Here is a 57,671-nt window from a genome sequence, read left to right as displayed (position 1 = left end):
ACAGAAAGGCAGTGAATACCAAAACGACAATAAAGAGCACCCAAGCAATAGCACAGGCATAACCCATATTCGAAAAGGTAAATGCCTCGCGGAACAAATAAAAGGTATAAAACAAGCTGGAGTTATTGGGTCCGCCCTGAGTCATGACGTAAGGCTGAACAAACACTTGAAACCCACCGATAAAGCCCATAATCGTATTAAAAAAAATAGTGGGCGATGTCAATGGAATTGTAATATACATAAGCTTATGAAGAGCATTTCCACCGTCAATTTCAATGGCTTCATAATAATGTCTAGGTATATCTTGCAAGCCTGCCAGAAAAATAATCATGGTTCCTCCAACGGTCCACAAACTCATTAAAACCAGCGTAGGAACTACCGACCCTTCGCTATAGATCCACTGACTTTCGGGCAAATGCAGCGCACGCAGCACCACATTTAGCAAGCCAAGATCCGGATCAAACAGCCACATCCAGATCATAGACGATGCTATGAGTGGCACAATGGTAGGGAGATAAAAAACAGTCCTGAAAAAAGCCAGACCTTTTACCTTTTGATTAAGTAATATCGCTAAAAAGAAAGCTACAATAATTTGCAGGGGCACACTTAGAAACACATAATAAAACGTAACCCCGAGTGATTTATAAAAAAATTGATCCGTACCGTCAAATAAGTGGACGTAATTATCCAGACCGATAAAATGGGCTTGTGAAGCAACCTTGTAATCGGTAAGACTGAACCAGAGACTAGCGATCATCGGTCCCAGAACAAAAATGACAAAGCCGAGAATAGCAGGGGCGGCAAAAAGCCACCCCAACCCATTTTCCTTCTTACGAATAGAAGATAATGATTGCATTCTATCCCTCTCTTTCTGTCAAAACACTCACCCTATTCTTTTGGATACGTCCCCTTAAATTCCGCGTTGGCCTTTGCGGAAACCTCCCTAAATGCTTGCTCCACCGTTTTCTTTCCTAGCCATACCTGATCCAGCGCCGGGTTAATGATGGCATTGATTTTTTCCGAGTTTTTCAGATAATAGTCGTAAGAATTAACACCGTTATGCAGCGTTTGGTTCATGACAGCATCACGGTAACCATCGGCATGACCTGGTTTGACATCGGCCCATTTGCTAATCAAGTCTGGTTCGGTGTACCACTTTTTCATGACAGGCATCCACAATCCGCTGGAATGCATGTCAAGTCCGCTTTCAGCATCCAGCAAGAATTTATAAAACATCCATGCTTCTTTAGGATGTTTGGTTTTGGCAGAAATCACTTCCGGTTCGCCAAACAGGATCGTTTTGCTGCTCTTCAGTTTAGGCAACACGCCTACACCAAAATTCACTTTCGATTCTCCAAGATCCAATTGAACCCACTGTCCATCCAGATCCATCGCTACACGTTTACTTTGCAGTGCTACGGCCGGGGAAGGTATATTTTTGGACTGCGTCGGCGACGGTGCTACATGATAAACGTTGATCAGATCAGCCATTTTCTGAACAGCTTCAATCACATCAGGGCTCTCAAGATTAAGCGAGTCCCCTTTGTCTGAAATGACACTTGCGTTATTGGAAGGCACAAGCAAATGCCACATCCATGTATCAAACCGAACTCCATACTGTTTAATGTTACTTGCATCGAAATTGGGGCTGAGCGCATTATTTCCCGCTTTATCAATGGTGAGCTTTTGTGCTGTCTCTAAAAACTGCTCCCATGTCCAAGCCTCTTCAGCCTTTACTGGTGGCAAAGCAACACCAGCCTCATCAAACAAATCTTTATTGTAATAGAGGGCGAAAGCTTCCTCAGTTACCTTGACCCCTGCCACTTTGTCCTTATCCCAATAGATGACTGAATTAGGAATAAGACTTTCCTTCGTTAGCTCCTTATCCTCCTTCAAAAATTCATTTAAATTATATAGTTTGCCTTGTTCAGCCCATTGCAGAGCCTGTGCTTTATAAATGGGAAATACATCGGGTGCCTGATTGGCAGCAAACATCGTCGTTAATTTGGTAACGTAATCTCCGGGGATATGCATATAGTTGATTTTGATCCACGGATATTTCTCTGTAAATTTTTTAGCGATTTCCTGCTGAACCTTCTTTTCATTGGTGCTCCCCCAACTGGCATAGGTCAGTGTCACTTGCTCGTGACCCTGCAAATCAACTGGTTTGCTGCTGCTCTCATTTGAACTACAGGCTGACATAAGCCCAACGATCAAGCACATGCAGACGATCCATAATTTTCGTTTTAACATGAGTAACGCCCCCAAACCGGTTATTTTTTTATCTTTTCGTTTGTTGCTTCGTCACTAAACTTATTTTAGCAAACGCTTACATTTTTAAAAGTCGTACTCTCATTGGATTGGTGTCATTTGATTAGATCTATGAATTTCTCCGATGCGAATCAGGACGAATGTCCCTTTACCTGCTGGCGAGTGGAGCGTAACTCCATATTCCATTCCATATAATAGCCGTACTCTTCTGTCTACATTTTTAATGCCCGTTGATCTGATTTCTCCAGCTTGAATTCGGCGTATATGATCTGCTTGAATTCCTAATCCGTTATCCTCCACTTTAAAACACACCAATTGCTTCTCAATCCAGGCTGTGATCCTAATCAGACCTCCTGATTCCATTTCCGCGAAGCCGTGAATAATTGAATTCTCCACAAAAGGCTGCAAGAAAAGTTTGGGAACTTCCATTTGAAGCAAAATGGGATCAATATCATATTCCACCTTGAACTTGTCCTCAAAGCGATTCTGCATAATATAAATGTATTTTTCCAGCCAATTCAGATCGGTTTCCAAGCTCCATGTATCGTTTTTGTTTCGAGTAGTAATTTGCAGCATTTCCGCCAGACTAATGATCAATTGGCCCAGCTCCTGCTGTTGATGTTCTAACGCGATCCAATACATGGTCGTTAAGGTGTTATACAAAAAATGGGGGTTAAGCTGTAAATTAAGTGCCATTAACTCCGACTCTTTGGCTCGTAGACGTGACTTGTAATTTTCCTCGATTAAATCTTTAATTTTTTCATTCATTTGATTAAATCGAATTACCAGATCTCCCAATTCATCATAGCCACGTACAGGAATTCGAATATCAAAATGTCCCTTCTCCATTACTTTCATCGCCTGTTTCATATCCGTGATGGGCTTACTGATATAAACAGACAGTAAATAAGCAAGAATAACAGCAACGAGCATCATAAAACCTAAAAAAAACACCGTGTAGGTGCGAATCGTTGACAGATGTCCCAATACATCTTCCATAGGTATGGCTATATAAGATACCCAGCCCGTCGTCTTCATGGCTTCGTAAACCAGTAATATGCTTTGACCTTTAACGTTTACCATTTTCATCCCTTGTTCCGAAGTAATGGCATCCTTAAGCCAATCCGCCACGGGTTCCCCTACTTGTTGCTGTCTATCTGAACTCATGACCATCCCGTTTTTATCATGAATCATGCCATAGGATAGATGTGCAAATCCGCTGCGGGTTGCGTAATCTTCAAAACCCCCTTTTAACAAGTCAGGACGAAAATTCAATATAAGTATAGGTTTTTCCTTTCCCTCCGGAAGCGTATGGAAGGTTCCTGCATCATCTAATGCAGTCAAATGGAGCTGCTTTACTACAGCAAATAAAGAACTAAACTCATAAGAGCCTCGTTTTAAATCCTGCTGATGGAATGTATCGGCATACGAATAAGCGGGGATCCATTGGGTAGCCCCCTCTGCTTTCACCGCCGTTGTTGCCAACAGAGAAGAATAGAACGGCTGAACAGGAATATACATCCGATCAGTGCTTCCATATGCATAATTTTGCGTCATAATTTGGGAAGCGTATACTTCCTCCATATTGCCAAAGTATCTGTACAAAATTTTTGTAATGCTGCGATCAGCTCGTAACAGCGATGAAGAATCCGTAGTATCCACGTTCGTAATAGTTTGAAGAAGGTCATGATCGATTGGAATCATATCTACCGTTTTTTGAATAGCTGTCAGCTTGTTATCCAGCAACTGGTTATTACTACGCAGAACACTTGTAACGCTATCTGTTACATTTGTAGTAATATTCCGTGCGCTCGTTTCAAAGTAAACGAAACCTAGGATCAAAACGATAAAACCAGACAACAAAAAATAGGACAGCATCAATTTCGTACGAAAGCTACTGTCCAAAAATTTTTGATACATATATTTAACTTGGCGCATCGTATCTTCCTTTCACCTAACAATCAGTTGAATTTCCTACGAAATTCTTCCGGTGTGTGCATTACGTTTTTTTTGAACACTTTAAAAAAGTATTTGATATCTTTATAACCAACCTGTCTACTAATTTCTGCGACCTTGGCGTCTGTATGCAGCAGTAAGTACTGAGCCTTTTGCATTCTGAGCTTCACCATATATTCCGTGAACGAGAGCCCAAAATAATTTTTGAACAGAATGCTAAAATAGGACGCATTATAGTGGAAGCGCCGGGCCACGATCTCCAGACTAAGGTCTTCATGTAGATGTGCATCTAGAAATTCCTTGCACTTTTTCATAATGGGATCGCCTTTGGAGCCGCTATGAAGCTCAAGAATCAGCTCTTTTAACCATGTTGCAACACCATCCTCAAGATTCCGAAGACAGGTGGCCTCTTCGACAGCTTTGTTCAAACGTTCCGAGAAACGTGAGTAGACTTCCTCACTCCACCCTATATTTAACCGTTGTAAACTAACCAACAGAAGGTGTACCAATTTTGCTTTAAGCGCTTCAGGTGCAGGATACCCTAGCGTCATTGGTCCAATGAAATTCTGCACCCGATCCAATAGCTGATCGGGCTCTCCACTAGAGATAGCGCTTTCAATAAATTTAAAAAAGGCCATTTGTTCGTGTGCGCTCATTTCCTGTACTGGCTGCTCATCATCTGAAACGACAAGGTTCAAACATCTGATGTGAGGTGTATAAAAACGCATGGAGATCAGAGCGACGGCCTTTTCGTGGGATTGGCTTATTTGCATTTCATTAAAATTAAAAGGCTGACCCCAAGCAAACCAGATTGAAATCGCTTGCTGTTGCTCCAACTTTTTCAGCCCAGCTTGAAGTGCACTTTTGGCCTCCTTGCCTTCAGCCCTATCCTTCCAATTTACCACTGCAACCACATGGTCTTCACGGGATTCGAGTGGAAACACGACAGAAGACGCCCAAGGCCGCAATATTTCAACAACCGTATTACGGAGCTGAGAATCCCACATATGTATATCCTCCGGGTGGGCTATGGATGCTCCCAACGCGAGAACTTCTCCTACCCCCTGCCATCCAAAGTGACTCTTTAATAGGCTTTTCTCGTTAGGCTGTAATTTGTCTGTCACACACCTGCTAAACAAATGCTCCACAAACGCAGGCATACTCTGCTCGATCTGATTCAACGCTGTTTGATTCCCACTCAGTGCTTCCTGTTCCTCTACAATGATCTTCTCCATATGTTGAATCACTTCAATAAGTTGCTGCGATTGCACCGGTTTCACCAAATAATCATTCGCTCCGTACCTCACCGCCTGCTGTGCATAGCTAAATTCCTGGTAGACTGTCACTAAAATAACTTTGGTCTCATGCTGACCGAATGTCCTCAATTGTTGAAGATATTCAAGTCCATTCATGATCGGCATTTGAATATCTGTAAAAACGATTTGGATCGGTTTGGATAACGAAATGGTCAGAGCATCTTTCCCGTTCTTGGCTTCCCATACCTCGTATTCGGGACGTAGATCCCTGACCATGGCAGCCAGGCCTCGACGCTGTCTAGTTTCATCATCCACAACAAGTACTCCCAGCGAGATCGAATTCACTGACTCCCCTCCTGTCGTTTTCATATACGCATTTTTTTCAGTATAACACTTACAGGTGGGAGCCGATCCTATTTTCTTTTTCGCTTCATACTGCGAATGGTCGTTTTCGTTGCCTGATCCACCCGATATGATTCCGTTATTTTTTGCAGTGCTTTGTTGAAGGTAAAGTCATCCAATGTATTATGACTTAAATACGCCATGGTTACCTCAGGTAGCTTGATATAACAGATCGATACCGCCCATGCTACCGCCATTTGTACATAATAATCCTCGCGATGGGTCTGATCCAGTAAAGTAAACACCCGCTTCATATACTGTTCCTCAATATAAAAATTAAGAAGCATAACCACACCAAACCGAATTTCATATTCTTTCTTGGAGAATAGATAGGGCTGAATAAACTCCCATACTCGTTCTTTATGATGTTTCGTGATTTTCAATCCGGCACAGAAACTGTCACATACGGACCAATTATCAATTTTAGGAACAAACTTGGCGGTATAGCTCAAAACTTCCTCTATATCTGTTTTTACAGAACCAATCACCATACCTTGCAGCATTACTTCTTCGAAGTGTTCACTTTCAGCGGTCTCCAGGTAGAGGCGCCAATCCCCTTTGGCAATATCTTGAGCTAGCTTACGCAGCACTGGTAGACGTACACCCAGCACATTATTAATCGTCGGAAGCAATGCAGCTGTGAATTTCTGAAAATCCGCATCCACGTATGACAGTATCTGTTCTCTAATTGTTTTCTCCATCGTTTCCACTCCCTGATTCTTAACGAAATGAAATACTCCACAAATAAATGGAGGCCACCGAACCATAAGGCGAATAGACTCGGCGGTACTCCTCAAATTGCTGCTTGGTCAATGTATCTAGGTGGTACAGCTTCATCATTCCCCGTCGAATAGCCATATCGCCCCAACTGACGACATCTGGACGCTCCATACAATTAATCAGCATCATTTCAGCCGTCCAAGGTCCTATCCCTTGCAGCGAGGACAATTTCTGGATCACCTGTGCATCGGAAAGCTCATATAATTCCTGTAAATCCAACAGGCCCTGCTCGATCGTTTGGGCTATATTAAGAATACATGTGGCCTTTTTCATGGTGATGCCACAGCTTTGAATATCTAAAGCCGACTGAACGGCTATATTTTGGGGAGTGATCACGCCTAACTTCTCCTGCATCCTTGCCCATATGGTCTGAACCGCCTTGGCCGATATAAGCTGTCCCACAATCGCATGAACGAGCGCCGCAAACAGGTCGGGAATGATCACACGTTCTACCTTGCCCATTTGCGTCATCGCTGCACCAAGTACGGTGTCTACGTTTTTTAGATAATTGATTTCCTTTTCCCCATAGTCAAAGTTTTTGGTCATTACGGTTTGCATTCGTTCTCCCGCTGCCCCCTTATATGGTTCACTCTTGATTCAATGGCATGGACTGCTTTTACATCAAGGTTCGAAACCTTCTTTGCTCACGTAGAGCTGTTCCTTCGGAAAAACATGAAGAAAACGCTCATAAACCGCCTTATAGGCAGCAGGATGATACCATTCTTCCAGCCCCAATGACTCGTACAGCACACCCATTTTCAAGCTACGCGTTCGTCTCCCCCCACTGCCATCTCCCATAAAATAATCATCAATACAGACACGGTTGACCAGAGGCAACAGCTTGTCTGCAAAATGTTCACTGCTTGGAAGCATCGGAGCAATCGTAGCTTGCGTCGGTACACCTGCCTCCTTTAAGAGATGTAGCGTTTGGAGACGAGCCTGGATGGGAGGAGCCTCCGGAGTAAAATGTTTGCGTATATCTTCTCGGTCTGTTTCTACAGTCATACTCACACGAACACGATCCCCCAATCGGAGCAGTAAATCAGTATCCCGCCGTACCAGTGGACTGCGCGTCTGTAAAAAGAGAAAATCAGGTTGATCCTCCACCATCACCTCCAGCAGAGACCGGGTCACCTCTTCCTTATACTCGGCAGGCTGATAAGGATCTGTGCTTGACGACATGAAAATCGTGACTTTACCTTTGGATTTGGCTCTACGAAGCTCCTTGCGAAGAATATCTGCCGCCTGATTTTTTATATCAACCCATGTCCCCCACGCTTCCTTCCGAAATGTGGAGACTGGCAATTGGCGTACATAGCAATACGAGCAACCAAAGGTACAACCTGTATATGGGTTCAACGAATGTGTATACCCTGACAAGAAGCCGGTCCCTTTATTCAAAAGAGTCTTGGGGGATTTGTAATACTCATTTTTCATACTGAACCGATGCCACACTTTCCTTTTCGAGCTGCAAAAGCTTCACCTTCATGTCCAAACCACCACGATATCCGGTCATAGCTCCATTTTTACCAATGACCCGATGACAAGGAACCGTGACCAAAATCGGATTAGCACCGATGGCAGCCCCCACCGCACGAACAGAGGCTGGCTTTTGAATAGCGTTGGCAATATCTGAATAGGATAGTGTTTCCCCATACGGAATATCACACAACGCATTCCAAACCGCCATCTGGAACGCAGTCCCATGAAAATCAAAGGGCAATGTAAATTGGGTGCGCTCCCCTTGGAGATATTCAATCAGCTCCTTGGCATAGGGCTGTAAAGCAGCATCCTCTTCAACTAAAGGACTGCCGGGAAATCGTCTTCCCGCCCATGAAAACAATTCCTCTACAGGTTGATTGGGCGAACCTACGTAACATAGTCCTTCCGATGTAGCTGCAATATATAAATTCCAATTCTCATGTGTCAACAATGACCAATAGATCGTTTTATTCATTTGCTGTGCCATGCTGTGTACCTCCATTTTGTGTCGCTTTCGATTTGAGTTGGCGATATTGCAATGGGGTGTAGCCTGTATTCTTTTTAAATAACGTAATAAAGTAAGGTGTATTGGACAGACCTACGTTCTCCCCCACTTCCGCAACAGATATATCTGAGCAAATGAGCAGCTTCTTCGCTTGTTCCAACCTGGTCTGCTGTATATATTCCATCGGAGTTAGATGCATGATCCGCTTGAAGGTACGATGTAAATGATACGGACTTCCATGGCTTATTTCAGCCAGGATGTGCAATGTTAAGTCCTTCATATAGTTAGAATTCACGTATTCTGTAACCAGTGCGATCCATTCATGATCAGGCAATCGTTGTCCTGTCGGTTTGCATCTTTTGCATGGACGGAAATGCTCGGCCAATGCCTGCTCTGCTGTTTTAAATATACGGATGTTTTCTCTTTTGGGAGGACGGGATTTGCAGGAGGGGCGACAAAATATTCCCGTTGTCTTCACAGCGTACAAAAATACCCCATCATAAGACTTGTCGTTTTCTACAATAGCTCTCCACTTATCGTCAGTTATGGATAAATCGCATGTTCTCATTCAAATCACCTCTCTGATGCAAATGTGGCCTCCCCACATATCCATGGCAGGACTATTCAAAATCCTTCTGTCTAAATTATAGACTAAATAGTGAACATATGTACCCTTCTTGGAATGTAAAGGCAAGATAACGAAAAAAAGATGACTCCCCGCGGAGTCACCTTTGATCTTACTTAGCTATCATTACTTAGGCTTGAAGTTTGCTCGGTTCAGCGGTGATCGTCAACTCATCTGCAGGAGGCTGATATTCCTTTGACCAATACTCCGCATTTGAAATACCTGCTTTCTCCGGGTCGAACACCGGATCTAGCCCTTGCTTTAGCTGCCGTTCGTAATCCTTGAGCACGCGGAAAGCAGGTTTGGCCAGCAGAATCATGGCGATTAGATTCACCCAGAGCATAATACCGACGCCCATATCCCCCAGTGTCCACGCCAGAGCCGATTCCTTGACCGCCGTTCCGTAGAACGTCGAACCCAGAATAACCAGCTTTAGGACGAACATGGGCCACTTTGCTTTATAATCTGCAACCAGATAGGCCATATTTGTCTCTGCGATGTAATAATAAGAGATAATGGTTGTAAATGCGAAAAAGAACAATGTAATTGCCAGCAGACTGGAGCCGAAGCCCGGAAATACCGACTCAATAGCAGCCTGTGTATACTGGGTCCCCTCTTCAACACCGGGAAGATTGTGCACAATAAAATCGCCACCGGGTCCCTTCACGTTATACATACCTGTGAACAGAACCATAAAAGCCGTAGACGTACAGACCAAAAAGGTATCTACGTACACAGAAAATGCCTGGACCAGCCCCTGCTTCGCCGGATGAGATACTTCCGCAGCGGCTGCCGGATGCGCACCAGAGCCTTGTCCGGCTTCGTTGGAATAAATCCCCCGCTTTACACCCCAAGCAATCGCCGTCCCTGCCATACCGCCGAACACAGAATCCACGCCAAAGGCACTACGAAAGATTAGCGAAAATACATCGGGAAGTGCAGTAATGTTCGTCATCATAATGTAGAAAGAGACGAGGATGTAACCGAGTGCCATAAACGGAATGACAACCTGAGCCACATTGGCAATCCTTTTTACACCACCAAAAATGATAAGCGCCAGCAAAATGACCACTAGAATCCCTGAAACCTTCATATCCATGCCAAACGAACTGTGAAAAGCTACAGCAATGGAGTTCGATTGAGTTCCCGGCATCAGTAAACACATCGCGACCAACGCAGCAACCGCAAAAATGACGGCAAACCATTTTAAGCCTGTCCCTTTTTCAATATAAAAGGCTGGACCGCCCCGGTACTGACCATCTCGCTTTACCTTATACACCTGAGCCAGTGTGGATTCTACAAAAGCTGTAGCCGATCCGATAAAGGCCATGACCCACATCCAAAATATCGCCCCAGGTCCACCCATACCAACCGCCAAAGCAATCCCAGCAATATTCCCCGTCCCTACACGCCCCGATAGTGCCATCGTAAAGGCCTGAAAGGAGGATACACCTGCCTCGGAACTTTTCCCTTTAAATACTAGACGGATCATCTCTTTGAAATGCCTGATTTGTAGGAATCGAGTCATGATCGAAAATAATAGCCCCACGCCCAAACAGACATATACCACAGGATTGCTCCAAATGACGCCGTTTACTGCCTCTGCCCACTGCTCTAACATTCCTTGTATTTCCTCCTGATCAATCAATTGATTTTCTAGTCTATGTTTTCAGAAAATTTGCATAATTACAAAAAAATTATAGATTAGTTTTTACCCCCATACAAGTTAATTTAATTGACATATTGTCAATTACAAGTGAGCTTACCGGCTACATAAAATGACGACAAAAAAGCTCTGATGATCCGGGAATATGGATCATCAGAGCCTTGTCCTTAAGACATTTAGGCAATGCTTTCTTTCTCATTCAGAGCGCTAGACAGTTTCAACAGCGGGGCCTGCTCCGTTACCTCTCCTTGAGCGATTGGAAGGACTTCAGTATATTCGGAAGAATTCGTAATAATAACTGGCGTAATCGTAGGATAACCCTCTGCCCTAATTTGCTCAACATCAAACTCAAGCAGTAGGTCCCCAGCTTTCACCTGATCGCCTTCTTTGATATGGGACGTAAAATGTTTACCATCCAGCTTGACCGTATCTACTCCGACGTGAATCAGAACTTCTGCGCCATGATGCGAAACAACTGCAAGCGCATGTTTTTTCTTGAACGCCACGGTGATGGTTCCATCGAACGGGGCCACGACTCTGCCCGTTGTCGGTTGGATGGCGATCCCTTTGCCCATAGCTTCCGAAGCAAATGCAGGATCGGGAACCTCCGACAAAGCGACCACAGTTCCTTCAATTGGGCTGAGTACCTCTTCATTAGAAACAACAACTGTAGAGGTCGATTCTTTAGCCGAATTGTTAGTAGTTTCCTCTTCTTCAACTGGATCTTCAAAACCTAAAATATAAGTCAAGATGGCCGACACCAGGAATGAAACGGTAATCCCTAAAATCAATCCCGGGAATCCTTGTCCACCAGGGCCGTAAAAGATTGGCAAGGTCAGTAATCCAGGTGCGCCGGAGGCAAATGCTTGCGTTCCCGCTTGACCGATAATGGCACCACCAACGGCGCCGCCGATAATACCTGCAATAAACGGACGTTTCAGCGGCAGCGTAACCCCATAAACTGCTGGCTCCGTGATGCCGAATAAAGCGGTAAGTGTAGCGGAACCCGCCAGCGTTTTCAGCTTCTTATTTTTGGTTTTCAGCATAACACCGAACGCAGCGCCGGTTTGAGCAAAGATAGAAGCCGCAGCGGAAGGCTTGATTCCGTCTCTGCCATTAACAGCAATATTATTAATGAATACAGGTACGAGGCCCCAATGGACACCGAAGATAACGAGCAGCTGCCAGCAAGCACCGAGGATTGCCCCAGCTAGCAATGGACTAAAGCTAAATGCAGCAACGAGTGCAGTAGCGATCGCGTTGCCCACATACACCCCGACTGGACCAAACACGATCAGGGTTAGAGGAAGCATAATTACAAGTAGAACCAAAGGTGTAATAAAGTTTTTGACGCTCTCATGGATCACTCGATTGCACCATTTTTCCAGCTTACTCATGACGATGACGGCTAAAATGATCGGAATAACGGTAGATGAATAACTCATCATAACAATAGGAATACCGAAAAAGTCCGTAGGTGTACCTTCCGTTTTTAGCGTAACAATGGTCGGGTAAAGCAACCCTCCGGCAATGGTCAGGGCAACGAAGATATTACCTCCAAATTTCCGTGCCGTTGTAACCGCTAACAAGAGAGGGAGGAAATAAAACAAGCTGTCGGCCGCAGCATACAAAATCATATAGGTAGTGTCTTTCGGTAGCAACCAGCCAAGGTTGCTCGCAATCAGCAGCAGACCTTTTAGAATACCGGACCCCGCCATAACTCCGAGCAAAGGTGCAAAAATGCTGGAAATTACGTCGATTACGGCACCAAATCCTTTGTTGCCTTTAGCTGAATGATCTTCTTTTCCAGTTTCATTCAAGATATTGGATACATTGCCGATTGCATTATATACCTCTGGTACTTTGTTGCCGACTACAACCTGGAACTGACCACCGCTCTGCTTCACAGTGATAATTCCGTCGGTTTTTTCCAACTTTCCCTTGTCCGCTTTTGCCTCATCTTTTAGCACAAAACGCAGGCGTGTGGCGCAGTGAACGAGCGATACTACATTTTTTTCGCCACCTACCAGGTGTACAATTTCCTTAGCCAGTTTTTCATAACTCATGATGGACACCTCCATGTTCTAAGGGGCTTTTTACATATTTAGGCACACAAAAAACCTAAGCCTTGAAAAATGGTGGGCACTTTAGTCCCGCAATTTTTCATGACTTAGGTTTTGCCTGCATAACCAGTAACAATCCCAGTTAAAACTTATTAAATTCCTGTTACTCTCATAATATAATCATTATACCATATTTGTCAACAAAAACTTTTAATCGTCTGTTCTTGATCCTTTTTCGTTGAAAACATTCGACTTATCTGTTCACCACCCGTTCAATATGCACGGTCAGATACAGCTTTTCTTCGTTCGTCAATTCGTGGTTGTATTCTTTTTGCACAAAAGCTCCGATTTTCTCTGTACAAGCAGCCGCTTCCTTATGTTTTTCCTTAATCATGTCATACAAATGATCATAGTTATTTTCGTAGTGATTTCCCTTAAATACGCGCTGGGCGAAAAATTTCAGATGCGTAATAAAACGGAAATAGCTCAGAGAGTCCTCGTCGAACTCCACCTTAAAATGATATTTTGCGATATTGATAATTTGCTGGATAAACTTCGTGATACTCATGGTCGTAATGACTTCCTCGTTCATTTCAGCATTCACGATGTGAATCGCAATATAAGCCGCTTCGTCCACAGGCAGTTCAATACCGAGCCTTTGTTTGATTTGTTCCAACGTTTTCAGACCCATCGCGAATTCTTCTTTGTACAACTGCTTGACTTCCCACAATAACGCGTTTTTGATTTCCAATCCTTCCCGGTATCTTTCAACAGCGAAATTGATATGATCAGTCAGCGAAACATAAATATTTTCGTTCAGCTTTCTATTCAGATTATGCTTGGCGTCATTAATGACTTCCTCCACAATCACAATCAAATCAAGCGGTACCTCACGCAACAGCATTTTAAAGTTATCGGACGTCTGCTTGTTTTTCAGAGCAAATACCTTCTGAATTCTGGTTTCGTCTACTTTGTCTCCAGGCTTTTTCTTAAAAGCAATCCCCCGACCCATCACCACCAGTTCGGTGCCGTCCGTCTGGTAGACGCTGATTACATTGTTGTTAATGACCTTTGCTATGTTCATCTTGATCCCCCGTTCCATATGCCAGCAAGAGCCACACATGCTCCATCCTCTTTATTGTAAACAGAAAAAAACCGAAGCACGCCAAATAAACAAGACTGTAACATCCGCTTATTCGTGGCTTAGGTTTTGCCTGCTACGCAGTAACAATCCTAAAAATGATGGAATTGCGTCAAGTATAGCCCGAAGAGGAACGATTGTCAACGCTTTCAATGAAGAAACGGAGATCGGAAATCCCCGTGGGCCCGGGACGTCCGATCCTATTTACTGGTGGTACGATTATTCGCCCAGATTTTCGCCGTCGGAATGAATTACATTTTTGTACCAGTGGAAGCTTTTCTTTTTAATACGTTTCAACGAACCGTTGCCTTCGTTGTCACGGTCCACATAAATATAACCATAGCGCTTTTTCATCTCTCCTGAGGAAGCGCTGACAATGTCAATAGGTCCCCAACTTGTGTAACCGATAATTTCGACTCCGTCTTGAAGAGCCTCACCCATTTCGGCAATATGCCGCTTGAGATAGTCGATCCGGTAATCGTCGTTAACTTCTCCTTCAGGCGAAACCACATCATTGGCACCAAAACCGTTTTCCACTACGAACAGTGGCTTTTGGTAACGGTCATGCAATTGGTTGGCTGTGATGCGGAATCCTTTGGGATCGATCGTCCAGCCCCATTCGGACTTGTCCAGATATGGATTGGCTACGGAGCCAAATACATTACCACTGGTCATGTTCTTGACGATTTCCGGGTCTGTGCTGGTCGTCCGGCTCGAATAATAGCTGAATCCGATATAGTCAACGGTATGATCTTTCAGGATGGCTGCGTCGCCTGATTCCATCTCAATGTTTAATCCATGATCCTTGAAGAAGCGCTTCGCATAACCAGGATATTCGCCGCGTGACTGTACATCAATAAAGAAGTAGGACTCGCGGTCTTTTTCCATGCCCTGATATACATCTTCGGGATTACATGTATACGGATAGAAGCTGCCGGCAGCAAGCATACAACCAATCTGGGCATCCGGGATAATCTCGTGACACGCTTTAACAGCCAGCGCACTTGCGACAAGCTGATGATGTGCAGCCTGATACTGAATTTGTTTAACGTTCTCACCTTCTTGAAAAACAAGCCCGGCACCGAGAAACGGCAAATGGAGAAGCATGTTAATCTCGTTGAATGTCATCCAGTATTTCACTTTATCCTTATAGCGGGTGAATACTGTTTTGGCATAGGTTTCAAACAGGCCTACCAGCTTCCGGCTCCGCCAGCTTCCATATTTCTCGACCAGATCTACCGGCACGTCAAAATGAGCGAGGGTAACGACTGGCTGAATGCCATGTTTATGCAACTCGTCGAACAAATCATCGTAGAATTGCAAACCTGCTTCATTAGGAGTAGCGTCTTCTCCCGTTGGAAAAATACGAGCCCAGGCAATGGAAACACGCAGCGCCTTGAAGCCCATTTCTGCAAATAGCGCAATATCCTCGCGATAGTGATGATAGAAATCAATGGCTTCGTGGGAAGGATAGAATTCGCTTTCAAGAGGAGTCAGCGAGGGAACATTTCCTTTCATTATGCTTCTTCTCTTCTCTCCGGTAGGCAGCAGATCCACCAGACTCAATCCTTTACCGTCTTCCAAGTAAGCACCCTCGGCCTGATTGGCAGCAAGAGCACCTCCCCATAAAAAGTCTTTAGGGAAAATATAACTGGACATAAACAATCTCCTTCCAAATGTGTGATAAAAGGGGTAGCGAAGGGTGATAGACAATAAAAAAACCCAAACCAGCCTGTATACACTTACAGTGTAAACAAGCCAATTCAGGTTATGCCCTATCGGTAACATCCCATGAAAAGGTTATACGTATTTGATTGAAACTCTAACAAAGATTTGGGAACCTGTCAAATTCATTTGATATAATAACACGCAATTAACAAACCAACAACATTATTTCAATCGCCTATTGGGTAATGAAAAGAACCATGAAAGAGACCTCAGATAAACGACTTTACGAAAGATACCTGGCTGTTCGTCTTCGTCTGGAAGGGCACATGTTTTCGAAGATCGGTGATCTACTCAGTCGCTAATTTAAAATATTTTGTTGCAAGAAATTTAGAAAATTCCTTTGCATAGAGCCAAGAGGTATAATTTTTTTGATTATCTTGAACCTCCAATGCTGTCCTTTACTGTTAAATGACCATATTGCAGAAGACAGATATATGGAATGATATTTTTGTTCTTGTAAATCAGCTACTTCAAATTCAACTTTTTGTACTACTTTAGTGGAAAATAGATTCAGGAAAAGGATAATAATTTTATCATTATTCAGGAGTAATATAGCTCGACTTGTCCAAGCCGAAAGGCTTTGAGGAGTTGAATAGCAGATAAGCATGTTAGGTTCTCTATGCGATTCAGTTAGCTTATTAATAGTTTTTTTGTTAATGAATATCATAATCAAATACCTTTCTATTTGGATGTTCAAATAAAATAGCATTTTAAAGAATATCTTTCAAAATTCCAATTGTTTATGATAAGAGCAAATATATTATATAATACCACAAGTAAACTATTACAAGAAAGGCTACATACCCTATTAAGATGGTTACTAAATAAACCGCAATTTAAGATCATAACCTAAACCAGTAGACGACCAATTTTTCCCAGTAGTTGTTTATGGGATGCAAGAGCAGGTATTAAATTTTTTTATATGCTTTTAGCCTCAGCTACGAATTCGTGAGTAATGAAACCGACTAGAAAGGTTAACAACGCATAAAAGACCGCTATTCTCGAGTATCGTTTGTCCTTTCCCTTTGCCTACGATTTGCAGAACGTATGGGATCGGCACGTTGATCGCCGAAGTCCGCAAACTGACAGGCACCTGGCATTTTCGCCACCTCACATAATGGACGCCTCATTGCCGTCCGTAAGTCGGATCGGCATGGAGCGTGCGTGCTCCGGTCAGCCGCCTTGACAATCCTCACCCTATATAAGTTTCTCCAACTACCAGTTTCGTTCTTTCGTTAACTTGACTCCCATCACCCTTTATTTACAATAACCTTCTTTATGGTGATAATTCCAGCTCACCCTACTAGTCATTGAAAGATAATACCCTTTAACGGCATACAGTGACGAAACCCGCCACACGCCAAAATTCGAACAGCTTTTCCTTTGAACCAAGCTGCTGGAAAATATGATCACTTTATCATTCGGTGCAAGATTCTTGCTCCATACTAACGGGAGTCTGCCAAAGGAAATATTTAATGAACTCGGAATATGTCCAGTCGAATATTTACTGACATCCCTGACATCTAGAATCTTCACATTTGCAAGCGGTGATGAGATAGGTCCCAATCTTCAAAACTCACATTAGTAAGGGATCGTAGAGGCCACGATTGTATTATTAACCATAAACTAAACAGTCCAATTGAAATGACGAATCACTGTCATCATACTATACTTCCTCCATCCTAAGCTCAGCAGATATTAAGATATATGCGCAAGCTCATTTATTGGAATTATTCGAGATCCTATTATTTCGAGACGTACTACATTTCAATTTAGCTTACCCATAGATTGCTTCATCTGATCGTAAGTTTTCGCTCCCATAAATTTTTCCTGATCTATCCCGTTTGAACCAATCATATAAGTCGTCGGATACGCTTGAACAGCAAATTGATCCATCACTAGAACCTTCAGTACGAAAATGGAGGACACCAGGTTGCCCAGAAGTTTAACAAAACCCTATTTCCCTTCAAATCCGTTAAGCATTTTTTTCACCATACACAGCCTCCTGCTTGTTAAAAACTTAGAAAATGAATATTAGGCGAGCATTACACTCAGTTTTTTGAAAGTTTCTAGTGTATAGCAATACACCTAAAATGACCATAATAACTCCATTCCCCATGCTCAGGACGGGAAAAAATCTATTGACTTGTTTAACCATCGATAGAGAGAAAGTAACAAGCAGCGAAATGAGCAAGAATGGAATTCCAAGACCCAACGAATATACCGCTAACTGCCCTATCCCTTGGTACAATGATTCGGACGACCCTGCCAAAACAAGTATCGAGGAAAGTGCGAGCCCCACACATGGCGTCCAGCCCGCCCCAATTGCCAAGCCAAGGATAAATGAACCAAGCCAGCCACCGTATTTTTTTCCGTTTCCCAACTGCTTAGAACTCATTAAAAACTTGAGTTTGAGTATCCCCATCATTTGTAGGCCCAACACCACAATCAATAGTCCGCCAACCTTCTCAATCAGATCCCTGCGTAAGGAGCAAAATTACCTATAGCGGAGGCAGTAGCCCCATGATCACAAAGATAACACTAAATCACAAGGATGAAGCCCAATGAACGTACGACCAGAATTTTACGATTCACGACAAAGCGACCCCTGCAATCATCGTATCGGATATATGTGAAACATACGCCGGCCGGAGAGGGAATACGTAAGGCGACAAAAACGAGAGTACGCCTGCTGCAAATACTACTAATAACGTTATCTCCTCCAACTTCTCCCCTCCTCATTAAATCAGAGTATCGCTCGCAAACAGTATTGCAATTTTATCTTATTATTTTTATCAGAATAATAGACTAAACTTGACTTCGTCTCTACACATGTTAAAATTCTATTCATCAATTGATATAGTACTTATTATGAAGAGATTGTTGGTTTCATAGTTTTTTTCAGTGTATGGAGAAGCATTTTTGATTTGCCATATTGGTCAAAACATATAGTGTAAAATCCTTAACATATATCACCAAGTTGAAGTGAGGTTATAAATGAATGGAAGAGATGCTAAAGTGTGCAAAGCTTTTCAAGGAAGATCTATATAAGCAACTGGCTAGAATAGGTAAATGTCTATCAAGTGATAAACGTCTTGAAATCTTGAATGTACTATCACAAAGTCCCAGAACAGTGGAGAAATTAGCCGCATGTACAGAAATGAATATAGCTAATGTTTCTCGTCATCTACAGGTCTTACTGGACGCTAAGCTTGTTAAGTTCACAAAGAAAGGAACTTACGCCATATACTCACTAGCAGATCCTGAGATCACTGACTTTCTCTCTTCACTATGGAAGATTAGTGAGAAGCAAATTCCTGATATCAAGAGAATGAAAGATGACTTTTTAAACAACTTGAATGACATCCATACCCTATCCATGGATGAAGTAAAGAAAAAACTAGATGAAAACTCCATTATCTTAGTTGACTTACGCCCCAAAGAAGAGTTTGAAACAGGACATATTCAAGGAGCAATTTCAATGCCGATGGAAGATCTAGACGTATTAATGGGAGAGTTACCGGAGGAAGCTGAAGTGGTCGCTTATTGTAGAGGGCCATTATGCGTTTATTCGGCACTTGCTACGCAAAAATTGCAAGTTGAGGGATTCAAGGCGTATCGTATGGAAGACGGAGTGAATGAGTGGCAGGAACATTTTCATATACATTAACCAATCTAAGCCTCATCTAAAAAAGACTTCGAAGCCCACATATTTGTGACTTTGAAGTCTTTTTGTGAATAATGCAAACCTGGACATTATACGACTTGATTAGAGCGAATAATACTCATTGACATTTAGCTTTACTATTCCAATCCGTGTGCTGCAATATAGCTACTTGTAAGATCCTCTCCAGAATCGATAGTTACTTTTCCTTGAGTTCCTACGGGAATGCCGGCCTTTATCAGTAATTGACCAATATGGCAATTTTCTTCTGCTTTTTGCATCAAAGCTTCTGTCATGCTTATGTCTTCATTGGTCGCTCCTGGATTCAGAACAACATGCGGGCGATGGGTAATACTTAATTGATCACCTTGAGTTATATTACCTTCTGTATCCATAAAGAATCCTGTCACAGGAAGTTTATTTTTATCTAACATATATGCTAAGGTCATCGTGTAACAAGCTACTGCAGAAGAGATAAGAAGTTGTTGTGGGTCAGCCCCTTTACCACTTCCCCCTTTGGGGACTGGAATTGCAATTTGAGTTTGTAGATTGTCACTTTTAATGCGTCCATCACCCTTTGCATCTTTGTACCAAACCGTATTCATGTTAATTGTTTTTTCTGCCATATTAACATCCCCTTTTAGATATTGTAAGTCCAAAACTTCGTTAAGGTTAAGATTCATTACTCTATGAGATTTGACAAATTTCTCACTAAGGAACAGCTCTTTTATAAGTTGTATAAAACCTTTACAGCCGCCTCACGTTCTGGTGCATTAATTTTCAATGTAATTTGAAGCTATGCTTTTGCCATAGAAATCAAACCTCCAATTAAATTATGTATCGCTCGATTAATACATCAATTATTCAATCGATCAATTGAATTTTATTATATAATTTTACTAACGTCAAGTATACAACTAACGTACAAAGTGAAAAATTATAAATATTCATGTATTTGTAATTGAACTCCCACCAATAGTTACCGCTTTTATACCTTATTTCATATTGAAGCCCTCATTGATATAACACTGTAATTTATGTAATGCTTCACATGTCAAACGGGGTAGTACCAGCGTCGCTGTCACTATGGGCAAAGCAGATGGATTAATATGTTAAATATAAGTGCTGGGAATTTCGCAATGATTGGAGAATACAAGCGTCTCAAACGTATGGAATAAACCTACATTTATCTTGTTGGGTTGTTTACGTTAATGGGCAAAGACAGAGCTAGGCTGCCGACAATTGATCGGCAGCCTAGTCTTAGTTGGAGATTGAACTATCGTTTCCCGTTAGTTTAATGATCCGACTTTTTTCTTCATCATGACATCAAGAAAATATAGTAAAGTGTGCATATTAGCTTTTACCCCAATATGCACACGCCATCAACATATTTACAGTTAGATACCGTTCTTTTGATAATTTTTCTTGCTACCCGTCCGTGTTATTCTCAGTCTATCTTAGCTTTTTAAAATAATCGAATAACGCATGAATTTCTTTATAGGATACATCCCCATTTATTGACATCGTTTCGAAAGTTACGCCTTCATAATTTGAAAACAAGTAATCCTGAGACTCAAAACCTAAGAGTTGATAAAAACTTTTCCTTTTAATTCTTTGATTATTATTAAGAAATTTAGGGTTAACTTCTTCAATATTCAGGCAAATCCGATAGTTAGAGTATTTATTTATTATCTCATTAACAACTGCTTTCCCGTACCCTTTATTTTGATATGCTTTACTAATTGCCAAATACAATATGTAAAGCATATCGTTTTTTACGATTAGATAATTCATTCCTACCAGCGTGTAATCATCATATATTCCATAAAACAAATGGTCGGTATCATTGCTTATCTCTACCAATTTATTATATGGGACCATCTCTTCTTTAGGAAACGAATCATCATAGATTTTTTTTATCTCATCAATATTCTCGTTATTAACTCTTTTTAATACTACAGTCATAAATTTCTCCTCGCTCTATTTTTTAAGAAGATTTCGTACTTATGCCAATCGCTTTGATATGAAAAAATAATTATACAGATGTCTATCTCTTACAGGTCACAGTTCAAATTCTCAGGATCCTCTCTTTAAGTGCTCTTTAGTTTACCACTTGATTTTGAATTTTACCTTCTTTCTTTCCATACAACATGTAATATAGAAAAAGTGTAGCTAATACAATTAATCCGAGTATTACATACAAACCACTATATCCTGTAGCTGGAATTATCAAACCGATAATCGATGGGCCAAATCCGTTCCCTAGATCATAGAATATAAAGAACGTCGCAGTTGCTAAGCCAACTCGGTGAGGTTCGGCTAAATTGATGGCTATGGCTTGAGTTATGGAAGAAATATTACCAAATCCCAGAGCAACTAATGCTCCTACCAATAACAATGTAAAGCTACTGTTAACTGAGCTTAAAAGAAGCATCCCTACTCCATATATAATAAGAGCCGGATATATGATAATGTTAGCACCTTTTTTGTCCATTATTCGTCCTGTAAAAGGTCGTGATATTAAGACAAAAACAGTATATACCATAAAGAAGAAACTTGCTGTGTCTATTAACCCTAACTCCAAAGCATAAATATTTAAATATGAAACTATGCCGGAAAAACAAAAAGTCATGAAAAAAATAATAATTGCTATCGGCATTACTTTTGGCTCAACAAAGTCAGAGATTTTTATTCCCTTTTTATTGTTCTTCTCAGTCTTGTACGTTGCGGGAAACTTAAGAAAAAATGCGATTACTAAGCTAAAAATTCCAAGCAATAGACTTAAAGAAAAAATCATTTCAAAGTTTGAGTTTTGACTCAAAACTAAACCAATAAATGGACCGATTCCTGTGGCCAAGGCCGTACTAATTGCAAAATAACTTATCCCTTCACCTTTTCGTGGTGCAGGAAGGCTAAATACAACAATCGTACTCACAATTGTAGATATAATACCCACTGTGATACCGTTTAAAAGCCGATTTAATATGAGAAAGTTAACATTAAGATGAACGAAATAAAGTAATGTTGTTAAAATTAATAAAAACAAGCTGGTCATCAAGATTTTTTTGGAATGTATAAGACGTCCTGTAAACAAACGCCCTAATAATGAACCGATAATAAAAATACCTGCGACGATGCCAGCTTGGCCGGTTGATGCATCAAATTCATTAATTGCATAAAGAGTGATTGTCGCGTTTAATAAAAAGAAAATTAATGTCATAATGAAATTGACAGACGAAAGAATAATAAAGTTTTTCGTCCACAGTTTAGGATTCGTTTGGTTCACAGCATATTCTCCTGTCTGTAGATTTTGGTAAATACTTGATATGCAAGTGAGCTAATATTCTGCATTAAAGGAATAAATAAATTGTTATAAAAATTCATAATAAAATGAGACCCATATGAAGGTCTCATTTTATTTGAACAACACAATCTCCAATGCGACTCATATTCCAACCTTTCGCAGTGCACATTAAAAAGTGTACGATTCGCCGTCTTCGGGAACTAATAAATTAGAGGTAAATCCCTTTTCTTCTCCAAAGCTTTTTAGTTCTTTTCTAGATAATGTCCAATGATTAACTGCTTCCATATGGACTGAGATAATTTTGGCGTTAGGAGCCGCCTTATGCACCTCGTAAACATCTTCTTTGCCCATTATAAGTGAGCCCAAATCATGCAAACTATTATTTCCAGCGTTCAACACGATAATCTCAGGAGTGTGGGAAATGATTTCTTTTTCGACACCTTCATACCATACTGTATCTCCGGCTAGGTATAACGTCTTCTCGTTGGCATGTTTGAAGACAACACCACATACCTGACCCATCATTTTTAATAAATCTTTCCCTCTGCCGTGCTCGCCTTTTGTTTTAATTAACTGAATACCTTCAAAAAGCGTATCTTCAGCAAGTACTTCTACTTGTTGAAAACCGTCACTTTCAACTTGTTTAGCATCTTCTTCGTTTTGTACAAAAACTTTAGTGCCTTTTGGAAGCACTGTTTTTGCTATATCATCGTAGTGATCTAGATGCAAATGAGTTAGAATAACAGCATCGACATCCTTAATGATGTCGTAAACGGACATTGGCAAATCAATTATAGGATTTCTCAAATCCTCTCTGATCCCCGCCGGGAATGGATCATACAGACCTTTGTCCGCAAGTAATGGATCGACTAGGAACTTTTTACCTGCATAGTGAACAATGATTGTTGCATTTCGAACTTGTTGAATGTGCATATTTATATATAATTCTCCTTCTGTTTTTTTAATTTTGTTTCTTGACAATGATAAGTTTATACTAGATGTAACCTTCAAATACACAGATTAAATAAAGTGTATTGGTCTTTTTACTTTATTTTTTAAAGGAGATGCGTTTGATTTGGATCAAACAGATAAACGAATTATTGAAGAGCTGAGTCAAAATAGTCGAATTACCATGAAAGAATTAGGGGAAAGAGTGCACCTAACTGGACCTGCAGCAGCAGCCCGGGTAGAAAAACTTGAGGATACTGGAGTTATAGAGGGATACAGCATTAAAGTTAATCACGCAAAATTAGGATGTTTTACGTATGCATTTCTAAATATCTATATTAAAGATACACACCATCAACCATTTCTTTCATTCATTCATTCTAAAGAGGATCACATCCTAAATAATTACAAAATAAGCGGTGATGGATGCTATCTGCTTGAATGTAGGTTTCCAAGTAATGAAGCGTTAAACCAATTTTTATTAGAGTTAAACAATTACGCTAACTACAAATTATCCATTGTAATCGAGAAAACCTTGTAAAAAAGAACGTACAAAGAAACTTTTATTTCTGAGAAACGAACCCATCAGAAAAAGATCCACCCTTAAAAAGAGTATATTAAGAAGGTTTTTAAACTAACCTGCCCGTTAGCCTAGTCCCCATGAATAAATAAAAGTTCCGAATTATTTATTTTTGTATATGGAACTTCGAGTTATTTGAGACACATATTGTCTAACATATACAGCTTGGATATACTTATTTCAAGCGCTAAGTTCCGTTACTCACAGTAATAGGAACTTTATTCGGAAGGGATTACATGAAGCGAAATTGGGAACTGGACGAGCTGATTGAGCATTTTACCTTTCTCCCGAACGAAATGCAGCAAATGGGGAATAAGAGCAGTGAGACGAGGATCGGTTTCGCGGTCATGTTTAAGTTCTTCCAATACGAGGCACGATTTCCGTTCCATAAATTTGAAGTACCTAAGACCGTCATTTCATACATCGCGAAGCAAATCGAAGTGCCGGCAGAACTGTATGCACAATACGATTGGAACGGTCGGATGATCAAATATCACCCGCTCAAATCCGAGAATTTTTTGGCTTTCGAGAAAATACCGTTCAAGATTCACAAGAGATGCCGGAATGGCTATGCCAGCATGTCCTGCATCGTAGCCAGGAGTGGGAACATATAAAGGAATCGGTTTACGGACGAGGCATTATGGGGTTTAATAATTCCGCACTCGCTCCTTTGCTGGATCTGACAACGATTAACTATCCTGTTGACTTTCAGGCCGACAATGCCTTTATTATTATTCATAATAAGCTTAACCAGACGAAAAACGCACTAAATTCACTAGAGTTTACTTTGGTGGAACGAAAATCAACATAAAAGAACATATAACGCATGTTTTGTTGTTAGAAAAACCACCTTTTACTTGGTAAAGGTGGTTTTTCTAACAACAGAATTGGCCATTACTTGAAATACACCTTCAATAAAACGCCTAAGAAAGGACATAATACTGAAGGTGTGCCTTTTGTTTTTAATCGAAGATTTAAACTGCATCTGACAATAACTGTAATTGTTTTTTCAATTGTTCAAATTGAACAAAACGACCTTCGCGTAGATATTCTCTCCCATCAAGAAAAACCAAGATCGTCGGCACAGAAAAAATTAAAAACCTTCCTGTGATCTCCTCCACTTGACTAGCATCAACATGAGCAAGTGCCAATTTAGGGTATAGATTAAGCATTGTTTTGAGCTTAGGGTAAATGGCATGGCATACATTACAATCATCTTGAGATACGTATAACATACTCAAAGGATTACTTCCGATGAAGGATTCTATTTCTTGTATTGAGGTTAAGTCCACTAAACGCACGCTCAAATTTCTCCTCTCTTAAAATGACTCATTGTTTAAATCCTTTTTCCATACGAAAAATATTTACAAAAGTAGAAGTTTTTCCCTCATTATTGTGTGTATCGTTCTAGAAATCTGGCTACGATTTGATCAGCTGATTGAGAATTGCCCCTTCCAAAATGTCCTCCCTGTTAATCAGCCGTCTCAGTGCCCGTAAAAAATATGCCCTCCAATTGTTCCAACACAAGTTACATGAGTTTATCTTCTCCCAAAGTCTGCCGCTCCTTTACTGGTAAACCAAAAATCAACCACATATAGCTTGAATTAAACACGTTTATCTTTATTTCCTCAGAATATCTAAAGTAATTTAACGATACGGACTCATTTCAGACAATAATCTTACTTATCTTTTAAAAATTCATGCCTTTTATTTTCTTATAGAGCACAGTGTAAATGTATCCGGTAGATATATTTTTAGCTTCGCGGTATTGATCAATTTCTGTCATGAAGAACAAGTCCTTGTACTTCTCCGAGTATTCTTCGAATCGTGTAGGTCCCGCCATAGCTCTAATGAACTTCTTTGCCCATTAGACGTCCTTGCATTTTTTTCAGCCGCTCCAGAGCTCCTTCTTCATCAATGGCCATGTCGTACATTTGGTGGGCAAGCTGGAACCCTTGATCACTGACCAGGGCTTGTTTCCATGGACGGGATATAATGGAGTGGGACAGATGTCTCGTTGAACGCGGTGCCTGCATGATCATCTCCGCAAGCTCCCATGCGCGAGGAAGAAGCTTTTCCCGGGGCAGGACTTCACTAACGATGCCCAGGTCCAAGGCGGTTTGACCATTGATATTCTTGCCGGTGTATGCGTAATATGCTGCTTTCTTGAAACCGATCATGTTCTGCAGTGTGAGCAGCATTCCATCTCCGGGAGGTGTGCCTCCCAGATAATGAGGATCAAAAAAGTCCGCGTCTTCAGTACAAATGGTAATATCGCAGAGAGTTGCGAGTTCACAGTGCGTTCCCGGCCCGTTGATCGCCCCGATGGTGGGGATGTCAATGCAGAATATCAAATTTTCAAGCAGTCTCAGCGATTCATGATACTGTTCGAGCTTCTTTTGCTTCGGCCAGTCCATAAATTTTGTATTCCAGACCTCAGGGTCCCCTATTACCCATTTATCCCCTGTTCCTGAAATAATCATTACCTCGTTCTCAGGGTCGCGGCCAATATCTGACCATGCATGGGACCATGCCGTATGGGCTTCCCAAGAATGCTTGTACGGTCCTCCGTCGGTATGCAACCGTACTTCGATGATTCCGTCACGGCGGGTCATTAATAGAAATTCCTTGTATTTCTCCGAGTACTCTTCAAATTTGGTTGGTCCAATCATACGTCTCTCTGTCATTTCAATTCCTCCTGGTTTTGTTGAGATATTATCTATTACTTTCAAGCCAATCTCTGGCGAAAGCAGCGTAAGCCGCAGCCCCTTTGTACAGCACCTCATCCGAGAACATCGTCTTTGGATGGTGCACAGGGTAACCATAGCCTTTCTCGGTATTGCCTGCGTTAAGAAATACTGAGGTACTTGGCACCGCTTGTGAGACAAATGCGAAGTCTTCCGATCCCATTAATTTCCCGCCGGGTATCAATTGGGTTATACCGATTAAGGAACTGGCGCCAAAAGTGTTTGCAATCGTAGTTCTCATTTGACGGTTAAGCCCGCTGTCCGTTTTCACCTCAGGACATCCCCTGGTATAGATCACATCCACCTTTGCCTGAAAAGTTTCTCCGATACCTGCAGAAGTGTCGTGGATACGGGTTTCCATTTTGTCCCGCAATGCGGCGTTAAATGTGCGTACGCTTCCTTTCATTCTGGCCGTATCGGGAATCACGTTGTTTGTACTTCCGCCTTCCATCAAGCCAATGGTAAGGACGGCACTCTCAACTGGCGGAATTTCACGGCTGAGAATACCCTGCAGCGCCAGATGAAGATGAGCAGCCACATTTAACGGATCGACCGCGGCACTCGGCATTGCTCCATGTGCACCCCTTCCGCGGATGATGATTTCGAACCAATCAGAGGAAGCTGAGATAGCTCCACCGGCCTCAGGCACTACAAATTGCCCGATAGGAATTGGCATTCCGGTCAACACATGAAGCATCATGGCTGCATCCACCTTAGGATTGTCAAGAATCCCATTCTCAAGCATCATCTTTGCCCCGTGCAGAGTCTCTTCACCCGGCTGAAACATAAGCTTAACCGTCCCGCGAAGCTGCTCTTCGTTGGCCTTCAGGATCTCCGCAGCTCCGAGCAGCATGGAAGTATGCAAGTCATGACCGCATGCATGCATGTTTCCGTTCAACGACGCAAAAGAAAGCTCCGTTTCTTCTTGAATGGGCAGCCCATCCATATCCGCACGGATAAGAACCACCTTCCCGGCATGTTGTCCGCCGATCGTAACCATTAGACCTGACTCTCCTACGGGAGTAGGCTCAAGCCCCATCGACTCCAACACCTCTTTTACGTAGGCAGTTGTCCTCGGCAAACTTAAATCAAGTTCCGGAACCGCATGAAGATGATGCCTGTGCTTGACCAATTTGTCCTGCAGCTGATGGGCCATACTCAAAAAATCTCCAGCTTCTTCAATCACAATAAACATCTCCCAAAGCACAAATTGAATGAACGTAAGAACAGAGTAAACATTCCCCCCTTCATATTTTAAGACTTTTTAAGAACAATTTTATCGTACTTTTAAACCCATTCGCTGTCAAGAGAAAATAAGACATTTTAAGAACATTATTTTAGAGGCTGCCGGAACATTGAAATATCACATTTATTGTGATATAACTCTTTTGATTGAACTGTTTATGAAAGGAATCTATCATGAAAATCAAGCTGGGTATTATCACGCCTGAGACCCATATGGACTATTTCCGCGCCATTGAAGAAGAAATGCGGCCCTTATGTCAGTTCAGGTTTCTTACAATCAGTAACTTCCGGGAAACAACAGACATCTATCTCAAAAACTTAGATTCGGTGGATGGATTTGTGATCAGTGGCAGGATGCTTTACGAGTCAATCGATAAGGAATGCCTGGATGAAAAAGTACCTGTTCACATTTTGCAGGATGATGAAAACCTGCTTTACAGGGAACTTTTCCGGCTGCTGGTTACAGAACCTGGGCTTGATATATCCCGGATCTATGTGGATTATGCGTATATAATCAAGTCTTTCAGCGAATTCCAGCAATACCTGACTCATGAGGGAAAGCCCATTGACAGCGGTGATCTGCTCGAACGGGTGGAGACAATGCTGGAGAACCATATCACTCTATGGGAAGACAAGAAAATAGACTTGTCCATCACCGCGTTCGGCCACTTTGTTCCAGAACTCAAAAAGCACGGAGTCAGAAATATCTTAATCCGGCCCACTTTGGAAAACGTTAAAGAGACCATAAGAGAGATCATCAACGAGATTACCATCCTCAAGCTTAAGAGTCAGAGGGCAGTTGTCGCATGCTTATCGACCAAAACGGCGGATCCGCTATCTGAAGAGCAGCTTCATGAGCTAAAGGTCCTTGTCGGCAGGTTTCTGCGCAGCGTGAATCTGGCAGACACGGCCCAAATTTCGGAAGGCTTTGTCAGACTATACACCACCTACGGAAATTTCATGAAAATCACCACTAACTCGCATAACTGCACCCTGCTGGAGTATCTGGAAGAGCGCATAAGCGACAAGGTGAAGATCGGGTGGGGCTCGGGACATGAATATTTTCAAGCTAACATTAACGCCACCAAAGCTCACAGACAGGCGGAAGCCTTTACGGGCAGCTGCAGCTTTTTTATAAACGAGGATCAGAAGGTTATCGGCCCAATGCGGAGCATGAATGTCATACAGTTCTCTGAACAGGGGGACCCGGAAATCATCGCGTTAGCCAAAACTATCGGAATAAACAACATCAACTTGCAAAAAATCATGTCCTATGCAGAAATCATGAGAACAAATAAATTATCCTCTGAGGATGTTGCTGGGTGCCTGTCCATGACCGTCAGAGGTGCAAACCGTATCCTTAACAAAATTGAAGAAAGTAAATACGTACAAACGGTATTTGAAAAACGAGACAACAGTAAAGGGCGACCCAAAAAATACTACGAACTGTTGTTTCTTGACAAAGAAGGGCGCAAATTAAGCAGATGACACTCATTGTTACGTCTGCCATTTCGACTTTAAATTAATAGCAAAAAAGGCACATTTTCAAAACTGAAAACGTGCCTTTTTTTTGAGCTTGATTTACCAAGCCAAATCACTTCCTGGCCGGACGACCAGCTCTGCATATGCTGCCCCCTCATCTGCGAACAGCCTAAAAACATTATTTAACTCGAATTTGTTTCTTTAACAACATGATTTGTCCGATATGATATGCATTATGAATACTTAAATTAGAAACAACTCCCCACCAAGGAGCATTAAAATATTCTGGAAGTTGTTTTGTGAGCTTTGGTTCATCTGTTTCTTCTAAAATAACTCTCCAATTGCTAAATACATTCTCAAGTCTATTTAATGTTTCCTTCCAGCCTAAATCATTCAATTGATCTTGAGTCAAAGAAAATGTCTCATCATTGTTAATAGCATTATTTAATATAAATTCTCCTGCCTTAAAACGCTCAAGCCATGTTTCATTCCAATAAATAAGATGATTCACTATGGACCATATGGTTTGTTTATTGTCATTCTCAGTAACTGCTTCCGTTGCTGTTAGATCATCCAGTATATCCGCAAGAGGAATGAACCAACTCTTATCGTTATAACATGCAGTTAATTGATCTATTAAAATTGATTTATAGGTCATCAAATGCTCCTCATCTCTTAATCGATTTAGGGTTCTTTCGGATAACGTTCCTATACTCACGACTCAGCGAATGCCGGACCCAGGACGAAAGTCCGCAGCATGAATATTATGTTAGATGTAACGGCCTACTTTGAATTACCTTCAGTCGTTCTTACAAAAAAAGAACACCAAGCCACTTCTACACTTGATGCTCTTCTATCCATTTTTGTATGTTCTCTTCTGTGAATTCACCTTCTGCAGTCTTCAATCCCAATTCAACTAATTCTTCTTGCTCGTACTTTACAGAAATCTCATTTAAACGTAGTAAAAGCAGCATTGTTGCTACCCCTATTTGTTTATTCCCATCAATAAATCCATGATTCTTTATTAAAGCAAATGTAATGACAGATATTTTCTTTATACTTCCTTCGTAAAGTTCCTGTCCATCGAAAGTTGCTTCTGCTTTCTTTAGAGCACTTTCAATTAGTCCAAGATCTCTAACTCCATCGGAGCCACTAGTTGCCTTAATAATCTTAGTATGGAATTCAAGAATTTGTCCCAGACTAAGACTCTTCATTTAGCTAACTCCCTAAGTGCCTCAATATTTTCATTCACAATATCGTCCATGATCGACTCCATTTGCTTATTGCTACGATTCTTTAGGAATTCAACGAAATCAATCACTTCAATTTTCTTGTCATCAGGCAATGCCAAAAAGTCTTGAATAAGTTTCTCTTCAATGCTCACTATGCATACCTCCTGCACTCTTTATTCTTTATTATACACTAAAGTCTGAAGGGAACTAACATCTGCTTCCTATGTTTGTTTGGTGTTGCTGGTATTTCAGATAACATTTCTGTATTCACGACCCAGCGTATGCTGGGTGTCTGGCAGCTCCCACTCCCATAAAACCCCTCTGCCGGGCCCAGGGGCATGCCCGCCGCGTGAATATTATGTTATACGATGGGCATTTCATCACTGAATATACTCATCAAAATTTCTCGAATATATACTAGTTGAATAACTGCAATCTTGCTTGCAGGATCGAGTGATCTTAATGACAGATCGTATTCCCTACAATCAAAATACACAGAACCACTTCTCAAACTAATCTTGTATGCTTCTGGGATTTCACTTACTCCTCTTAACAGATTCAATTTCTCCTCTCTACTTCTTGGATCATCTGGATCCCATTCTGTTATTAATGGGAGAGTTCCATGCGTAACTTTATTCCTAAGATTTTTAACTTTCTTCAAATTATCAATTACATCTTTATTATAAACTTTTTGTTTTTCTAAATAGGTAATCAGATTGTTAAATGTAAATTTATCGCTCAATGAAAATGGATCTTCTATCAGTTCGATGCTGGTTGAACCAATGAACATAATCGTATAATTCCAACTCCAAATGACGAAGATTTTGAAAGTTCATCTGGTTCACGAACTCCGTTTTCATGATCTTATAGGTGGCTTCGGCCACGGCGTTGTCATACGGACACCCTTTCGCACTCAGCGATCGACCGATTTCAAACGTCTCTAAAAGCTCATCCATCTTTTGATTTTTGAACTCGCTGCCACGGTCGGTATGAAACCACTGAATCTGATGCAGATCGCCTTTCACGGTCGCAAAGACGCGAGAAATCAGTGCTGCATCCTTATTAGGGCCAGCACTATGACCGATCATTTCTCGATTGAACAGATCGATAAGCACACAAATATAGTGCCACTCGTTCTGGACTTTCACATAGGTTAGATCACTGACCACCACGCGTTTGCTTTCCGTTTGGTTGAACTTGCGGTTCAGTGTATTGGCTATAGCCGCTTCATTACAAGCGGTTTTATGGGCTTATATTGTGCCACAGTGTATGTCGAAACCAGTCCCTGCTCTTTCATGATCCGACCGATTCGACGTCTGGAAACCACGAGCCCTCGCTCGTGAAGCTTAACTTTAATCTTTCGGGTGCCATACGCTTTTCGATTTTTGTGAAAAATGTCCACAATGGCTGTGGTCACTTCGTCTTCTGGCGACTCTTCGTTGGCTTCATAGTAAAACGTACTTCTTGCGATTTGCAGGACGTCACACAATACTGATACCGAGTATTTATCCCGATTATTCTGAATGATAGCTACTTTCGTCCCATGATCAGCGCGGCTTGCTTTAAAATATCATTTTCCATTTTGAGGCGTTGAACTTCTTTGCGTAAAGTGATTAGCTCATTCTCTTCTGGCGAGCGATTGTCCTTCTCTGAGAAAGAGCCTGTCGTTTGGCCTTGTTTAATCCAGCGATCCAAAGCCGAGGCGGTGAGGTCATATTCCTCCACCAGATCCGCTCTGGACTTTCCGTTCTCATATAATAGCACCATTTGCTTCTTGAACTCTGCTGTAAAGGTACGTCGTTGTTGTTTTGGCATTGTAGAAATCCGCTCCTTAGGATAATAGGTTTATTCTACAAGCCCTCATTTTTATTGCCCAACTAAGTTTGAACTGAAGAATCGTCAGCTTTTGAAAAATAAGTTTTCGACTGAACAATTAATATAAAGCAGCGGCAGACCAAGACTTGATAAATAAAGCCTTAGAATGCCGCTGTTGTCATTCAACTAACAACCACCTATTCTGAATTATCAGCTACCAATAACTTTTCGATTCCATCCTCTTGTAAGTGTCGGATTAGACAAATGCACAATCAGCTGGACATCCCAGGTTCTCGAAAACTGTGCGCGCAGCAGAATCTACTGGCAGGAAAACCTCAATTTGTGGATATAAGCGGCCGCCTGCGGAAATCGAAACCTGTCTGTAGCGTACGGGAATAAGGTCTCCGGAGCTTTCCATTCTGGCTAGAATTGTTTGTATTTGATCAACATTTCCCCCTACATCCGGCACACTCAGATATTCGCACGCGTTATATTTCTGAACTCTATCCAGCAATTTTTGATACCACGCATCATAACGCGAGAGCATGTGCTCACTCTTAAAGGCTTGTATTCCGTTTATGATGTGCTCCTCCCACTGCTTAAACGACGCCTTGTCAAACGTGGAGCGGGACCGGATAGGAAAACCAGAATTAAAATGTAAATCGACCCTATTCATTAAACCGTCATATGAACGGTCGAGAGGGATTTCGAACAATTGATGAAACGGCTCATTTAATCCCTTGATGTCCTGAGTATGTGTTACGACCATGGCGGGAAAAGGAATACTCCTCATCGTTTGCTGAGCCCACTCTAATGCACGCTCCAACGACCGTCCATACAATTCGGTCTGAATTGGAAGAAAACCGGCTGCCAAAAGCAAATCGTTACGCTCGTTGGATGTACACTCAAGATATTCTGCAATATTTATTATCGTCTGGCGGGTCGGTATGCGGCGGGTACGTCCAACCAGCAAATTTTTATACGAAGGAAAAGCCTCGTCGTTTAGCTCTTGTTGAGTAAATCGTTTCAAGGACGGTTGAAGTTGATCGACAAGCTTTTGCTGGCGTTTTATCCGCAGGGCTTCAATTTCTCCCATTACGATTCTATGTCTGGAATTCTCCGTATCTATATCCATCTTCTCTTCCCTTCTCTTATGAAGTGTAGTTCTGCACTTGGGCCGAACCTTTATTTAAAGTATACTCCTCATTGAAATGAAGGTCATCTAATGACCATAACCAACATGGAGGAAAACCGATATGATTCGTACTATTGTTGTTGATCCGCATGCCCCGTCTCTTTTGGCCTTCAAGGAAGTTGACGCCCCGCAGCCTAAGCCATGGGAAGCGCTTGTGCAAGTGAAGGCCGTCTCACTCAACCGCGGTGAAGTGAGTGACGCTAAAAATCAGGAAATATCTAGCCGTCCTGGCTGGGATTTCGCCGGGATTGTCATCGAGCCGGCAGAGAACGGCGCAGGACCGCAAAAAGGGGCCAGGGTTGTTGGTTTGCTCCCGATGGGAGCCTGGAGCGAGCAAGTGGCTGCTCCCGTATCGTTGTTGGCCGAAATCCCAGACAAACTCACTTTTACGGAGGCGGCCACCCTCCCCGTAGCAGGGCTCACGGCTCTTTATGCACTTCGAAAAGGCGGCATGCTGCTTGGCAAACGGATTTTCATTACAGGCTCTAGCGGCGGAGTTGGGTTATTCGCCCATCAGCTTGCAGTCCAATCCGGCGCATACGTTGTAGGTACGGCAAGCACGGAAGAGAAGGCTGAGCTTGTTCGGGAGGTCGGATCCGACGAAGTGATCATTGGATATTCCGCAATTTCATCAGCCAGCAAATTTGGGCCGTACGATCTGATCATCGATTCAGTAGGCGGCAATGCACTGGCGGCGTTGCTGCCGCAGCTAGCGCCCCAAGGGATTTGCGTTGCGGTAGGATTTTCCTCTTCAAATACCGCAATGATCGATATGAAGAATATGGTGACCAGCGGAGGAAGAACCTTGTACAGCTTCTTTTTAGGTGAGGAACTCACTCGTCAATCAGCCGCGGACGATCTGAGTTTGCTGGCCCGGCTGGTCACAGATGAGCGGTTAATCCCACGAATCCAAGTGGAGGCGCCTTGGACCGAAATTGACACCGTTGCCCGTAATCTTATGGAACGGAAATTCTCGGGCAAAGCCGTGCTTCACTTAGATTGATTATATAAGTTTGCAACTATAATCCCAGGAATCTAAAAACGAATCTGAAAAAGAAACGGCAGTAGTACACCCTTACTCGTTTGAGTGGGAGTACCGCTGCCTTTCAATGAACCCGGCTATTTGACCTTTATATTTCGTATAGTAATCCATCCAGCTTTAATATCAACACAGTTATTCCTCTACCCTCAGTGGCACCGCTTTAAGAATGTTCATTTTCTCTCACTATTCTGCCAGTTGGCTTAATGAAATGCTCACCAGTCTAATACTTTATTTTCTAAGTCTAAAACTTTATTTTCCGAGTCTAGTACTTTATTTTTCAGTCTAACACTTTATTTTCTTCGGACAATATCAATTTAATATTTCTCAGAATTAATCAACAAATGAGATAAATGATGGGTACCGTTTCGCCTCAGCTTAACAATCCAATCTAAAAACAGGTTTGCTAATTATCTAAATATCCTCGAAAGCTAAAGACAAACTTTGCCTGAGTATCGACGGATGTAATCCTCCAAAAAGCAGAAAGAGATTTGAATGGGAATAGCAATTTCCCAAAAACGGGTTATCATTTCACCTACCATCTATAACGTAAAAACAGCCCCGAAATAGAAAGCTTTTCATCGGGACTGTTTAGGTTAGATATTAAATTGTCCTGTAGGTAAGAATATATATAACAAAATTTTATTGTAGCCGAGAAGAGGTTATTTTCCCTTTAGATAATGTTTGTCTTACTTCTTGTTATAAAAAATTTACTGTCCTTTTTCACCATAAAATAAGAAAACTTAGATTAATCATTAACAGATAATTTTGTATTTGGTTAGCCTTAATTCCCGGTTTTATTGGGTTTTCGGGGACATTGACTGTCTCATTTAGATGGTATAAACAGTCTCATTTAATAATATAATTAGTCTCAATTGATGTTATAAACCACACCACACACATTCACCCGTATTCTTCTCTTAGTTTCGTTGTCTCATCGCCTCAAATAATAGCACTGTAGAAGCCATCGCTGCGTTTAGTGATTCCGCTTGCCCCTGCATCGGAATGAATACCGACTCATCCACCATGCGCGCGGTAGCAGCAGAAATACCTTGGCCTTCGTTTCCGATCACAAGCCAAGTGGAAGCGCGCAAATCTATGGTATAGCATGACAAGCTCGCATCCAGCGAGGTGCTGAGCAAGCGGGCACCTTTACTTTTGGCCTGCGGTAAAAGCTCCTCCAGGCTGCCTTCAATCACTGGCAGGTGAAACAACGATCCCATCGTGGAGCGGATCGTTTTGGGATTGTACAGGTCGGCGCAGCCATGACCCAATATTACGCCTGCGGCTCCAGCAGCGTCCGCGCTGCGGATGATGGTGCCTACATTGCCGGGGTCCTGCACCCCGTCCAGCACCATCACCAGTGCATCCGGCTGCTCCAGCAATGCCGGGAATGCACTGCGCTCCTCCTTACGCACGATGGCAAAGACCGACTGCGGCGTCTTCGTATCGGTGCATTTTGCAATGACCGCCGCTGACACGGGAACCCATTCCACCGTCTGGTCTGCTTGATCTAGGCCATTCAGCTCAGCGGGAATGCCCTTGTCCAAATCATAGGCGACGGTTTCGACAGCCACGTCCGAACGCAGCGCTTCCTGCACCAGATGAATACCTTCGACAATATATTTATGCTGCCGTGTGCGATGCTTTTTCTCCAGCAGTTGCGCCCACTCTTTTACACGCGCATTATTCGGTGAAATGATTTCCATTCGTTTAACCTTCCGTTTCTTTGGTCCTTTTCTTTAAACATAAATGATGTATCACTTTTGCTTTAACACCAAGCCTCATTAGGCTGCAAAAGCCAGCTCCAGCTTGGTCAGATCATCCTTGTGGCCTACAATGACCAGCACATCACCCGACTCCAGACGATCTTCGGCATAAGGTGAAATGTTCATTTCCTGATTTCTGCGAATCGCCATCACATTACAGCCGAAGCGTGCGCGTATGTCGAGCTCTTTGAGATTTTTTCCAATCATGGAATCGGCGGCTCTCATCTCCAAAATACTGTAGTCCTTGGACAGCTCGATATAATCCAAAATGTTGGGAGATGTCAAATGATGGGCTACCCGTAACCCCATATCCCGTTCAGGATAAACGACTTTATCCGCACCTATTTTTTGCAGCACTTTCCCATGCAGTTCATTTTGTGCCTTGACCACAAGAGCGGGTACGCCCATGTCCTTGAGAATCAATGTCGTCAGAATACTGGCCTGTATATCTTCACCAATCGCAACTACGATTACGTCAAAATTACGGATACCCAGCGCTCGCAGCGCTTCCTCATCCGTCGAGTCGGCAGACACCGCATGCGTCACAATATTCGACATTTCCTGTGTACGCTGCTCGTCCGAGTCAATAGCCAGCACATCAAAACCCATCTCACTCAGCGCACTGGCAACACTGGAACCAAAACGGCCCATACCAATGACCGCATACTGTTTTTTTGCCATTCCTTCTTTACCTCCCGATCACCATACTGTCCGTCATAGTATAGCATATCATGCTACAAACATAAATTTTGACATACTTATGCCAAATGCTTCTCCATGTATACTGGACAACAGCCCAAGCCATAATACATTCGACCACTACTACAACATACGGGAGGTACACATGCCCATTACAATGGATTTACGACAAGCAATTGTTCACAAAGTACACGGCAAATCAGAAGCTGATCTTACGGACATGATTATTGGGTCAGTGGACGGACCGGAGGCCGCTTTGCCTGGGTTGGGTGTCATTCTTGAAATTGCTTGGAAGCATATGAGTCCAAACCAGCAGCACGATTTCGTCCATTTGGCACATGAACAAATCGATAAAATCAAACCCGTACCCTTAACCTAGCTCTAGCTATTTAACATTTGGTTCCGATTTAATTGTGCTCATTATTTTACCCGTATTCGAAAATGAGAATAGTCCACTCGCATTAACATCGAGTGGACTATTCGTGGTATACACTAAATGACCGAGATCAAACTGTTCTGCTTATTCAATCTTATGGAGCCATTTCTAAGAACTTAGCTGTCGGATTTTTCTCCATAGCCGTACGCATCGCATACTCGTTTTCGAACAAGGCGACATAATTTCCTTTCTTATCCTTTACCAGCGTAGAGTTAATACGGAACTTGCTCGGGTCAATCTGATCATCCACAATCCAACGTGCAAATTGGAATGGCATACGCTGAAGCTGTACATCAACGCCATATTCACCCTTCATGCGGTACTCAAATACTTCAAATTGCAGTTGGCCGACAACACCCAGTAGCGTATCGTCGAAGCTCACCGTACGGAACACCTGAATCATACCTTCCTCGGTCAACTGATCAATACCCTTCAGATACTGTTTGTGCTTCAAGGCATTTTTCACCGTTACCTTGGCAAAAATCTCAGGCGAGAAGGTCGGCAATTCATCAAACACAACCTCGCTACCTTGGCTGAGTGAATCACCAATACGGAAAATACCCGGGTCAAATAATCCTATAATATCGCCAGGAAAAGCCTCCTCGACAATATCACGGTCCTGTGCCAGGAACTGCTGTGGCTGAGACAACTTAATCTCCTTACCCATCCGCACATGCTTAACACTCATCCCGCGTTGAAACTTACCGGAGACAATACGCAAAAATGCAATACGGTCACGGTGAGCCGGGTTCATGTTCGCTTGGATTTTAAATACATAGCCGGTAAACTTTTCGTTTGTTGGCTCAATTTCCCCAGCTGTACTACGCCGCGGCTCCGGTTTAGGAGCAAGCTGAAGGAAGTTTTCCAAAAATGTTTGTACACCAAAATTATTAATCGCACTGCCGAAGAATACAGGTGTTAATTCTCCGCGCTGTACTTTCTCCATGTCAAAAGGGTCACCCGCGACGTCAAGCAACTCCAAGTCTTGGCATAATTGGTCATGCAAATATTCGCCAGCCATCTCACGAATGATCGGATCATTGTAATCTTCCACTTTCTGTACTTTGATCGTGGAATGGTCATCTCCCTGAAACAGCTCGACCTGATTTTTGACACGGTCATAGACACCGCACAGCTCGCGTCCTGTACCAATCGGCCAATTCATAGGCACCGAACGGATGCCAAGCACCTGCTCCAGCTCTTCCATCAAATCAAAAGGACTGCGTCCCTCACGATCCAGTTTGTTAATGAAGGTGAAAATCGGAATTCCACGCTTCGCACAAACTTGAAACAGCTTAATCGTTTGCGCTTCCACACCTTTCGCTACGTCAATCAGCATGACTGCGCTATCTGCTGCTGTTAATGTACGATACGTGTCTTCACTGAAATCCTGGTGACCTGGGGTGTCCAGAATGTTGATGCGGTGACCATTATAATCAAATTGCATTACTGAGGATGTTACAGAGATCCCCCGCTGTTTTTCAATCTCCATCCAGTCACTCGTGGCGTGTTTGCTTGCTTTACGCGCTTTAACTGAACCCGCAAGACGAATCGCACCCCCGAACAGCAGCAGCTTTTCCGTCAGTGTCGTTTTACCCGCATCCGGGTGAGAAATAATCGCAAACGTACGCCGTTTGTCGACTTCCTGTTGAAGTATATCTGTTGTTTTACTCATTTCACATATCCCTTCATGATCAAATCCATTGCATTACTGCTCAAGCTATTCATAAAAAGGCCATGATGCACGCCTGTTTTCATAAGTTCATCGGCTCTATCGGCTATATTGCCGTTAGCTCCAGTATTCGGCGTACTCCGTTACCATATTCATTATAAATACGATCTATTTTACATGTTTTAGCCTGCCTTTAACTTATAATCAGTTGCAAACTGAAAACCTGAGACTAAGCTATTATAGCACACTCCGAACGCAAAGCATCCCCTTACGTCCTGAACAGGACATAGGGGGATGCAGGACAAATCGGGATTACTGAACGCCGCCTACTCGCCAGATGACATTATCTTCATCCTGACCGCTAACCGGCCACCACTTGAAGCCATCCTGCTCCAATAGCTTGTGAGCACCTTCCGGTCCCCATGAACCTGCAGCATAGGTTTCCAGCGTATCCGGGGTCTGCTGCCATGCTTTGGCGATTCGATCGACGAATCCCCATGCCGTGGCAACCTCATCCCAACGCGTGAAGTACGTCGAATCACCCTCAATTGCATCCATCAGCAACCGTTCATAAGCCTCCGGTGAGTTGATACCCACCATACAGCTTTGACAAAAATCCATAGCCAGTGGCTCAATATCTGATTCGGAACCGGGTTTCTTGGCATTGATTTTAATGTAAATGCCCTCCATTGGATTGACCCGAATCACGAGCAAGTTCGGTTCCAGCTTATGCTTTTGACCGAGGTACACGTTCGTTGGCATGCTCTTAAATTCCACAACAATCTCCGTTGTTTTTACAGGGAGACGTTTGCCCGTACGAATATAGAACGGTACGCCAGACCAACGGAAATTATCAACAAACACGCGTGAAGCAAAATAAGTCTCTGTGTTCGACTGTGGATCAACCTTGTCTTCTTGGCGATACCCCGGCAACTGCTGACCGCGATAACTGCCTTCGGTGTATTGACCACGCACCACATTGGTTTTCACATCCTCAGACGTTTCAAAAGGGCGTAGCGAACGCAGCACTTTTACCTTTTCATCACGGATATCCTCAGGCAACAAGCGACTAGGTGGTTCCATCGCAATCATCGTTAGCATTTGCAACATATGGTTCTGTCCCATATCCCGCAAGGCGCCGGAATGATCGTAGTAACCTCCGCGTTCCTCCACCCCTACCGTTTCACTAAGCGTAATTTGCACATTGGCAATATGCTTATTATTCCACAGTGGTTCAAAGAAGGCATTCGCGAAGCGGATCACCTCAATATTTTGTACCATTTCCTTGCCAAGATAGTGATCAATCCGATAAATTTCTTCTTCGGCAAATACTTCTCGTATTTCAACGTTCAATTCTTGTGCAGATTCGAGGTTATAACCGAATGGCTTCTCAATCACCAGGCGATTCCAGCCCTTTCCATCCATCATGCCGCCATCTTTCAAACTCTTCGACACGCTTCCGAATAACTCAGGAGCCAAGGCCAAATAAAACAACCGATTTCCCGGTATGTTAAACTTGCTTTCTATAGACTCCGTCTGCTGTCTCAGCTCATGGAACCCTTCGACATTGTTGATATCCAGCGATTTATATTCAAAATGCTCGGCAAATGCCTGCCATTCTTGATCATTTTCTGCTTTGTAGCGACTAAACTCCTGTATGGAAGCATACAGGTCATTACGGAATTCTTCTTCTGTGCGAGGACGCCTTGCTACACCAATAACGGCAAAATCGTCAGCAAGCTTGCCTTCGCGGTACAAGCTGTAAATAGCAGGAAAAAGCTTGCGACGAGCCAAATCGCCCGTAGCGCCAAAAATAAACAGAACTGCGCCTTGCGTCACAACAGATTCTTTAACAGGTATGTCAGCCATGAAGTACCTCATTCTTCCCATGTCAAGATTCCGCAATCCACAATCCCCGAAATCTGCATGTAGTATTGTGTATATTTATACAAGATCATACTTGATTTTCGAAAAACATGGAACTAAAGATTTGTTGATATTTTATCATATCCTACATGGATAAGCTATCCGATGAATCATAAATTTACCTTATAAGTCAGTATTCAATCGTGATAAGCGGGAAACCGAGTGTTATACGTGTATCCTGCTGCTCCCTATCTTCATGTACAGCCATCTGCATCTGGACCTGATGCTCACCGCTTTGAACCATTAACGGCAGCTCTGGAGCTTCATAGGATATAGCCACAGTAGTCGCATCCGTATATCTTTCTTTGGCCTGCATGGAGATGTTCCCTGCTAAGCTCGCCTCTGTCAGTTTCAACAGTTGATCTTTGGATTCCTTGGTATGCAGCAAACGCTGAAGGGCCGTGTTCCACTGTGCTTGAATTCCCATAGACTTTAATTGCTCAGCACAAAGCTTATGAAGCTGAATCAACCGCTCACGTCCTGCATCATTGCTCTCCAGTTGAACAACTACATACCATTGTCCAGTTTGACGTTCCATCACATTTAAGCGGATTTTTAGATCCTCACTATCACGAACAGAACGATAAACCGTGTGTCCTTTTTCTACGAGTTTGTTTACTGTGGGTATATTCAGCTGATCAGCTATCTGTGCCGCCACATCTGCTGGCTCTTCATGGTTAGAAATCCAATCGCCTTGCCACTTCACAACCAGCTTATCCAACGTACCCGGGGTCTGATCCGAGATGATTAACAATGAGCGTAAAGCCGTTTCTGCCTCGCGGGAGTCATTTCGGTTTGTCTGAAGGGTTCCGTAACGCCAGCCAGCTAGTACCAGCACCGTTCCTAATACCAAAATTGCAATAATCCCCTTTTTAATCAGCTCTGCTTTTAACATTATCGTTCCCCCCGCTCCACAACCATCCGTTTCCCACACCTACGCTCTGGATACTTTCTTTTCGGCTGGATTGAAATCTATGAATCTATCAATAGCATTCCCATTGTCAGAGGTTTTATACACACAGCACTACGGCAAATCCCTTCTAAAATATTCATCTGCCTACTGGGTGTTCGACCATACATCGTAGGCACCGTAAGAATAGACTATGATCACAATGCATCTTACACCAAAAGAGGTGAAATCATGTTTCCGATTTATCCTGTAAATGAAGCCAATGTGGCACCTCATGGTGGACGTCTGGTCTGTGCCGTTATGCGTGATGGTACACGACACATCGGCATCTTAAGTGGGTGTAGCAAAGGCAAGCTGATGTTGAACGGATATCCACCTTTTTTTCCTGGCAGTCTCTATGCCGGGAGCTACAGTAACAAAGGAAAACAAACCCCGAAAAAGATTTCCTCTAAAAAGAAAAAAAGGAATCCTACAAACAAAGCTCGTACCTCTGCCAAACTAAATGCCTTAATTAAGCCGCCCAACGCACCTCTGAGTCCATCCTTTCCTTATGACGCAGGCGGATTTGCTGGAAATGGCTATAGTAGTTATGGAAATGGCAGAGCAGGCTATCGCGGTGGGTACGGCGGATATGGATACGGGGCAGGGCTTGCATTAGATCTGGCTTTAATCGCCTTTTTATTCCTCCTGATCTAAACAACTTGTTATAGAACACAAAAAAACCGGAGGACTATTGTCGTCTCCGGTTCTTTGTATTCGTTTATTCTACTTCTACTCTGCTAATCCGTTCTTATAGGCATAGATCGCCGCCTGTGTACGGTCTTCCACTCCTAATTTAGCGAGAAGGTTCGTGACATGGAATTTTACCGTCTTAATCCCGATAATCAGCTCATCTGCGATATCCTGGTTAGACTTCCCTTGTGCCAACAGGCGTAGCACCTCCATCTCACGATCAGTCAGCTCCGTATGCGCGGGTGCCTCAGCCTGTGGCTGGCGGAATCGATTCATCATCTTGGAGGCCACCTGTGACTCTAGTACGGACTGTCCGCGTGCAGCTGCACGGATCGCATCCGCTATCTCGGAAGCACGAGACGTTTTGAGCAAGTAGCTGAATGCCCCTGCCTCAATGACCGGATACATTTTCTCATCGTCCAAATAACTCGTCAGCACAATCACCTTGGTCTCTGGAAGCAGGCGAGTTACTTGGCGTGTCGTTTCGATGCCATCCATGCCATCCATGACCAGATCCATCAAAATCACATTTGGCTTGTATTCAGAAGCCAACCGTATGCCTTCTTCTCCGCTTCCGGCCTCGCCGACCACTTCAATACCTTCTTCCGTCCCCAGCACCGCCGCAAGACCAATCCGTACCATTTCATGGTCGTCTACCAGCAGTACGCTAATCGGTAATTCCGTTTCCATGATCATCGTTCCTTCCGCTTTCATCATTAATAACTGGAACGGACACCTCGATCCGTGTTCCTTTTCCCGGAGCCGTTATATACTGAATAGCTCCCCCAATCTCACTGACCCGCTCCTGCATTGTGGATAATCCATATGAAGTCTGCTTTTTCTCATCCAGTTCAAAACCAATACCGTTATCCCGAATCGTCAGCCTGATAGAATCCGGGCGTTGCACGATACGAATTTCCATGCGGGTTGCTTTGGCATGGCGCAATGTATTAGACATCGCTTCCTGAACAATGCGAAACAAGTGGTTCTCAATGCCTTTAACCAACTGTACTCCGCTTTCAATTTCAAAATCAATCTCCATCGGTACCTTTGCCTGCAACTCTTGTACCAAATCACGCAAACCCTGCTCAAGCCGTTTCCCTTCCAGATAGACAGGCCGCAGATGAAGTAGTAACGCCCGCATTTCGGATTGTGCCACGGAAGACATTTCTTCAATTAGCGCAACTTGCCGCTGCGCTTTATCAAAATCCTTATCCAGCGTCCTCCCCACAGCCGTCGCCGTCATTGAAATAGCAAATAATTGCTGTGATACGGCGTCATGCAACTCTCTGGCCAGCCGCTGCCGCTCCTCCACAATCGCAGTCATCCGTGCTTGTTCTGCCAGCTGAGCATTATCCGTGGATAAGCGTTGTAAAGACGTAACTTGTTCCTGCCATTTACGCCCAATCCGTTCCAGCTGCTCACCCAGCCTGCCAAGCTCATCATGCCCTAGGGGCGGCAACTCACGTGCTGGCGTTCCCTTTTCCCACATCAGCAACGTCTCTCTCAACATTTCCAGTCTGCTTTTAAAGCGGTAGCTTTCATAAAATCCGTACATTGCCCCTGTACCAATCAACACCAGTATAACGGCTCCTGCAACTTTCAATATCATTCCCCAGGTTGGGAACGACTTCACATATCCATATGTATACAGCATATAAAAGACAACTACGCCCACAACAACACACAGGAGGATACCTTCACCCATACTGCGGGTTACCATGTTGGACGTTTTTTTATGATTCATCCCGGCTCCTCCTGATTCAATAAAATCGGACGCGGACATCGCCCGCCAAGTACGAAACGACAAACTTCACTTTATACTCACTCTGCTCAAAATGGGGGGACTTCCAAACCAGTCGATTGAGCATCCCCGCCTCATGGTCACGGTCAAACTGAATCTGTCCGAACAATATGAACATCTCCACCTCTACACCGTAATTATCCGGTAGGGTGATGTCAATATCACCGAAGATCCCCTGCAAAAATATGACGGGCTCACGTTCCTCTGGGAGAGCCAACGTCAGGTCGGCATCCACGTCCCCAACCACATGCCATATGCTTGTGCTGCGCAGGCTCCAAGGCACTTCATCCCATTTATGATTGGATATAAAATTGTGCTTGAATATGGAGCTTTGACCTTTATGCAGCTTCCTTGAACGTGAATAGAATACAGCTAATGATGCTAGTGTAACTACCACAAACAGGAACAAATGATCCAGCACTAACAATCCAGCACCAATCGCGAGCATCGTGTAGCCCTTTTTGATTTTGGAATTGCGGATCTTATATATTCCGGCCAACATTAGGATCAGTGCAACCACGGAGAGGAACCCAATCCACTGACCGAATAAAATGATAATCCCGATGCCAATCCCTGCCAGTGCCAAGGCTGATTTTTTTCTCTCCATGCTGCACCCCCTTTTTGTTTATACAGGACGGAAAAGCCATAGTGGCGCAACATTCCGCCATATGGCTTTCCTGAACCATACAGATTAGGCACGATCATCGACCAATGTCCATTCCATACAGCATATCATAATGTCTTGTTTCCGAGTAGTCAGTCCTTCTTCATATCGACTGGTTTAGCACCTGTCTGAATTTTGGACTTAAGCTGTTGAAGCTGCTCATCCACTTTAAACTGTTTTTCAGCCTCAGCCGGATTAACATATGCTTCTCCTGGAGCTTGACGGTAAGGAGCACGCAGTACGTCAGCTTCAGCTTCCATTTGCATGATTTTTTCTTCCATACGGTGGAAGCCCAATGAAGCAGACCCACTTTCAATCGTGTGCAAACTATTGATTTGAGACATTTGCTTTTTGGCTTTCGCCATTTGAGCACGGGATACCAACTCATTGCGCTTGTTGCGCATTTTATAGAATTCATCTTTCATGTCGTGAAGCTGCTGTACCAATTCTTTTGCTTGAAGCTCAGCTTGTGTATGCAAGTCGCGGTATTCGTCCTGCTTCTGCACAAAATAAATCTTCTCTCCCAACAGCTTGCGCGCTACTTCTTCCTGACCATTTCGTAATGCGGATTCAGCTTGCTTCTCACGCTCATTGGATACACGCACCGCTTCCTCCAAACGCTGTTTCATACGTCGTTCATTCGCCATTTGCTTGGCAACCGTTACCTCAGCCTCGTGAATTTCCGCCTCCATATCGCGCAAATATTGATTCAACATAATAATCGGATCTTCCACTTTATCCAACACTTCATTCACCGATGCTCTTGTCATATCCTTCATTCTTTTAAAGATCCCCATTATTTACGATCTCCCTTCTCAAATTGCTCTACTTTTTTGCGTAACTCTGCCAATTCTTTTTTCATTGCCTTTTTCTCGATATCTTCCATCATGGAATCCAGGTCACTGTTCTGACCTGTGTTAAATTTAGATGAGTTGCGGGCATCTTGACCAAAAAACGGGTTCGAATTGCCATATGCACCGCCCTGGTTGTAACCAGTTCCCTGCCCATACTGCGATCTTGTATTGTTACTGCCATAATAGCGTGGATCCTGTTGATTGTAGGGACCGCTGTCAGGGCCAAATCCTCCATCGAAAGGAGATCTCGGCTCCTTGGAGATAACCAGGGCCGCAATTACATAAATCATAAATGTGGTTCCTGCTGTAATAAAGAAACTGATCACAACCAGAATACGAATCCATGTTGAGTCCATTCCTGTTGCGTCAGAAAGACCGCCACATACACCTGTTATTACTCTATCCCGGCTTGATCTGTAAATTCGGGTCATTATCAAATTACTCCTTCCCGCTGTTGTTCAGCTTGCTTTTCAGTCTCGCCCACTCTTGTTCGAGCAGCGATCCACCGCCTTGGGCATCCTGTACATGGTCGCCCTCACCCCGACGTAAATCACGCAGACTCATCGTTTCTGCTTCCATATCGGCTACCCGGTCTTCCAAGCGGTTGAACATTCGGGGAACATTCCGTCCACCGTATGTACCAGCCCGTTCGTTCATTTGCTGCTGGAGTCTCAACGTCTGTACACGTGCCGCATAATACTGACGCTTGCTGTGTACCGTTTGATATTCTGTCTTTAACGTATCTAGCTGTTGTTCTAGCTCACGTAGTGATTCACGGCTCTGCTCCCACAGTTCTCTATACTGCTCTTCTTTTTCTGCATATAGCATTTTCTCCTGAAGGGCCAGCTTCGCGATATGTTCTTCATCAGCCTTCAAAGCCAGTAGCGCCTGTTCCTCCCGTTTGGTCTGCATGGACAATGCATGATCCAACTGCTGCTTCATCTGTCTTGTATGCATCGCATACTGTTGATGGAGTTTTTCCGCTTCGGCAATTTCCTGGCGGGTATTATACAAGAACTGGTCAATCAGTTGCACTGGGTCTTGGCTTTGTTCCAAATGCTCATTGAAGGTCGCTACCGTGATATCGCGCATTCTTCGAAAAACACTCATTTGCGTCTGCTCCTTTCACAATTCGTATCCCATAATTCAACAATTCAACACTTCGTTACTGCAATCTTTCTTCATTCGCCAAACTGCTAAAATCAGTAACGTCTTCTGCGGTCACTCAGCAGGGAAACACCAAATATGATTAACCCGATTGCCAGTAGCGGTCCCAGAAGCCAGGACAGTTTGCCAAGCAAAATCAGTACCCCAAGTACAAGTACGATCCAGCCGAAGAGCGCATTTCCTTTTTTCACACCGTAGTAGCCTAGCATGACCATAGCTATCGGAATTAAGTAACCAATCAGATGTCCTAAAAAGTGACCGAAAAACGGAGTAAACTTACCGAGCAGCATAATCGAACCCAACACGATCAGTACAATGGCTAACCCATTCCCTTTGTTAACTCTCATCATCTCTCACCGCCTTTCACTGTGTCTTGCTTATGTCCTTATTGTACGCTGAACAAGCGTTTGACAAAACGGACCCCAGACGGTTTTTGAACCTAGACCTAAGTCGGGGATGAGTATAGACCTGCGGCTATCCTCCTCTATGCTGTTCTGCTGCATGGGCTATCGAGTATTGCTCACCCGCTTGCTTGGAACGTAGTGAAAGGACGAGACAAGCCAGTAACGCTATAGCTGCAACCATATAAGGCAGATTAATATGAACATCGAATAGTAATCCCGCAACAAGCGGTCCAATCACATTACCCAAGCTGGTATAGGACGAGTTCATGCCTGCCACAAAGCCTTGCTCATCTCCAGCCTGCCGCGATAGAGAAGTGCTTACTGCCGGACGAAGGATATCCATAGCCAGAAAAATGATGAAGGTCGTCAGCATAATCATCACGTACTGTTCAGCAAATAGGGTTAGAAAAATGAACAGGCCCCCAATAGCCAAACAGAGGTGAATTATTTTTTTCTCTCCAAAACGATTAATGATCCATCCAAATATAGTCGCTTGGACAACTGCTCCCAAAATGGAGCCTGTCGTTATGATGATGGCAATATCCATCGGTGTAAAACCATATTTATGGTCAACAAACAGTCCAAATACTGTTTCAAAGTTCGCTAACCCAAAAGCAACGACAAATACAATGAGTAAACCCATGAAATATGGAGATTGATATGACTTGGCAAATTGCTGCAAAAGATTTTCTTTTTGACGTGGAAGCTCTCTATTATATTGTTGCTTTTCCTTGCTTAAAGACTCAGGCAGTACTAACAGAGACAAGATAGCTGCTATTCCCGCAGCTCCTGCTGCCGCAAAAAAGGGAATGCGTATTCCATATGTGGCAAGCAATCCGCCAATCCCTGGCCCGATTATGAAGCCTGTGTTGATCGCTGCATTGATCATGCCCATTCCCTTGCCTCTTTCCTCAAACGAGGTCACATCAGCAACATAGGCCATAATAGAAGGAGTAAGCAACGCTGCCCCTGCTCCACCCATGATTCGTGCTATGAACAGGGTAGGAATGGAATTCGCCAGTCCAAAAACAAGCTCTGATAACATGAAGATGAACATCCCAGAAACAATCAACTTTTTACGTCCATAACGATCAGACAACTTTCCTGACAATGGTGATAACAAAAGCTGTGTCAACGCAAAAGCTGCAACCATCAGTCCCATCGAGGAACCATTCATCCCTAGCTCACTTATAAACTTAGGTAACACAGGGACAACCAATCCAATCCCCATGAATGCCAAAAAAATGTTAAGCATCAATAACAGCATTGCTCCTCGATTTCTTGTGAGTATAGACATATTTCCACCCTTCCTTTTCCGTATCTCTTTATTCAACATTAGGTAAACTTCATTATTCTTTTTCAAAAACAATTGAAACTAAAATTGTTTTCTTAGTTTTCATATAAAAAAATGGCCTCTTAAAATATGCAGCATATTGATGAGGCTATTTTTTATTTTTCGACCAATCCGAACAACAAAATATCTACAATAGAATAAGTTGCTTCCTCTACCGTCACACTGTTATCCAGAAAGAAACGCTGATCAAGCGTTAAATTTACAGATTCAATAATAAGCTTCATGATCAGAGCCTCATTTTTGTTCACTATTATTCCTTCTCGAATGCCTTCCTGAATTAATGTTCTAATCGGAGACCAGTCATTTAAATCGGCATGTACCCTTTTCCATTGCTCAGGATAATACTTTTTCATCTGGTCCAATATTCTTAAATCGTAAAACTTATAATACAGAGGCATGACCCTAATCGACTGCTTAATCTTGTCTAACAAAGATAACTCATTATTTTCGATAATCTGCTCAGTTTTTCGAATCATATCATCATTTGTACGCTCAATAAGTGTTTCTAAAATAAGCGTCTTAGACGAAAAATTTTCATACAATGTACGCTTACTAATAGCGAGTCTTTTCGCAAGATCATCCATAGTAAATTTCAATCCATTTTCATGAACTTCATCTACAAAAGCCTCCAAAATTCTTTCCTGCATATTCATCCTCATTTCTTTCGTACTTAATAAACTAAAAATGTTTTTTCAGTACCACCATCTTACTATAAGATCAAAGATCTGGTCAAATTTAAATCTATTGAGAAAACCTAAGCAAAGTTCTTCCCTCAACTAATCTAAATCCAAGTTAGTTTTGTTCCTTAAATCATGAGTATGAATAATAAAAAGGATGATAAAATGCTTTTAAGCATTTTATCATCCTTTTTGTATACCGGCGAGAGGACTCGAACCTCCATGGTTTCCCACTCGATATCGAATACAATCTTGATAATACCTTGTTTGATGAAGTAAAAAAAGTGTCGCTCGTCGATTTCGACCCGCAAGGTAATCTGTCGATGTACTTTGGTATTGAGCAGCGGGATCAACTTCCGTAGCTATGGTCTGCGACAGGACTAACTCAGTTGCTTAGTATCAAGGAATTTAGAATACTTGTACAACTTCTTTAATATCATCAATTTCCTCAAGAATTGCGCGCTCAATAGCAACCTTTAACGTAATCGTAGCACTTGGGCAACCATTGCAAGCTCCCAAAAATCTTAATTTTGCTATACCGTTCTCAACCTCGACCAGTTCAGCATCTCCACCGTCACGCAGTAAGAAAGGACGTAGTTTGAGAAGAACTTCCGATACTTCATCGAATAAAACTCTATTTTCATCCATTATGTCAACTCCTCCCATTGTTTTACCATTCTTCAAATCAGACCTTTTTTCACCCTAGATCGTCTGAGTGATCCTTTGCTTTTTGCCTAAGAGTGACCTCTTGATCCGAAAGTTCCCTTATAAGCGTATAAATAGAGTCTAAAGGTATCATCACACCACAACTTGCGCTCAATCCTGACAGCATATAGAAGCAGAACTGAAGTTTTCGTATCTCTCGGGCAATTTGAGCTAGTTCTGAATCGTCCGAATTATTTTTCTTCATTACTAGCACGCACCTCGCACTTCTTTAAAGAATGATAAAGGTTTGATCTATTAAATTAATGAATCAACCGATGCTTCCTTCCATCTCAAATTGAATCAACCGATTCATTTCAACGGCATATTCCATTGGCAATTCTTTGGTAAACGGTTCAATAAAGCCCATTACAATCATTTGTGTAGCATCTTGTTCTGTAAGCCCGCGGCTCATTAAGTAAAACAATTGTTCCTCGGACACTTTGGATACTGTTGCCTCGTGCTCCAAAGTAATCTGATCGTTTTTAATTTCATTGTACGGAATCGTATCTGATGTTGACATGTTGTCTAATATCAACGTATCGCACTTAATATTGGACTTGGACCCTGCGGAATCGCGGCTGAAGCTGGACAACCCTCGGTAGTTTACTTTTCCGCCCTGCTTGCTGATGGATTTGGATATAATCGTAGATGTTGTCTCGGGAGCAAGGTGAATTACCTTCGCGCCAGCATCTTGATGCTGATCTTTACCGGCTACGGCAATAGACAGGATGGACCCCTTGGCTCCCCGTCCTTTCAATAATACTGCCGGATACTTCATTGTTACCTTGGAGCCGATGTTGCCGTCCACCCATTCCATTGTGGCATTTTCTTCTGCCACAGCCCTTTGGGTTACCAAGTTGTAGATATTAGGAGCCCAATTCTGAATGGTCGTGTAACGGACACGGGAATCTTTCCGGCAAATAATTTCAATAACTCCACTATGCAGAGAACTGGTACTATAAATAGGTGCTGTACATCCTTCAACATAATGGACAAAGCTGCCCTCTTCGGCAATAATTAATGTCCGCTCGAATTGACCCATATTTTCAGAATTAATACGGAAATAACCTTGTATAGGAACCTCGCACTGAACACCCTTCGGAATGTATACAAAGCTACCGCCTGACCAAACCGCACTATTAAGCGCCGCAAATTTATTGTCGGCGGGAGGGATGATCGTCCCAAAATGTTGCTTAAACACTTCGGGGTATTGCTTTAATGCACTATCCGTATCAAGGAAAATAACGCCCTGATCCTCCAGTTCTTTCCGCATGCTGTGATAAACTACTTCCGACTCATATTGAGCGGATACCCCCGCCAGGAACTTTTGCTCCGCTTCAGGGATTCCCAGCTTGTCAAAGGTTGCTTTGATCTCGGAAGGAACCTCCTCCCAGGTCTTTCCCTGTTTTTCAGAAGGGCGAACGTAATACTGGATGTCATCAAGATTTAGCCCGGTCAAATCCGCTCCCCATTCAGGCATCGGCATTTTGTAGAATTGATTCAAAGCTTTCAACCGAAAATTGAGCATCCACTCCGGCTCTTCCTTGATCCGGGAAATTTCCCGGACAATCTCTTCCGTCAGACCTTTTCCAGATTGAAAAATAGACTGGTGCTTGTCGCGAAACCCATATTTATATTCGCCCATATCTGGTGCTTTTTTAGCCATTAGTATCACTCCTTTTTAACCTTTCAAGATTCATTTTGATTTGCTATGATCTGCCGAGCTTGCTTTCCACTAAATCTTTTAGGCGACTGCGAACACCTTCCAGCGGGATCTCCGAAATGACAGGAGCGAGAAATCCGAAAATAACAAGATGTTCGGCTTCACTCCGTGATATCCCGCGCGACATCAGATAATAGATTTGCTCTGCATTTACTTGCCCCACGGATGCAGCATGACCCGCGGTTACATCATCCTCATCTATCAGCAGGATCGGATTGGCATCGCCGCGAGCTTTAGGACTTAGCATAAGCACGCGTTCTGTTTGCTGACCATCACAATGGGTTGCACCTTTTTCAATTTTTGTAATGCCGTTGATAATGGCCGTAGCTTCTTCAAGCATGACTGCACGCGTAATCATCTGGCTTACCGAGCTTCTGCCAAAATGCTGAGCTTGAGTTGTATAGCTCGATTTTTGATTGCCCGTGCCAATAGCAATCACCTTATTGTCGGAGACCGCCCCGTTGCCTTGTAGCAAAGTCTTGGTATCGCTGGCGGTATAACCATTGTTCATCTCACCGATAATCCATTCCACACCCCCATCAGCAAGAACGACCGCCCGTCGCTGGGTGAAATCTGTTGTAGTTGCAGCAAGCTGATGAACCGAAGCTACTTGCACCTTTGAGCCCGCCCCCGCGAAGACCTCCGTCACACCGTTATGCAATACCTTGACATCATCACCACTCGATACACAATTATCCACATAAGTGATCTTGCTGTTGCTCCCTGCCACAATTAAGACGTGAGGAGCAAAACACACACCGCTTGTATCGTTAAGAAAGATCGCTTGAATAGGTGCTTCAACCTCTACACCGTCTGGGACATATAGAAAAACGCCACCACTCCATAAGGCACTGTGTGCAGCAGATAAACGATGTTCTTCTGGCTTTACTGCCTGAAAGAGATAACGTTGAACCAGCTCCTCATGCTCTTTTGCCGCAGTATGCAGATCCGTTAAAATGACTCCCTGGGCGGCTAAGCTCTCGGACAATTTCGTATACACTACATCCGAGTTGAACTGAACGATTAGCCCGCCTTTCACCGGAGAAGCAACCAAACCTCGAACAACCTCCGGCGCTTCCTCCAAACTAGACCACGCATTCTCAGCTTTGTAATCTCCACTTTCGTAGATATCCCATTTTTCGAGATTGATTTTCTCCACTTTAGGCAACTCCAGCGTCCCTGCCAGTTCGAGTGCGTGAACGCGGCGTTCAATCAGCCAACGAGGTTCATCCTTAGCGCTTGACCATGCGCGTAAATCGTCCACATTCATTGAAACTCTAGCTTGTATATCCACGTGCTGTTCCTCCTCTCCGGCTTTTAAGCTTCCCTTACCGTCTCATCCGTAATCCCAAGTTCCTCCTTCACCCAATCGTACCCTTCAGCCTCCAAACGGTGTGCAAGCTCCGGACCGCCAGATTTAACTATCCGGCCTTGCATCATGACATGCACAAAATCCGGGGTAATATAATTCAACAGTCGTTGATAATGGGTGATGATTAAAAAGCCTCTATCCGGGCTGCGCATCTCATTTACGCCATTGGCCACAATACGCAGTGCATCAATATCAAGCCCTGAGTCCACTTCATCCAGGATCACAAACTTGGGTTCAAGTAGCATCATTTGCAAAATCTCATTCCGCTTTTTTTCACCGCCAGAGAATCCCTCATTCAAATAACGATGCACAAATTCCGGGTTCATCTCCAGCCCCTTCATTTTGCTCTCCATTTCACGGATAAAACGGATTAAGGATATCTCATCGCCTTCTTCACGCCGTGCATTGATGGCACTTCTGAGAAAGTCCGAGTTGGTCACGCCAGCAATTTCACTTGGGTATTGCATAGCGAGGAACAAGCCTGCCTGGGCACGCTCATCCACCTCCATCTCCAGAAGGTCTTCATTGTCCAATGTCACCTTACCGCCAGTAACCTCATATTTGGGATGGCCCATTAAAGCTGAAGCCAATGTACTTTTTCCCGTCCCATTAGGCCCCATAATCGCATGAATCTCTCCGCCATGAATCTCCAGTGTGAGCCCTTTTAAAATTTCTTTTCCTTCAATCTTGGATCTTAATTCCTCAATCTTTAATGTCGTCATTTATCGTAAACTTCCCTTCGGAGTATTCTTCGGCACGCGCCACCAAATCACTCATAAATTTTCCAATAGTCTGCAGCTCAACCTCTGAATAGGATTCAATGAATTGGTAAAACCTTTCTTCTTTTTCTTTGTGCAGTTCTTTATGCAAATGATAAACGTGTCTTCCCTTATCCGTTAAACTAAAGTAAATCTCCTTACGATTGCTGTTCAGTTGACTTCTCATAATGAAGCCCATTTCCAGCAGCTTTGCACTAATTTTAGTAATGCTAGCTTTGGACAACCCCATCTTCTCCACAATCCCGGTATGATTTATCGGTTCATAATCACCAATGCAATCAATAACGTGTACACTAGTAATATTGTTAGAGAGCATGTCAATCTGGTACTTTCTGGCCTGTTGCCGAAATGAGTTAAATTCTTGTTCAGTATACAGCTCATTCAGATGTAGCATTTTAATATATTGCTCGTAAAGATGACCTTTAAAATGATTTTGAAACTCCAATTTCCCAATCTCCCCTCTCTTGTAGTAGTTGCAGACCAAGTTCAGTGTCACCATTAGATTATTTTTTGTTCACTAGTGAACAAAATCATATTAACACAATTGATATTGATAATCAATATCAATTGTGTTAAATGTGACGCAATTTTGAGGCGCTTTTCATGGGTTTGTTGTCATTGTCATCGGCCTCATGCTGTGTTTTGACTAGGGCACGTCCCGGAAATGGTTTTGCCTACCTCTGATCAATCCTGCTTTGCGGGGGTTGAACAATGGAACCAATTCGGCAGCACCCGGATGGATCTGGTAACCGAAGCCAAGTCCAATACCGTTGCCTATGAACGTCATGGTACACCTGCCACAGACCGGGGTCGCTACCGTAAAAAGAGGACAAAGGTGGTGCTTGACCGAGCTGTTTTAAAGCCGTATCGCCGCGTTTGAGTACGCTATCGTGAGCATGTATGGCAAAGAATAATCCGTCAGTTACCTGTGTCTGGATATGTTATGGAGCCAAAGAGTATACCAAAAACTGCGGTTTTTGCTGGTGAATCCGAACAGGCGATGCTCCATTCTAGCCAGCACCGATCTGACACTGGAGGCGACTTAGATCATCGAACTTTATACCGCCCGGTTCAAAATCAAATGCACCTTCTGGGCGCTAAAGCAATCCATCGGCGGATTCAGCTACCACTTTTGTAACAAATCCATTCCGAAGCTCAACCGGTATTTGAAAAAGGATCGGGTTCACCCTCTGGAGTTATTGGAAGAGGGAAAAGCGCAACGGGACATCCGCCTAACTGTAAAGATGAGAATGGTAAACGATAACCAAAATGGATCCCTACGGGGCTTAAGATAAAAGGAACCAAGAAAAGAGCCGAAATCTTGCTTCAGGAAGCCAGGAAGAATTATCATATGGAAGGACAAGCACTCGCGGTTGAAAACGAAGATATGCTGTAAGAGTAAAAGCGGCTACTCCATCCGTTAATAGCAAAAAGCTGTTCGTAGACTTTATGCTTCAATGGTTAGAGATGATGAAAAACAGTATCGGGCTTATCTCCTATATCTCCTATTCCGAACTGTAAAAGGCCGCGTAGATCCTTTTTCCGAGAGAAAGGGATGTATTGCTTGATGATTTAACTACAGAGGATTTTCAGACCTTGTATACCCATGAAATGAATGTGCAAGGTGTCAGCGCCAATACCGTTATTCATTACCACGCGAACATTTGCAGAGCCCTTCAGTATGCCGTGAAAATAAAGCCGATTGTGGCGAATCTCCCTGACTTAGTTGAAAGCCCAAAAAAGAACAATTACGTCGTGATCTTCTACAATGCCGAGGAGCTGGATCAACTCCTCGCAGTAATCCGAGGCGAAAGAATTGAGCTTTCCGTTATCCTGGCTGCCTTTTATGGGCTAAGCCGAAGCGAGGTCGTAGGATTAAAATGGTCGGCTATTGATTTATTGAATTGGACTATTAATATTAAACATACTGCCACATCGGGCAATTTGAATGGTAGATATATTGAAATTGAAAAGGACCGAACCAAGAATAAAGCCAGTCGCCGTATACTGCCACTGGTGGATACGTTCTATGAGCTTCTGATCCGTATGAAGGAATAACAGGAATCCTATCGCTTATCTTCTGACAATTCTTATTGTCTTGAATACCTGGAGTATATTTATGTAGATGTATTAGGGGTAAGCATGAAAGAAGTTCAGGAATGGCCGGGTCACAGTGATTACGCAATAATAGCCAATATTTATTCGCATTTGGAATACAACTCAAAGGTGTCTTCAGCTCAAGCAATGAGTGGGGTACTAAAGCTCAAATAAAAAAAGCTCACTAGAGAATGTCTCTAATGAACTCTTTTAGTTAATACCGGCGAGAGGACTCGAACCTCCACGGTTTCCCACTCGATTTTGAGTCGAGCGCGTCTGCCATTCCGCCACGCCGGCGTATTCAATTATGGAGGCGCCACCCAGATTTGAACTGGGGAATAAAGCTTTTGCAGAGCTTTGCCTTACCACTTGGCTATGGCGCCAGAGTATAACAAAGCGGACGACGGGAATCGAACCCGCGACCCTCGCCTTGGCAAGGCGATGCTCTACCGCTGAGCCACGTCCGCATAAAGATGGCTGGGGATATAGGATTTGAACCTATGCATGACGGAGTCAAAGTCCGTTGCCTTACCGCTTGGCTAATCCCCAATAAGTAAAGGGCGGCCGATGGGGCTTGAACCCACGAATGCCGGAGTCACAGTCCGGTGCGTTAACCACTTCGCCACGACCGCCGCAAGTTATGAATAATTGGCAGGGGCAGCAGGAATTGAACCCACACCAACGGTTTTGGAGACCGTTGTTCTACCTTTAAACTATGCCCCTATAAAACTGGTGGAGGATGATGGATTCGAACCACCGAACCCGTAAGGGAGCAGATTTACAGTCTGATGCGTTTGGCCA

At 43.1% G+C, this 57,671-nt stretch carries 57 protein-coding genes, 6 tRNA genes and 2 pseudogenes (1 of these 65 running past the window's edge); 10 read left to right on the top strand and 55 right to left on the bottom strand.

All coding sequences use genetic code 11. The annotated features are described in order from the left end of the window. From NLX73_RS16145 to NLX73_RS16075, 17 genes are all read right to left on the bottom strand, one after another. A protein-coding gene (locus NLX73_RS16145; protein ID WP_069290350.1) for a carbohydrate ABC transporter permease crosses the window boundary here: on the bottom strand, window positions 1-856 show its 5' portion. It extends 47 nt beyond the left edge of the window; the window shows 856 of its 903 coding nt (coding positions 1-856); its start codon is at window positions 854-856; its stop codon lies off the left edge, out of view. Window positions 857-888: 32 nt separating this feature from the next. After that, window positions 889-2,253 (bottom strand): ABC transporter substrate-binding protein, encoded by a 1,365-nt coding sequence (locus tag NLX73_RS16140; RefSeq protein ID WP_061829872.1) that lies wholly within the window; start codon window positions 2,251-2,253, stop codon window positions 889-891. A 99-nt stretch (window positions 2,254-2,352) separates the two neighbouring features. Beyond that, window positions 2,353-4,209: a histidine kinase gene (locus NLX73_RS16135; protein ID WP_254326691.1), complete on the bottom strand. Its 1,857-nt coding sequence runs from the start codon at window positions 4,207-4,209 to the stop codon at window positions 2,353-2,355. 23 nt (window positions 4,210-4,232) lie between these two features. Then, entirely contained in the window at window positions 4,233-5,828 is a 1,596-nt protein-coding gene (locus NLX73_RS16130; RefSeq protein ID WP_254326690.1) for a response regulator, read from the bottom strand. 68 nt (window positions 5,829-5,896) lie between these two features. Further along, window positions 5,897-6,586: a DNA alkylation repair protein gene (locus NLX73_RS16125; protein ID WP_103049958.1), complete on the bottom strand. Its 690-nt coding sequence runs from the start codon at window positions 6,584-6,586 to the stop codon at window positions 5,897-5,899. Between the two features lie 19 nt (window positions 6,587-6,605). Further along, entirely contained in the window at window positions 6,606-7,223 is a 618-nt protein-coding gene (locus tag NLX73_RS16120) for a DNA-3-methyladenine glycosylase family protein (RefSeq protein WP_069290353.1), read from the bottom strand. Between the two features lie 63 nt (window positions 7,224-7,286). Then, a complete protein-coding gene (locus NLX73_RS16115; protein ID WP_254326689.1) occupies window positions 7,287-8,102 on the bottom strand; it encodes an SPL family radical SAM protein in 816 nt (271 codons plus the stop codon). Next, window positions 8,092-8,634 (bottom strand): methylated-DNA--[protein]-cysteine S-methyltransferase, encoded by a 543-nt coding sequence (locus NLX73_RS16110; RefSeq protein WP_190297933.1) that lies wholly within the window; start codon window positions 8,632-8,634, stop codon window positions 8,092-8,094. The genes NLX73_RS16115 and NLX73_RS16110 overlap by 11 nt, the downstream gene beginning before the upstream one ends. After that, window positions 8,615-9,220, bottom strand: coding sequence for a bifunctional transcriptional activator/DNA repair enzyme AdaA (locus tag NLX73_RS16105; protein WP_254326688.1), 606 nt, complete (start codon window positions 9,218-9,220; stop codon window positions 8,615-8,617). The genes NLX73_RS16110 and NLX73_RS16105 overlap by 20 nt, the downstream gene beginning before the upstream one ends. 187 nt (window positions 9,221-9,407) lie before the next feature. After that, complete coding sequence (locus tag NLX73_RS16100; protein WP_254326687.1) at window positions 9,408-10,898, bottom strand: alanine/glycine:cation symporter family protein; 1,491 nt, start codon at window positions 10,896-10,898, stop codon at window positions 9,408-9,410. Window positions 10,899-11,119: 221 nt separating this feature from the next. Continuing rightward, the gene (locus tag NLX73_RS16095; protein ID WP_254326686.1) at window positions 11,120-13,009 is read right to left on the bottom strand and encodes a beta-glucoside-specific PTS transporter subunit IIABC; all 1,890 of its coding nucleotides are present in this window, start codon (window positions 13,007-13,009) and stop codon (window positions 11,120-11,122) included. 250 nt (window positions 13,010-13,259) lie between these two features. Continuing rightward, on the bottom strand, window positions 13,260-14,090 hold the full coding sequence (gene licT / locus NLX73_RS16090) for a BglG family transcription antiterminator LicT (RefSeq protein ID WP_061829908.1): 831 nt from the start codon (window positions 14,088-14,090) through the stop codon (window positions 13,260-13,262). Between the two features lie 276 nt (window positions 14,091-14,366). Then, entirely contained in the window at window positions 14,367-15,806 is a 1,440-nt protein-coding gene (locus NLX73_RS16085; protein WP_061829882.1) for a 6-phospho-beta-glucosidase, read from the bottom strand. A 1,326-nt stretch (window positions 15,807-17,132) separates the two neighbouring features. Then, window positions 17,133-17,411: a rhodanese-like domain-containing protein gene (locus tag NLX73_RS25160; RefSeq protein WP_367997113.1), complete on the bottom strand. Its 279-nt coding sequence runs from the start codon at window positions 17,409-17,411 to the stop codon at window positions 17,133-17,135. Between the two features lie 231 nt (window positions 17,412-17,642). Next, window positions 17,643-17,771, bottom strand: a complete 129-nt coding sequence (locus NLX73_RS24985) for a hypothetical protein (RefSeq protein WP_302055448.1) — start codon at window positions 17,769-17,771, stop codon at window positions 17,643-17,645. Between the two features lie 124 nt (window positions 17,772-17,895). Next, entirely contained in the window at window positions 17,896-18,321 is a 426-nt protein-coding gene (locus NLX73_RS16080) for a cytochrome c biogenesis CcdA family protein (protein WP_254326839.1), read from the bottom strand. A 145-nt stretch (window positions 18,322-18,466) separates the two neighbouring features. Then, a complete protein-coding gene (locus tag NLX73_RS16075; protein WP_155729708.1) occupies window positions 18,467-18,601 on the bottom strand; it encodes a cytochrome c biogenesis protein CcdA in 135 nt (44 codons plus the stop codon). Window positions 18,602-18,876: 275 nt separating this feature from the next. Between NLX73_RS16075 and NLX73_RS16070 the strand changes: the two genes are divergently transcribed. Next, a complete protein-coding gene (locus NLX73_RS16070) occupies window positions 18,877-19,545 on the top strand; it encodes an ArsR/SmtB family transcription factor (RefSeq protein WP_250266647.1) in 669 nt (222 codons plus the stop codon). 134 nt (window positions 19,546-19,679) lie between these two features. Here the strand turns inward: NLX73_RS16070 and NLX73_RS16065 are convergent, their stop codons facing one another. The 4 genes from NLX73_RS16065 to NLX73_RS16050 form a co-directional block, all read right to left on the bottom strand. Then, a complete protein-coding gene (locus NLX73_RS16065) occupies window positions 19,680-20,165 on the bottom strand; it encodes an OsmC family protein (RefSeq protein WP_254326685.1) in 486 nt (161 codons plus the stop codon). 826 nt (window positions 20,166-20,991) lie between these two features. Then, window positions 20,992-21,504 (bottom strand): GNAT family N-acetyltransferase, encoded by a 513-nt coding sequence (locus tag NLX73_RS16060; protein ID WP_103048882.1) that lies wholly within the window; start codon window positions 21,502-21,504, stop codon window positions 20,992-20,994. 136 nt (window positions 21,505-21,640) lie between these two features. Next, on the bottom strand, window positions 21,641-22,825 hold the full coding sequence (locus NLX73_RS16055) for an MFS transporter (protein WP_254326684.1): 1,185 nt from the start codon (window positions 22,823-22,825) through the stop codon (window positions 21,641-21,643). Window positions 22,826-23,011: 186 nt separating this feature from the next. After that, window positions 23,012-23,776 (bottom strand): MBL fold metallo-hydrolase, encoded by a 765-nt coding sequence (locus NLX73_RS16050; RefSeq protein ID WP_254326683.1) that lies wholly within the window; start codon window positions 23,774-23,776, stop codon window positions 23,012-23,014. Window positions 23,777-23,918: 142 nt separating this feature from the next. On the opposite strand from NLX73_RS16050, the gene NLX73_RS16045 reads away from it, so the two are divergent. From NLX73_RS16045 to NLX73_RS16035, 3 genes are all read left to right on the top strand, one after another. Next, complete coding sequence (locus NLX73_RS16045) at window positions 23,919-24,332, top strand: Lrp/AsnC family transcriptional regulator (RefSeq protein ID WP_081112447.1); 414 nt, start codon at window positions 23,919-23,921, stop codon at window positions 24,330-24,332. A gap of 275 nt (window positions 24,333-24,607) precedes the next feature. Continuing rightward, window positions 24,608-24,985, top strand: coding sequence for a DUF4158 domain-containing protein (locus NLX73_RS16040; RefSeq protein ID WP_254326682.1), 378 nt, complete (start codon window positions 24,608-24,610; stop codon window positions 24,983-24,985). 26 nt (window positions 24,986-25,011) lie between these two features. Then, complete coding sequence (locus NLX73_RS16035; protein ID WP_196765450.1) at window positions 25,012-25,182, top strand: type 1 periplasmic-binding domain-containing protein; 171 nt, start codon at window positions 25,012-25,014, stop codon at window positions 25,180-25,182. Between the two features lie 163 nt (window positions 25,183-25,345). Here the strand turns inward: NLX73_RS16035 and NLX73_RS16030 are convergent, their stop codons facing one another. The 3 genes from NLX73_RS16030 to NLX73_RS16020 form a co-directional block, all read right to left on the bottom strand. Beyond that, the gene (locus NLX73_RS16030; protein WP_254326681.1) at window positions 25,346-25,672 is read right to left on the bottom strand and encodes a thioredoxin family protein; all 327 of its coding nucleotides are present in this window, start codon (window positions 25,670-25,672) and stop codon (window positions 25,346-25,348) included. Between the two features lie 546 nt (window positions 25,673-26,218). Then, window positions 26,219-27,058 (bottom strand): enoyl-CoA hydratase/isomerase family protein, encoded by an 840-nt coding sequence (locus tag NLX73_RS16025; RefSeq protein WP_029518183.1) that lies wholly within the window; start codon window positions 27,056-27,058, stop codon window positions 26,219-26,221. A gap of 28 nt (window positions 27,059-27,086) precedes the next feature. After that, window positions 27,087-28,313, bottom strand: coding sequence for a M20 metallopeptidase family protein (locus NLX73_RS16020; RefSeq protein WP_254326680.1), 1,227 nt, complete (start codon window positions 28,311-28,313; stop codon window positions 27,087-27,089). A gap of 224 nt (window positions 28,314-28,537) precedes the next feature. On the opposite strand from NLX73_RS16020, the gene NLX73_RS16015 reads away from it, so the two are divergent. After that, on the top strand, window positions 28,538-29,851 hold the full coding sequence (locus NLX73_RS16015; protein ID WP_254326679.1) for a transcriptional regulator: 1,314 nt from the start codon (window positions 28,538-28,540) through the stop codon (window positions 29,849-29,851). A gap of 172 nt (window positions 29,852-30,023) precedes the next feature. Here the strand turns inward: NLX73_RS16015 and NLX73_RS16010 are convergent, their stop codons facing one another. From NLX73_RS16010 to NLX73_RS15985, 6 genes and pseudogenes are all read right to left on the bottom strand, one after another. Continuing rightward, complete coding sequence (locus NLX73_RS16010; RefSeq protein WP_254326678.1) at window positions 30,024-30,503, bottom strand: DinB family protein; 480 nt, start codon at window positions 30,501-30,503, stop codon at window positions 30,024-30,026. A 178-nt stretch (window positions 30,504-30,681) separates the two neighbouring features. Then, window positions 30,682-31,059 (bottom strand): type II toxin-antitoxin system death-on-curing family toxin, encoded by a 378-nt coding sequence (locus NLX73_RS16005; RefSeq protein ID WP_254326677.1) that lies wholly within the window; start codon window positions 31,057-31,059, stop codon window positions 30,682-30,684. Continuing rightward, on the bottom strand, window positions 31,056-31,229 hold the full coding sequence (locus NLX73_RS16000; protein ID WP_080658656.1) for a DUF2281 domain-containing protein: 174 nt from the start codon (window positions 31,227-31,229) through the stop codon (window positions 31,056-31,058). The genes NLX73_RS16005 and NLX73_RS16000 overlap by 4 nt, the downstream gene beginning before the upstream one ends. A 209-nt stretch (window positions 31,230-31,438) precedes the next feature. Next, window positions 31,439-31,819 carry a hypothetical protein gene (locus NLX73_RS15995; protein ID WP_254326676.1) on the bottom strand — a complete coding sequence of 127 codons (381 nt, stop codon included), beginning with the start codon at window positions 31,817-31,819 and terminating at the stop codon, window positions 31,439-31,441. Beyond that, a pseudogene (locus tag NLX73_RS15990) lies at window positions 31,809-32,892 on the bottom strand (IS3 family transposase). The gene NLX73_RS15995 and the pseudogene NLX73_RS15990 overlap by 11 nt, the downstream one beginning before the upstream one ends. Before the next feature lie 256 nt (window positions 32,893-33,148). Then, the gene (locus NLX73_RS15985) at window positions 33,149-34,027 is read right to left on the bottom strand and encodes a hypothetical protein (RefSeq protein ID WP_254326675.1); all 879 of its coding nucleotides are present in this window, start codon (window positions 34,025-34,027) and stop codon (window positions 33,149-33,151) included. Between the two features lie 121 nt (window positions 34,028-34,148). On the opposite strand from NLX73_RS15985, the gene NLX73_RS15980 reads away from it, so the two are divergent. Beyond that, window positions 34,149-35,090, top strand: coding sequence for a zinc-binding dehydrogenase (locus tag NLX73_RS15980; RefSeq protein ID WP_254326674.1), 942 nt, complete (start codon window positions 34,149-34,151; stop codon window positions 35,088-35,090). Between the two features lie 956 nt (window positions 35,091-36,046). Here NLX73_RS15980 and NLX73_RS15975 read toward each other — a convergent pair. Together NLX73_RS15975 and NLX73_RS15970 are read right to left on the bottom strand one after the other, a co-directional pair. Next, on the bottom strand, window positions 36,047-36,835 hold the full coding sequence (locus tag NLX73_RS15975) for a TrmH family RNA methyltransferase (RefSeq protein WP_254326673.1): 789 nt from the start codon (window positions 36,833-36,835) through the stop codon (window positions 36,047-36,049). Window positions 36,836-36,913: 78 nt separating this feature from the next. Then, a pseudogene (locus NLX73_RS15970) lies at window positions 36,914-37,579 on the bottom strand (potassium channel family protein); the annotation flags it as partial. A 160-nt stretch (window positions 37,580-37,739) separates the two neighbouring features. Here NLX73_RS15970 and NLX73_RS15965 point away from each other — a divergent pair. Next, entirely contained in the window at window positions 37,740-37,973 is a 234-nt protein-coding gene (locus NLX73_RS15965; protein ID WP_016819939.1) for a small acid-soluble spore protein SspI, read from the top strand. 151 nt (window positions 37,974-38,124) lie between these two features. Here the strand turns inward: NLX73_RS15965 and NLX73_RS15960 are convergent, their stop codons facing one another. The 3 genes from NLX73_RS15960 to NLX73_RS15950 form a co-directional block, all read right to left on the bottom strand. Next, complete coding sequence (locus NLX73_RS15960) at window positions 38,125-39,705, bottom strand: peptide chain release factor 3 (RefSeq protein WP_013311888.1); 1,581 nt, start codon at window positions 39,703-39,705, stop codon at window positions 38,125-38,127. 309 nt (window positions 39,706-40,014) lie between these two features. After that, complete coding sequence (zwf, locus tag NLX73_RS15955) at window positions 40,015-41,571, bottom strand: glucose-6-phosphate dehydrogenase (RefSeq protein ID WP_069290361.1); 1,557 nt, start codon at window positions 41,569-41,571, stop codon at window positions 40,015-40,017. Window positions 41,572-41,758: 187 nt separating this feature from the next. Further along, the gene (locus tag NLX73_RS15950; protein ID WP_254326672.1) at window positions 41,759-42,523 is read right to left on the bottom strand and encodes a YwmB family TATA-box binding protein; all 765 of its coding nucleotides are present in this window, start codon (window positions 42,521-42,523) and stop codon (window positions 41,759-41,761) included. Between the two features lie 246 nt (window positions 42,524-42,769). On the opposite strand from NLX73_RS15950, the gene NLX73_RS15945 reads away from it, so the two are divergent. Next, window positions 42,770-43,234: a hypothetical protein gene (locus NLX73_RS15945; RefSeq protein ID WP_254326671.1), complete on the top strand. Its 465-nt coding sequence runs from the start codon at window positions 42,770-42,772 to the stop codon at window positions 43,232-43,234. A 75-nt stretch (window positions 43,235-43,309) separates the two neighbouring features. On the opposite strand, the gene NLX73_RS15940 is transcribed toward NLX73_RS15945, so the two are convergent. From NLX73_RS15940 to NLX73_RS15875, 14 genes are all read right to left on the bottom strand, one after another. Beyond that, the gene (locus NLX73_RS15940) at window positions 43,310-43,960 is read right to left on the bottom strand and encodes a response regulator (RefSeq protein WP_013372995.1); all 651 of its coding nucleotides are present in this window, start codon (window positions 43,958-43,960) and stop codon (window positions 43,310-43,312) included. Then, window positions 43,938-45,017, bottom strand: a complete 1,080-nt coding sequence (locus NLX73_RS15935; protein WP_023990236.1) for a sensor histidine kinase — start codon at window positions 45,015-45,017, stop codon at window positions 43,938-43,940. Before NLX73_RS15935 ends, NLX73_RS15940 begins: the two co-directional genes overlap by 23 nt. Window positions 45,018-45,033: 16 nt before the next feature. Then, window positions 45,034-45,681: a cell wall-active antibiotics response protein LiaF gene (gene liaF / locus NLX73_RS15930; protein WP_076294256.1), complete on the bottom strand. Its 648-nt coding sequence runs from the start codon at window positions 45,679-45,681 to the stop codon at window positions 45,034-45,036. A 149-nt stretch (window positions 45,682-45,830) separates the two neighbouring features. Beyond that, window positions 45,831-46,535 (bottom strand): PspA/IM30 family protein, encoded by a 705-nt coding sequence (locus tag NLX73_RS15925; protein ID WP_061829898.1) that lies wholly within the window; start codon window positions 46,533-46,535, stop codon window positions 45,831-45,833. After that, window positions 46,535-47,023 (bottom strand): PspC domain-containing protein, encoded by a 489-nt coding sequence (locus NLX73_RS15920; protein ID WP_013311896.1) that lies wholly within the window; start codon window positions 47,021-47,023, stop codon window positions 46,535-46,537. Before NLX73_RS15920 ends, NLX73_RS15925 begins: the two co-directional genes overlap by 1 nt. Window positions 47,024-47,030: 7 nt before the next feature. Continuing rightward, window positions 47,031-47,702, bottom strand: coding sequence for a PspA/IM30 family protein (locus NLX73_RS15915; RefSeq protein ID WP_250260445.1), 672 nt, complete (start codon window positions 47,700-47,702; stop codon window positions 47,031-47,033). A gap of 92 nt (window positions 47,703-47,794) precedes the next feature. Then, window positions 47,795-48,106 carry a LiaF transmembrane domain-containing protein gene (locus NLX73_RS15910; protein ID WP_013311898.1) on the bottom strand — a complete coding sequence of 104 codons (312 nt, stop codon included), beginning with the start codon at window positions 48,104-48,106 and terminating at the stop codon, window positions 47,795-47,797. A gap of 127 nt (window positions 48,107-48,233) precedes the next feature. Then, window positions 48,234-49,460: an MFS transporter gene (locus tag NLX73_RS15905; RefSeq protein ID WP_254326670.1), complete on the bottom strand. Its 1,227-nt coding sequence runs from the start codon at window positions 49,458-49,460 to the stop codon at window positions 48,234-48,236. 152 nt (window positions 49,461-49,612) lie between these two features. Further along, entirely contained in the window at window positions 49,613-50,164 is a 552-nt protein-coding gene (locus NLX73_RS15900) for a TetR/AcrR family transcriptional regulator (protein ID WP_039272741.1), read from the bottom strand. Between the two features lie 438 nt (window positions 50,165-50,602). Then, window positions 50,603-50,842: a NifU family protein gene (locus tag NLX73_RS15895; protein WP_254326669.1), complete on the bottom strand. Its 240-nt coding sequence runs from the start codon at window positions 50,840-50,842 to the stop codon at window positions 50,603-50,605. 325 nt (window positions 50,843-51,167) lie between these two features. After that, entirely contained in the window at window positions 51,168-52,565 is a 1,398-nt protein-coding gene (gene sufB / locus NLX73_RS15890) for a Fe-S cluster assembly protein SufB (protein WP_023990245.1), read from the bottom strand. 43 nt (window positions 52,566-52,608) lie between these two features. Further along, a complete protein-coding gene (gene sufD / locus NLX73_RS15885; RefSeq protein ID WP_023990246.1) occupies window positions 52,609-53,916 on the bottom strand; it encodes a Fe-S cluster assembly protein SufD in 1,308 nt (435 codons plus the stop codon). 23 nt (window positions 53,917-53,939) lie between these two features. Continuing rightward, window positions 53,940-54,716 (bottom strand): Fe-S cluster assembly ATPase SufC, encoded by a 777-nt coding sequence (gene sufC / locus NLX73_RS15880; protein ID WP_023990247.1) that lies wholly within the window; start codon window positions 54,714-54,716, stop codon window positions 53,940-53,942. Further along, window positions 54,697-55,218: a MarR family transcriptional regulator gene (locus NLX73_RS15875; RefSeq protein WP_023990248.1), complete on the bottom strand. Its 522-nt coding sequence runs from the start codon at window positions 55,216-55,218 to the stop codon at window positions 54,697-54,699. The genes sufC and NLX73_RS15875 overlap by 20 nt, the downstream gene beginning before the upstream one ends. 219 nt (window positions 55,219-55,437) lie before the next feature. Here NLX73_RS15875 and NLX73_RS15870 point away from each other — a divergent pair, with 219 nt between their 5' ends. Together NLX73_RS15870 and NLX73_RS15865 are read left to right on the top strand one after the other, a co-directional pair. Continuing rightward, entirely contained in the window at window positions 55,438-55,653 is a 216-nt protein-coding gene (locus NLX73_RS15870; RefSeq protein ID WP_254326668.1) for a hypothetical protein, read from the top strand. Window positions 55,654-56,333: 680 nt separating this feature from the next. After that, window positions 56,334-56,831 (top strand): tyrosine-type recombinase/integrase, encoded by a 498-nt coding sequence (locus tag NLX73_RS15865; protein WP_254326667.1) that lies wholly within the window; start codon window positions 56,334-56,336, stop codon window positions 56,829-56,831. A 257-nt stretch (window positions 56,832-57,088) separates the two neighbouring features. On the opposite strand, the gene NLX73_RS15860 is transcribed toward NLX73_RS15865, so the two are convergent. From NLX73_RS15860 to NLX73_RS15835, 6 genes are all read right to left on the bottom strand, one after another. Then, window positions 57,089-57,167: transfer RNA gene (locus NLX73_RS15860), tRNA-Leu, on the bottom strand. A gap of 11 nt (window positions 57,168-57,178) precedes the next feature. After that, window positions 57,179-57,253, bottom strand: a tRNA-Cys gene (locus NLX73_RS15855). Window positions 57,254-57,265: 12 nt separating this feature from the next. Further along, window positions 57,266-57,337, bottom strand: a tRNA-Gly gene (locus NLX73_RS15850). 7 nt (window positions 57,338-57,344) lie between these two features. Then, window positions 57,345-57,419: transfer RNA gene (locus tag NLX73_RS15845), tRNA-Gln, on the bottom strand. A 10-nt stretch (window positions 57,420-57,429) separates the two neighbouring features. Then, window positions 57,430-57,502: transfer RNA gene (locus NLX73_RS15840), tRNA-His, on the bottom strand. Between the two features lie 17 nt (window positions 57,503-57,519). Continuing rightward, a tRNA-Trp gene (locus NLX73_RS15835) sits at window positions 57,520-57,593 on the bottom strand. Window positions 57,594-57,671: the final 78 nt, after the last annotated feature.

Origin of the sequence: Paenibacillus sp. CH40, from assembly GCF_024213605.1 — a bacterium.
GTDB lineage: Bacteria > Bacillota > Bacilli > Paenibacillales > Paenibacillaceae > Paenibacillus > Paenibacillus polymyxa_B.
Note: the sequence above shows the minus strand (reverse complement) of the source record. Positions and strands in the feature narration are given on the sequence as shown.

Coding starts and splice junctions, on each gene's coding strand:
- NLX73_RS15915 (WP_250260445.1), bottom strand. CDS start 47,702: ATGAGTGTTTTTCGAAGAATGCGCGATATCACGGTAGCGACCTTCAAT.
- NLX73_RS16085 (WP_061829882.1), bottom strand. CDS start 15,806: ATGTCCAGTTATATTTTCCCTAAAGACTTTTTATGGGGAGGTGCTCTT.
- NLX73_RS15905 (WP_254326670.1), bottom strand. CDS start 49,460: ATGTCTATACTCACAAGAAATCGAGGAGCAATGCTGTTATTGATGCTT.
- NLX73_RS16115 (WP_254326689.1), bottom strand. CDS start 8,102: ATGAAAAATGAGTATTACAAATCCCCCAAGACTCTTTTGAATAAAGGG.
- licT (WP_061829908.1), bottom strand. CDS start 14,090: ATGAACATAGCAAAGGTCATTAACAACAATGTAATCAGCGTCTACCAG.
- NLX73_RS15980 (WP_254326674.1), top strand. CDS start 34,149: ATGATTCGTACTATTGTTGTTGATCCGCATGCCCCGTCTCTTTTGGCC.
- NLX73_RS16125 (WP_103049958.1), bottom strand. CDS start 6,586: ATGGAGAAAACAATTAGAGAACAGATACTGTCATACGTGGATGCGGAT.
- NLX73_RS24985 (WP_302055448.1), bottom strand. CDS start 17,771: ATGGATCAATTTGCTGTTCAAGCGTATCCGACGACTTATATGATTGGT.
- NLX73_RS16025 (WP_029518183.1), bottom strand. CDS start 27,058: ATGACAGAGAGACGTATGATTGGACCAACCAAATTTGAAGAGTACTCG.
- NLX73_RS15975 (WP_254326673.1), bottom strand. CDS start 36,835: ATGGAAATCATTTCACCGAATAATGCGCGTGTAAAAGAGTGGGCGCAA.
- NLX73_RS15945 (WP_254326671.1), top strand. CDS start 42,770: ATGTTTCCGATTTATCCTGTAAATGAAGCCAATGTGGCACCTCATGGT.
- NLX73_RS16095 (WP_254326686.1), bottom strand. CDS start 13,009: ATGAGTTATGAAAAACTGGCTAAGGAAATTGTACACCTGGTAGGTGGC.
- NLX73_RS16035 (WP_196765450.1), top strand. CDS start 25,012: ATGGGGTTTAATAATTCCGCACTCGCTCCTTTGCTGGATCTGACAACG.
- NLX73_RS15920 (WP_013311896.1), bottom strand. CDS start 47,023: ATGACCCGAATTTACAGATCAAGCCGGGATAGAGTAATAACAGGTGTA.
- NLX73_RS16010 (WP_254326678.1), bottom strand. CDS start 30,503: ATGACCTATAAATCAATTTTAATAGATCAATTAACTGCATGTTATAAC.
- NLX73_RS16120 (WP_069290353.1), bottom strand. CDS start 7,223: ATGCAAACCGTAATGACCAAAAACTTTGACTATGGGGAAAAGGAAATC.
- NLX73_RS15925 (WP_061829898.1), bottom strand. CDS start 46,535: ATGGGGATCTTTAAAAGAATGAAGGATATGACAAGAGCATCGGTGAAT.
- NLX73_RS16100 (WP_254326687.1), bottom strand. CDS start 10,898: ATGTTAGAGCAGTGGGCAGAGGCAGTAAACGGCGTCATTTGGAGCAAT.
- NLX73_RS16050 (WP_254326683.1), bottom strand. CDS start 23,776: ATGCACATTCAACAAGTTCGAAATGCAACAATCATTGTTCACTATGCA.
- NLX73_RS16040 (WP_254326682.1), top strand. CDS start 24,608: ATGAAGCGAAATTGGGAACTGGACGAGCTGATTGAGCATTTTACCTTT.
- NLX73_RS15940 (WP_013372995.1), bottom strand. CDS start 43,960: ATGGAAACGGAATTACCGATTAGCGTACTGCTGGTAGACGACCATGAA.
- NLX73_RS16105 (WP_254326688.1), bottom strand. CDS start 9,220: ATGAGAACATGCGATTTATCCATAACTGACGATAAGTGGAGAGCTATT.
- NLX73_RS16060 (WP_103048882.1), bottom strand. CDS start 21,504: ATGACTGTAGTATTAAAAAGAGTTAATAACGAGAATATTGATGAGATA.
- NLX73_RS15985 (WP_254326675.1), bottom strand. CDS start 34,027: ATGGATATAGATACGGAGAATTCCAGACATAGAATCGTAATGGGAGAA.
- NLX73_RS15870 (WP_254326668.1), top strand. CDS start 55,438: ATGGTTTTGCCTACCTCTGATCAATCCTGCTTTGCGGGGGTTGAACAA.
- NLX73_RS15900 (WP_039272741.1), bottom strand. CDS start 50,164: ATGCAGGAAAGAATTTTGGAGGCTTTTGTAGATGAAGTTCATGAAAAT.
- NLX73_RS16020 (WP_254326680.1), bottom strand. CDS start 28,313: ATGTTTATTGTGATTGAAGAAGCTGGAGATTTTTTGAGTATGGCCCAT.
- NLX73_RS16015 (WP_254326679.1), top strand. CDS start 28,538: ATGAAAATCAAGCTGGGTATTATCACGCCTGAGACCCATATGGACTAT.
- NLX73_RS15950 (WP_254326672.1), bottom strand. CDS start 42,523: ATGTTAAAAGCAGAGCTGATTAAAAAGGGGATTATTGCAATTTTGGTA.
- zwf (WP_069290361.1), bottom strand. CDS start 41,571: ATGGCTGACATACCTGTTAAAGAATCTGTTGTGACGCAAGGCGCAGTT.
- NLX73_RS16140 (WP_061829872.1), bottom strand. CDS start 2,253: ATGTTAAAACGAAAATTATGGATCGTCTGCATGTGCTTGATCGTTGGG.
- NLX73_RS15965 (WP_016819939.1), top strand. CDS start 37,740: ATGCCCATTACAATGGATTTACGACAAGCAATTGTTCACAAAGTACAC.
- NLX73_RS16065 (WP_254326685.1), bottom strand. CDS start 20,165: ATGGCAGAAAAAACAATTAACATGAATACGGTTTGGTACAAAGATGCA.
- sufC (WP_023990247.1), bottom strand. CDS start 54,716: ATGACGACATTAAAGATTGAGGAATTAAGATCCAAGATTGAAGGAAAA.
- NLX73_RS15960 (WP_013311888.1), bottom strand. CDS start 39,705: ATGAGTAAAACAACAGATATACTTCAACAGGAAGTCGACAAACGGCGT.
- sufB (WP_023990245.1), bottom strand. CDS start 52,565: ATGGCTAAAAAAGCACCAGATATGGGCGAATATAAATATGGGTTTCGC.
- NLX73_RS16070 (WP_250266647.1), top strand. CDS start 18,877: ATGGAAGAGATGCTAAAGTGTGCAAAGCTTTTCAAGGAAGATCTATAT.
- NLX73_RS16005 (WP_254326677.1), bottom strand. CDS start 31,059: ATGAAGAGTCTTAGTCTGGGACAAATTCTTGAATTCCATACTAAGATT.
- NLX73_RS15935 (WP_023990236.1), bottom strand. CDS start 45,017: ATGAATCATAAAAAAACGTCCAACATGGTAACCCGCAGTATGGGTGAA.
- NLX73_RS16135 (WP_254326691.1), bottom strand. CDS start 4,209: ATGCGCCAAGTTAAATATATGTATCAAAAATTTTTGGACAGTAGCTTT.
- liaF (WP_076294256.1), bottom strand. CDS start 45,681: ATGGAGAGAAAAAAATCAGCCTTGGCACTGGCAGGGATTGGCATCGGG.
- NLX73_RS15895 (WP_254326669.1), bottom strand. CDS start 50,842: ATGGATGAAAATAGAGTTTTATTCGATGAAGTATCGGAAGTTCTTCTC.
- NLX73_RS15910 (WP_013311898.1), bottom strand. CDS start 48,106: ATGAGAGTTAACAAAGGGAATGGGTTAGCCATTGTACTGATCGTGTTG.
- NLX73_RS16110 (WP_190297933.1), bottom strand. CDS start 8,634: ATGGCACAGCAAATGAATAAAACGATCTATTGGTCATTGTTGACACAT.